This is a genomic window from Phyllobacterium sp. 22229 (assembly GCF_052056495.1).
In the GTDB taxonomy this organism is placed as follows: Bacteria; Pseudomonadota; Alphaproteobacteria; order Rhizobiales; family Rhizobiaceae; genus Phyllobacterium; species Phyllobacterium myrsinacearum.
The window spans coordinates 223,253-278,898 of record NZ_JBQEPA010000006.1; the positions used below are offsets into that span (position 1 = coordinate 223,253).

General features: G+C 60.4%; 46 protein-coding genes and 1 riboswitch (1 of these 47 cut by a window edge). Of the genes, 17 read left to right on the forward strand and 29 right to left on the reverse strand.

Annotation, left to right across the window (positions count from 1 at the left end):
* Positions 1-2,100: the 3' portion of an efflux RND transporter permease subunit gene (locus ACTJJ7_RS09800; protein ID WP_105734005.1), read on the forward strand. It extends 1,038 nt beyond the left edge of the window; only the last 2,100 of its 3,138 coding nucleotides appear in the window; its start codon lies beyond the left edge, outside the window; it ends in the stop codon at positions 2,098-2,100.
* 63 nt (positions 2,101-2,163) lie between these two features.
* On the opposite strand, the gene ACTJJ7_RS09805 is transcribed toward ACTJJ7_RS09800, so the two are convergent.
* From ACTJJ7_RS09805 to ACTJJ7_RS09840, 8 genes are all read right to left on the reverse strand, one after another.
* Positions 2,164-3,150, reverse strand: coding sequence for an ABC transporter substrate-binding protein (locus ACTJJ7_RS09805; protein ID WP_105734004.1), 987 nt, complete (start codon positions 3,148-3,150; stop codon positions 2,164-2,166).
* A gap of 26 nt (positions 3,151-3,176) precedes the next feature.
* Complete coding sequence (locus ACTJJ7_RS09810; protein ID WP_440966785.1) at positions 3,177-4,286, reverse strand: ABC transporter permease; 1,110 nt, start codon at positions 4,284-4,286, stop codon at positions 3,177-3,179.
* Positions 4,283-5,158, reverse strand: a complete 876-nt coding sequence (locus tag ACTJJ7_RS09815) for an ABC transporter permease (protein WP_105734003.1) — start codon at positions 5,156-5,158, stop codon at positions 4,283-4,285. Before ACTJJ7_RS09815 ends, ACTJJ7_RS09810 begins: the two co-directional genes overlap by 4 nt.
* Complete coding sequence (locus ACTJJ7_RS09820; protein WP_440966787.1) at positions 5,155-5,616, reverse strand: N-acetyltransferase family protein; 462 nt, start codon at positions 5,614-5,616, stop codon at positions 5,155-5,157. Before ACTJJ7_RS09820 ends, ACTJJ7_RS09815 begins: the two co-directional genes overlap by 4 nt.
* 9 nt (positions 5,617-5,625) lie before the next feature.
* Complete coding sequence (locus tag ACTJJ7_RS09825; RefSeq protein ID WP_199537996.1) at positions 5,626-6,420, reverse strand: ABC transporter ATP-binding protein; 795 nt, start codon at positions 6,418-6,420, stop codon at positions 5,626-5,628.
* A gap of 35 nt (positions 6,421-6,455) precedes the next feature.
* Positions 6,456-7,910 (reverse strand): dihydropyrimidinase, encoded by a 1,455-nt coding sequence (gene hydA, locus ACTJJ7_RS09830; RefSeq protein WP_440966789.1) that lies wholly within the window; start codon positions 7,908-7,910, stop codon positions 6,456-6,458.
* Positions 7,911-7,972: 62 nt separating this feature from the next.
* Positions 7,973-9,220 (reverse strand): Zn-dependent hydrolase, encoded by a 1,248-nt coding sequence (locus ACTJJ7_RS09835; RefSeq protein ID WP_440966791.1) that lies wholly within the window; start codon positions 9,218-9,220, stop codon positions 7,973-7,975.
* 15 nt (positions 9,221-9,235) lie between these two features.
* Complete coding sequence (locus ACTJJ7_RS09840; RefSeq protein ID WP_346305257.1) at positions 9,236-10,567, reverse strand: aspartate aminotransferase family protein; 1,332 nt, start codon at positions 10,565-10,567, stop codon at positions 9,236-9,238.
* Positions 10,568-10,777: 210 nt separating this feature from the next.
* Here ACTJJ7_RS09840 and rutR point away from each other — a divergent pair, with 210 nt between their 5' ends.
* Entirely contained in the window at positions 10,778-11,428 is a 651-nt protein-coding gene (gene rutR, locus ACTJJ7_RS09845) for an HTH-type transcriptional regulator RutR (RefSeq protein WP_105733998.1), read from the forward strand.
* A gap of 133 nt (positions 11,429-11,561) precedes the next feature.
* A complete protein-coding gene (locus ACTJJ7_RS09850) occupies positions 11,562-12,299 on the forward strand; it encodes an acetoacetate decarboxylase (RefSeq protein WP_105733997.1) in 738 nt (245 codons plus the stop codon).
* 41 nt (positions 12,300-12,340) lie between these two features.
* On the opposite strand, the gene preA is transcribed toward ACTJJ7_RS09850, so the two are convergent.
* The 4 genes from preA to ACTJJ7_RS09870 all read right to left on the reverse strand — a co-directional run bounded on the left by preA (position 12,341) and on the right by ACTJJ7_RS09870 (position 17,530).
* Positions 12,341-13,651 (reverse strand): NAD-dependent dihydropyrimidine dehydrogenase subunit PreA, encoded by a 1,311-nt coding sequence (gene preA / locus ACTJJ7_RS09855; protein ID WP_130271505.1) that lies wholly within the window; start codon positions 13,649-13,651, stop codon positions 12,341-12,343.
* Between the two features lie 11 nt (positions 13,652-13,662).
* Complete coding sequence (locus ACTJJ7_RS09860) at positions 13,663-15,120, reverse strand: NAD(P)-dependent oxidoreductase (protein ID WP_440966795.1); 1,458 nt, start codon at positions 15,118-15,120, stop codon at positions 13,663-13,665.
* 228 nt (positions 15,121-15,348) lie between these two features.
* Positions 15,349-16,962: a GMC family oxidoreductase gene (locus tag ACTJJ7_RS09865; protein ID WP_440966797.1), complete on the reverse strand. Its 1,614-nt coding sequence runs from the start codon at positions 16,960-16,962 to the stop codon at positions 15,349-15,351.
* A gap of 124 nt (positions 16,963-17,086) precedes the next feature.
* Positions 17,087-17,530 carry an SRPBCC family protein gene (locus ACTJJ7_RS09870; RefSeq protein WP_130271511.1) on the reverse strand — a complete coding sequence of 148 codons (444 nt, stop codon included), beginning with the start codon at positions 17,528-17,530 and terminating at the stop codon, positions 17,087-17,089.
* A 254-nt stretch (positions 17,531-17,784) separates the two neighbouring features.
* Between ACTJJ7_RS09870 and ACTJJ7_RS09875 the strand changes: the two genes are divergently transcribed.
* The 6 genes from ACTJJ7_RS09875 to ACTJJ7_RS09900 all read left to right on the forward strand — a co-directional run bounded on the left by ACTJJ7_RS09875 (position 17,785) and on the right by ACTJJ7_RS09900 (position 23,014).
* Positions 17,785-18,054, forward strand: a complete 270-nt coding sequence (locus ACTJJ7_RS09875) for a hypothetical protein (protein WP_105733992.1) — start codon at positions 17,785-17,787, stop codon at positions 18,052-18,054.
* A gap of 189 nt (positions 18,055-18,243) precedes the next feature.
* Positions 18,244-19,872, forward strand: coding sequence for a glucose-6-phosphate isomerase (pgi, locus tag ACTJJ7_RS09880; protein WP_440966858.1), 1,629 nt, complete (start codon positions 18,244-18,246; stop codon positions 19,870-19,872).
* 80 nt (positions 19,873-19,952) lie between these two features.
* Entirely contained in the window at positions 19,953-21,011 is a 1,059-nt protein-coding gene (locus ACTJJ7_RS09885) for a peptidase M14 (RefSeq protein ID WP_440966799.1), read from the forward strand.
* On the forward strand, positions 21,011-21,751 hold the full coding sequence (locus tag ACTJJ7_RS09890) for an HAD family hydrolase (protein ID WP_440966801.1): 741 nt from the start codon (positions 21,011-21,013) through the stop codon (positions 21,749-21,751). The genes ACTJJ7_RS09885 and ACTJJ7_RS09890 overlap by 1 nt, the downstream gene beginning before the upstream one ends.
* Positions 21,752-21,879: 128 nt before the next feature.
* A complete protein-coding gene (locus tag ACTJJ7_RS09895) occupies positions 21,880-22,257 on the forward strand; it encodes a glyoxalase superfamily protein (RefSeq protein WP_440966803.1) in 378 nt (125 codons plus the stop codon).
* A 121-nt stretch (positions 22,258-22,378) separates the two neighbouring features.
* On the forward strand, positions 22,379-23,014 hold the full coding sequence (locus ACTJJ7_RS09900) for a LysE family translocator (RefSeq protein WP_440966806.1): 636 nt from the start codon (positions 22,379-22,381) through the stop codon (positions 23,012-23,014).
* A 37-nt stretch (positions 23,015-23,051) separates the two neighbouring features.
* Here the strand turns inward: ACTJJ7_RS09900 and ACTJJ7_RS09905 are convergent, their stop codons facing one another.
* Positions 23,052-25,073: a long-chain fatty acid--CoA ligase gene (locus tag ACTJJ7_RS09905; protein WP_440966808.1), complete on the reverse strand. Its 2,022-nt coding sequence runs from the start codon at positions 25,071-25,073 to the stop codon at positions 23,052-23,054.
* 265 nt (positions 25,074-25,338) lie between these two features.
* On the opposite strand from ACTJJ7_RS09905, the gene ACTJJ7_RS09910 reads away from it, so the two are divergent.
* Entirely contained in the window at positions 25,339-26,970 is a 1,632-nt protein-coding gene (locus tag ACTJJ7_RS09910) for a Na+/H+ antiporter (RefSeq protein ID WP_440966810.1), read from the forward strand.
* Positions 26,971-26,988: 18 nt separating this feature from the next.
* Here the strand turns inward: ACTJJ7_RS09910 and ilvD are convergent, their stop codons facing one another.
* Both ilvD and ACTJJ7_RS09920 read right to left on the reverse strand, forming a co-directional pair.
* Positions 26,989-28,842, reverse strand: a complete 1,854-nt coding sequence (gene ilvD, locus ACTJJ7_RS09915) for a dihydroxy-acid dehydratase (RefSeq protein WP_105733985.1) — start codon at positions 28,840-28,842, stop codon at positions 26,989-26,991.
* A 175-nt stretch (positions 28,843-29,017) separates the two neighbouring features.
* Positions 29,018-29,254: an Lrp/AsnC ligand binding domain-containing protein gene (locus ACTJJ7_RS09920; protein ID WP_105733984.1), complete on the reverse strand. Its 237-nt coding sequence runs from the start codon at positions 29,252-29,254 to the stop codon at positions 29,018-29,020.
* 104 nt (positions 29,255-29,358) lie between these two features.
* A riboswitch (glycine riboswitch) is annotated at positions 29,359-29,445 on the forward strand.
* A 216-nt stretch (positions 29,446-29,661) separates the two neighbouring features.
* Between ACTJJ7_RS09920 and ACTJJ7_RS09925 the strand changes: the two genes are divergently transcribed.
* The 3 genes from ACTJJ7_RS09925 to ACTJJ7_RS09935 all read left to right on the forward strand — a co-directional run bounded on the left by ACTJJ7_RS09925 (position 29,662) and on the right by ACTJJ7_RS09935 (position 37,785).
* Positions 29,662-30,936, forward strand: a complete 1,275-nt coding sequence (locus ACTJJ7_RS09925; protein WP_440966812.1) for a D-amino acid dehydrogenase — start codon at positions 29,662-29,664, stop codon at positions 30,934-30,936.
* Positions 30,937-31,255: 319 nt separating this feature from the next.
* Positions 31,256-33,184, forward strand: a complete 1,929-nt coding sequence (locus tag ACTJJ7_RS09930) for an autotransporter assembly complex protein TamA (protein ID WP_440966814.1) — start codon at positions 31,256-31,258, stop codon at positions 33,182-33,184.
* Positions 33,181-37,785 carry a translocation/assembly module TamB domain-containing protein gene (locus ACTJJ7_RS09935; RefSeq protein WP_440966816.1) on the forward strand — a complete coding sequence of 1,535 codons (4,605 nt, stop codon included), beginning with the start codon at positions 33,181-33,183 and terminating at the stop codon, positions 37,783-37,785. The genes ACTJJ7_RS09930 and ACTJJ7_RS09935 overlap by 4 nt, the downstream gene beginning before the upstream one ends.
* Before the next feature lie 39 nt (positions 37,786-37,824).
* Here ACTJJ7_RS09935 and ACTJJ7_RS09940 read toward each other — a convergent pair whose 3' ends face one another.
* From ACTJJ7_RS09940 to denD, 10 genes are all read right to left on the reverse strand, one after another.
* Positions 37,825-39,162: an MFS transporter gene (locus ACTJJ7_RS09940; RefSeq protein ID WP_105733979.1), complete on the reverse strand. Its 1,338-nt coding sequence runs from the start codon at positions 39,160-39,162 to the stop codon at positions 37,825-37,827.
* A 100-nt stretch (positions 39,163-39,262) separates the two neighbouring features.
* Positions 39,263-40,102, reverse strand: coding sequence for a fumarylacetoacetate hydrolase family protein (locus tag ACTJJ7_RS09945; RefSeq protein WP_130271533.1), 840 nt, complete (start codon positions 40,100-40,102; stop codon positions 39,263-39,265).
* Positions 40,103-40,129: 27 nt separating this feature from the next.
* Positions 40,130-40,882 (reverse strand): SDR family NAD(P)-dependent oxidoreductase, encoded by a 753-nt coding sequence (locus ACTJJ7_RS09950; RefSeq protein WP_105733977.1) that lies wholly within the window; start codon positions 40,880-40,882, stop codon positions 40,130-40,132.
* A 22-nt stretch (positions 40,883-40,904) separates the two neighbouring features.
* On the reverse strand, positions 40,905-42,707 hold the full coding sequence (locus tag ACTJJ7_RS09955) for an IlvD/Edd family dehydratase (protein ID WP_440966819.1): 1,803 nt from the start codon (positions 42,705-42,707) through the stop codon (positions 40,905-40,907).
* Between the two features lie 32 nt (positions 42,708-42,739).
* The gene (locus ACTJJ7_RS09960) at positions 42,740-43,639 is read right to left on the reverse strand and encodes a carbohydrate ABC transporter permease (protein WP_440966821.1); all 900 of its coding nucleotides are present in this window, start codon (positions 43,637-43,639) and stop codon (positions 42,740-42,742) included.
* Between the two features lie 12 nt (positions 43,640-43,651).
* Positions 43,652-44,578 (reverse strand): carbohydrate ABC transporter permease, encoded by a 927-nt coding sequence (locus ACTJJ7_RS09965; protein WP_440966823.1) that lies wholly within the window; start codon positions 44,576-44,578, stop codon positions 43,652-43,654.
* 237 nt (positions 44,579-44,815) lie between these two features.
* Positions 44,816-46,129, reverse strand: coding sequence for an ABC transporter substrate-binding protein (locus ACTJJ7_RS09970; protein WP_440966825.1), 1,314 nt, complete (start codon positions 46,127-46,129; stop codon positions 44,816-44,818).
* A 122-nt stretch (positions 46,130-46,251) separates the two neighbouring features.
* Complete coding sequence (locus ACTJJ7_RS09975) at positions 46,252-47,316, reverse strand: ABC transporter ATP-binding protein (protein WP_130271541.1); 1,065 nt, start codon at positions 47,314-47,316, stop codon at positions 46,252-46,254.
* A 59-nt stretch (positions 47,317-47,375) separates the two neighbouring features.
* Complete coding sequence (locus tag ACTJJ7_RS09980; RefSeq protein WP_440966827.1) at positions 47,376-48,152, reverse strand: SDR family oxidoreductase; 777 nt, start codon at positions 48,150-48,152, stop codon at positions 47,376-47,378.
* Complete coding sequence (gene denD / locus ACTJJ7_RS09985; RefSeq protein ID WP_440966829.1) at positions 48,149-49,132, reverse strand: D-erythronate dehydrogenase; 984 nt, start codon at positions 49,130-49,132, stop codon at positions 48,149-48,151. Before denD ends, ACTJJ7_RS09980 begins: the two co-directional genes overlap by 4 nt.
* Before the next feature lie 309 nt (positions 49,133-49,441).
* On the opposite strand from denD, the gene ACTJJ7_RS09990 reads away from it, so the two are divergent.
* Positions 49,442-50,467 (forward strand): LacI family DNA-binding transcriptional regulator, encoded by a 1,026-nt coding sequence (locus ACTJJ7_RS09990; protein WP_440966831.1) that lies wholly within the window; start codon positions 49,442-49,444, stop codon positions 50,465-50,467.
* A 30-nt stretch (positions 50,468-50,497) separates the two neighbouring features.
* Here the strand turns inward: ACTJJ7_RS09990 and ACTJJ7_RS09995 are convergent, their stop codons facing one another.
* Positions 50,498-51,388 (reverse strand): DMT family transporter, encoded by an 891-nt coding sequence (locus ACTJJ7_RS09995; RefSeq protein WP_440966833.1) that lies wholly within the window; start codon positions 51,386-51,388, stop codon positions 50,498-50,500.
* Between the two features lie 80 nt (positions 51,389-51,468).
* Positions 51,469-52,278 (reverse strand): AraC family ligand binding domain-containing protein, encoded by an 810-nt coding sequence (locus ACTJJ7_RS10000; protein WP_440966835.1) that lies wholly within the window; start codon positions 52,276-52,278, stop codon positions 51,469-51,471.
* A gap of 125 nt (positions 52,279-52,403) precedes the next feature.
* Here ACTJJ7_RS10000 and ACTJJ7_RS10005 point away from each other — a divergent pair, with 125 nt between their 5' ends.
* A complete protein-coding gene (locus ACTJJ7_RS10005) occupies positions 52,404-53,477 on the forward strand; it encodes an NAD(P)/FAD-dependent oxidoreductase (protein WP_440966836.1) in 1,074 nt (357 codons plus the stop codon).
* A gap of 54 nt (positions 53,478-53,531) precedes the next feature.
* On the opposite strand, the gene ACTJJ7_RS10010 is transcribed toward ACTJJ7_RS10005, so the two are convergent.
* Both ACTJJ7_RS10010 and ACTJJ7_RS10015 read right to left on the reverse strand, forming a co-directional pair.
* On the reverse strand, positions 53,532-53,930 hold the full coding sequence (locus tag ACTJJ7_RS10010) for a GNAT family N-acetyltransferase (RefSeq protein WP_105734588.1): 399 nt from the start codon (positions 53,928-53,930) through the stop codon (positions 53,532-53,534).
* A 99-nt stretch (positions 53,931-54,029) separates the two neighbouring features.
* Entirely contained in the window at positions 54,030-54,461 is a 432-nt protein-coding gene (locus ACTJJ7_RS10015) for a DoxX family protein (RefSeq protein ID WP_440966839.1), read from the reverse strand.
* Between ACTJJ7_RS10015 and ACTJJ7_RS10020 the strand changes: the two genes are divergently transcribed.
* Together ACTJJ7_RS10020 and ACTJJ7_RS10025 are read left to right on the forward strand one after the other, a co-directional pair.
* The gene (locus tag ACTJJ7_RS10020; protein WP_440966841.1) at positions 54,460-54,747 is read left to right on the forward strand and encodes a hypothetical protein; all 288 of its coding nucleotides are present in this window, start codon (positions 54,460-54,462) and stop codon (positions 54,745-54,747) included. The two genes, ACTJJ7_RS10015 and ACTJJ7_RS10020, sit on opposite strands and share 2 nt — an antisense overlap.
* Positions 54,722-55,486 carry a DeoR/GlpR family DNA-binding transcription regulator gene (locus ACTJJ7_RS10025; protein ID WP_105733964.1) on the forward strand — a complete coding sequence of 255 codons (765 nt, stop codon included), beginning with the start codon at positions 54,722-54,724 and terminating at the stop codon, positions 55,484-55,486. Before ACTJJ7_RS10020 ends, ACTJJ7_RS10025 begins: the two co-directional genes overlap by 26 nt.
* Positions 55,487-55,646 lie beyond the last annotated feature (160 nt).

Consider the following 55,646-nt stretch of genomic DNA (forward strand, 5'->3'; position numbering starts at 1 on the left):
TTCATCATCATCCTGATCATCTACCTCTTCCTGTGGGATCTGCGTGCGACGCTGATCCCTGCCGTGTCGATGCCGGTTGCCCTGATCGGCACCATCTCGGCGATCTATCTCGCCGGGTTCTCGATCAACATTCTGACATTGCTGGCGCTGGTGCTGGCGACGGGTCTCGTGGTGGATGATGCCATTGTCGTGCTCGAAAATATCGTCCGGCGCCGCAACCAGGGCATGGGGCCGCGCGCCGCTGCCGTGCTTGGCACGCAGGAAGTGTTCTTTGCGGTCATTGCAACGACGGTGACGCTGGCGGCAGTGTTCGTGCCGCTCTCGTTCCTGCCCGGACAAACCGGCGGTCTGTTTCGCGAGTTCGGCTTCGTGCTGGCAATCTGCGTGCTGCTCTCGGCCGTCGTCGCGCTCACGCTCTGCCCGATGCTGGCTTCGCGCCTGCTCTCGGCAAGCGAAGCCAAGCATGAGGATATCAACCATTCGCCCGGCCTGATCAGGCGTGTAGGAGGCTGGTTCCTCGAAGCCTATCGCCGCATGCTGCACGGGTGCCTCGCCGCACCGTGGCTGGTGGTCCTGGCGTCGCTGCTGTTTGCCGGTGCGGCCTTTGGCGCCTTTTCGCTGCTCAAGCAGGAATTGACACCGAGTGAGGATCGCGCCTCCGCCTTCCTGCGCATCACCGCGCCGCAGGGTGTCAGCCTTGAATATCTCAACGACCAGATGCGCCAGATCGAAACGCTGATCCAGCCAATGCGCGATTCCGGCGAAATCCAGAATACCTTCTCCATCGCCGGACTGAACGGCAACACCAACCGCGGCTTCATGGTGCTCAGCCTTGCCACGTGGAAGGAACGCCACCGGACGCAGCAGGAAATTCTCGCCGACGTGTCCAAGCGCGTGCGCAATATTCCCGGCATCCAGGTTTTTGCCGCCCAGCCCAATTCGCTCGGCATTCGTGGCGCCGGCAACGGTCTGCAGTTCGCCATTGTCGGAACCAGTTACGCCGACCTCGGAACGGCCGCTGCCAAGATCGTGTCGGCGCTCGAAAAGGACAAACGTTTTGACCGGCCGCGCCTGACCAATGAACCGACGCAGCCACAGCTTTCCGTGTCCATCGATCGCGAGCGTGCATCCGATCTCGGCATCGAGATCACCGGCCTCGCCGAGGCGCTGCAATCGGTGCTGGACGGCTACAAGATTGGTTCGGTCTACATCGAGGACCGCAGTTTTGACGTGAAGCTGGTTTCGACCACCAATCCGATCAACGATCCGACGGATCTGGAAAACGTCTTCATGCGCACCAGCGACGGCCGCTTCGTGCCGATGGCGACCATCGCCAAGCTGACGGAAGTGGCCGTGCCGCCGGCATTGACCCGTGAGCAGCAGATGCGGTCTGTCGCCATCACCGCCGCGCTCAGCCCCGACTTTGCCCTCGGCGATGCCTACAAGGTGGCGCAGGAGGTGGCTGCACCGCTGCTCCCGCCGGGCTACCGCATCATTCCGCTCGCCGAGGCGGCAACGCTCGGCGAGAATTCCGCCAGCATGTTCGTCACCTTCGGTTTCGCCATCCTGATCATCCTGCTTGTGCTGGCCGCACAGTTTGAAAGCTTCATCAGCGCGGTTATCGTCATGGCGACTGTTCCGCTCGGCCTGGCCTGCGCGGTCTTCGCCATGATCCTGACCGGCACCAGCATGAACGTATACAGCCAGATCGGGCTGGTGCTGCTTGTCGGCATCATGGCCAAGAACGGTATTCTGATTGTGGAATTCGCCAATCATTTGCGCGATCAGGGCCGCACTGTGCGGCAGGCCATCGAGGAAGCCTCCAATATCCGGCTGCGCCCGGTGGTCATGACCATGCTCTGCGCCATTCTTGGCGGCGTTCCGCTGGTTCTGGCCAGCGGTGCTGGCGCTGAGGCCCGCATTGCCCTCGGCTGGGTCATCGTCGGCGGTCTCGGACTTGCCACGGCCTCGACGCTGTTCCTGACGCCGGTTGCCTATCTCCTGCTCGCCGGTTTCTCCAAGCCGAAGGCGGAAGAGGAAGCGCGGCTGGAACGGGAACTTCTGGAAGTGGTGTCCCAGCCACCCTTGCCTGCGGAATAGGGCGGTCTTTCTAAGCAAAAGGCGGGGATTGCTCCCCGCCTTTTTCATTGCGGCTGCGAATTATTATTTCGCGGCATCCGTGACCTTCGTTGTCCAGGCGCCTTCCGGCTTCTTGGTAATAACGGGATCGGAACCGCCGCCGAGGAGTGTGTCGACGGTGCGTTCTGCCGCTGCCACATCGAGCACGCCGGTTGAGCCTTCCGTCAGCTTGTTGATCTCGGCCACCATGCGCTTCTGATGCTTTTCCGTCTGCGCGCCGCTCGCATCGTTTTCAAGCACGATGTTGGCGGCTTCATCCGGATGCTGGCGGGCATAGTCCCAGCCCTTCATCGAGGCCTTGACGAAACGGGCAAGCTTTTCCACCATCTTCGGGTCATCGAGGCTCTTCTGCAGCACGTAGAGACCGTCTTCGAGCGTGGCCACCTTCTCGTCCTCATATTTGAACGTGACGAGTTGATCAGCAGGAATACCGGCATCGATCACCTGCCAGTATTCGTTGTAGGTCATGGTCGAGATGCAGTCCGCCTGCTTCTGGATCAGCGGATCGACGTTGAAGCCCTGCTTGAGGACGGTCACGCCATTCGGTCCGCCATCGGTCTTCAGGCCCAGATGGTTCATCCACGACAGGAACGGATATTCATTGCCGCCGAACCAGACGCCGAGGGTCTTGCCCTTGAAATCCTGTGGCTTGGTGATGCCGGTCTCCTTGCGGCAGGTCAGCATCATGCCCGAGCGCTTGAACGGCTGGGCGATATTGACGAGCGGCAGGCCCTTTTCACGGGTGGCAAGAGCCGACGGCATCCAGTCGACCACCACATCAGCGCCGCCACCGGCAATTACCTGCGGCGGGGCAACATCAGGCCCGCCCGGCTTGATCTCCACGTCGAGATTGGCCTCCTTGTAGAACCCCTTGTCCTTGGCGACGTAATAGCCGGCGAACTGGCCTTGCGTGACCCATTTGAGCTGCAGGGTCAGCTTGTCGGCAGCCAGCGCCGAACCCGCCATCAGCGTCATCGCCAGCCCCATCGTCAATGCAATCGTCTTCTTCATGTTTCAGTTCTCCTCTGTTCTTGTTTTTAAGTTCTGTAGGAAGGGTGCCAGAAAGTAACTGCCCGCTCGACGAGGGTAATAAGCCCGTAAGACAGGGAGCCCGCAAGCGCCGCGACGAAAATTTCCGCCCAGACCATATCGACATTCATGCGGCCGACTTCGGCCGAGATGCGGAAGCCCATGCCGACAATGGGCGAGCCGAAGAATTCGGCAACAATGGCGCCGATGAGGGCCAGCGTCGAATTGATCTTCAGCGCGTTGAAGATGAAGGGCATGGCGGCGGGAAGGCGTAGCTTCAAAAGGGTCTGTCCGTAGCTGGAGCCGTAGGTCTGCATCAGGTCGCGTTCCATCGCGCCGGATGCGGCAAGTCCGGCCACGGTATTCACCAGCATGGGAAAGAAGGTCATGATGACAACCACGGCGGCCTTCGATTCCCAGTAGGAGCCGAACCACATCACCATGATCGGTGCGATGCCGACAACCGGAAGAGCGGCCACAAGATTACCGATGGGCAGCAGTCCCCGGCGCAGGAAGGGTACCCGGTCGACAATGATGGCGGCAAGGAAGCCGGAGCCGCAGCCGATGGCATAACCGGCAATGGCGGCTTTCAAATAGGTCTGCTGAAAATCCGCCCAGAGCGTCGGCACGGAACTGGAAATGCGCTCCGCGATCATGGAGGGCGGCGGCAGCAGGATGCTCGGTACGCCGAAGCCGCGGACAATGATTTCCCACAGGATCAGCAGCCAGGCACCGAACAGCACCGGCAGGGCGAGATTGACCAGCCGCTGGGCCTGCGGCGAAGCCAGTTTCAAACCAGCCAGATTCTGCACGCTGAACCACGCAAGCAGCCAGGACGATACCACCATGCACCAGTAGCCGATCGACGGTCCGGACGGCTGCGGCATCGCGTGGAGCAGTCCGATGAGGCAGAAGGCGACCACATGGACAAGCACGAGAACGACGATCAGCGATGGTATAGATACGCTCGTGAACATGGCAACGGCGGCTGCAACGAACAGGATGACCGGGGTCGAATAGGTGAGCGTGTCGAAAACATCGCCGCCGGACGATATCAGCAATCCGGGAACGGCGAGCAGGAAGGCGGCAATGGCCAGCGGCGAACGGGATAGTTTCATGGCCGTACCCCCATGCGCCGGTTGACGAGTGTGGCCATCAGCCCGATCAGGCTGACGAGAATGGCCGCCATCAGCGCGGCTGCAATCAATGCGGCCCAGATCTGCACCGTCTGGCCGTAGTAGGAACCGGCCAGGAGCCGCGCACCGATGCCCGCGACCGCCCCGGTCGGCAATTCACCGACGATGGCGCCAACCAGGCTGATGGCGACGGCAATCTTCATCGAGGTGAAGAGATAGGGCATGGATGCCGGCCAGCGCAGCTTCCAGAATACCTGTGCCTTCGACGCGTTATAGGTGCGCATCAGGTCGAGATGCATAATCTCCGGTGAGCGCAGGCCCTTGACCATGCCGACGGCAACGGGAAAGAACGACAGGTAGGTGGAGATCATCGCTTTGGGCAAAAGCCCCGTGATGTTGACCGCGTTGAGCACCACGATGATCATCGGCGCAATGGCCAGGATCGGCACGGTCTGCGAGGTGATGATCCATGGCATCAGGCTTTTGTCCAGCGTGCGCGAATGGACTATGGCAATGGCCAGCAGGATGCCGAGCAGCGTGCCAAACCCGAAACCCAGCAGGGTCGAGGACAGGGTGACACCGCCGTGATAAACGAGGCTGCGTTTCGATGTCGGGCTGATATCGAAAACGGTCTTGCGGATTTCCTCGGCGACCTGATGCGGCGCGGGCAGGACCGGGCGCTCCTGCGCCATCGTGTTGGCAATCAGCTGGCCGGTGGAGATTGTCGTGTTGGCGCGTGCGGCCTGATCCCGTTCGAACGGCGCATTGAGGACAATGGCAAAGGCATACCACAGCGCCAGAATGGCCAGGAGGACCGTTCCCACCGGAATGACGCTGTTGCGGATGAAGTTCATGAATGCATCCCCGCTTCAGGCTGCCATCGGTACAGAATATCCGGCAAATGTTCTTCATTGTCCCCATCGGTGCGGCGCACTTCGGTGAAGCCTTCACGTTTGTAGAAGGATTGGGCGCCGGTATTTGCCACAAAGGTCCAAAGCTCTACCGGTCCCATGGCTTGCTGTTTGGCATGATCCAGCAATGCCTTGCCGACGCCCCTGCCGCGCCGGTCGGCATGCACGTAGAGCGCATTGACCATGTTGTCCGGCGCGAGTGCGACCATGCCGGCCACGGCGTCATTGTCATCGGCGACGAAGACTTCATATCTGGAAAAGACCGTATCGCAATAATAGTCCGTGACATCGTCGGCGGAATGAATGCGTGGCATCCATTCCGTCGCGTCGATCCACGCATTGACGATAGCCGCGCAGTCGGACATGTCACGCAGTTTGGCGGCGCGGATCGTGGTCATCATGCGCCCCGGCTATTCATCATAGGAATGGCCATGGCGCAGGCCCTCACGCACCCGGTGGGCAATCTCGAGAAATTCCGGCGTCTCGCGGATATCGAGCGTGCGTTCCGTGCCGAGATTGCAGTCGATGATCTCATGAATGCGGCCGGGACGCGGGCTCATCACCACGATCTTGGTCGACAGGAACACCGCTTCCGGAATGGAGTGCGTGACGAAGATCACCGTCTTCTGCGTCTTGGCCCACAGCTTCAGCAGCTGTTCGTTGAGGTGGTCGCGGACAATTTCGTCCAGCGCGCCGAACGGTTCGTCCATCAGCAGCATGTCGGGATCGAAGGATAGCGCCCGCGCTATGGAGGCGCGCTGCTGCATGCCGCCCGACAGCTGCCACGGGAATTTTTTCTCGAAACCGGCAAGGTTGACCAGCTCGAGGTTTTTGGCGATGCGGCTTGCCCGTTCGGCTTTGGGCACGCCCATCACTTCCAGCGGCAGGGAAATATTGCCGCCGATGGTGCGCCAGGGATAGAGCGCTGCCGCCTGGAACACGTAGCCGTAGGCGCGTTTCTGCCGCGCTTCCGACGGTGTCATGCCATTGACGGAAATGGCCCCTGATGTCGGCTGCTCCAGATCGGCGATCACCCGCAGGAGGGTGGTCTTGCCGCAGCCCGACGGCCCGATGAAGGATACGAATTCACCGCCATCGACCGCAAGATTGATGTTCGACAGGGCGTTGACCGGCCCGTCATTGGTCTGGAAAACCAGGGAGAGGTCCTTGACGTCGATCACATTCTTGGGCGTCGCGTTTGGCATTGACTGGGCCTTGGGTCGGAGCGCGACGACTGTCATCAGACACCCGCCGGTATGTTTTTCGGATCGCGTTCCACCTTACGCGGTGCCGTGAGTTCCTTCCACGTGGAAAGTGCACGATTGGCCGGTGCATTGGCCTCGCGTTCGACAAAGCGGCCGCTGCCGGTCGGCGCCAGCACTTCGCCGTCCTTGTAGGCGATCTGCCCGCGCGACAGGGTGATGCGCGGCAGGCCGGTAACCTCGATCCCTTCGAACACATTGTAGTCGATGGCGGATTTCTGTGTCTTGGCGGAAATCACCTTCGACGCTTCGGGGTCCCAGATGACGATATCCGCATCGGAGCCCTGCAGAATGGCACCCTTGCGCGGATAGATGTTGAGGATGCGGGCGATGTTGGTGGAGGTCACGGCCACGAACTCGTTCGGCGTCAGGCGGCCGGTGCGAACGCCCTTGGTCCATAAGACAGGCATGCGGTCTTCAAGGCCGCCGGTACCATTGGGAATCTTGGTGAAATCGCCGACGCCAAAACGCTTCTGTTCCGTGGTGAAGGCGCAGTGATCGGTTGCCACCACTTGCAGGCTGCCGGAGGCAAGACCAGCCCATAGGCCGTCCTGATGGCTCTTGTCGCGGAAGGGCGGCGACATCACCCGGCGGGCCGCGTAGTCCCAGTCCTTGTTCCTGTATTCGCTCTCGTCAAGCGTCAGATGCTGCACCAGCGGTTCGCCATAGACGCGCATGCCCTTCTGGCGGGCGCGGCGGATGGCTTCATGCGCCTGTTCGCACGACACGTGCACGATATAGAGCGGCACGCCGGCCTGATCGGCGATCATGATGGCGCGGTTGGCCGCTTCCCCTTCAATTTCCGGCGGGCGGGAATAGCCATGGGCTTCCGGTCCGTTGTTGCCTTCTGCCAGGAGTTTCTGCTGGAGATGCGCAACCACGTCGCCATTTTCCGCGTGGACCAGCGGCATGGCGCCGATTTCGGCGCAGCGCGTGAATGAGGCGAACATCTCGTCATCGTCCACCATCAGGGCGCCCTTATAGGCCATGAAATGCTTGAACGTGTTGATGCCGCGTTCCACCACCTTCGGCATCTCGTCAAAAATCTGCTTGTTCCAGCCGGTGATGGCCATGTGGAAGGAATAGTCGGTGCGCGCCTTGCCCGCCTTCTGGAACCAGTCCTGCAAGGCTGCCAGCAAGCCATCGGCGCCGGGCAGGACGAAATCGACCACCATGGTGGTGCCGCCCGCCAGCGCAGCGGCGGTGCCGGTGTCGAAATCATCGGAAGAGTGCGTGCCCATGAAGGGCATTTCGAGATGGGTATGCGGATCGATGCCGCCCGGCATCAGGTAACAGCCCGTCGCATCGATGATCTCATCGCCGGAAAGATCAGCGCCGATCTGAGCGATGATGCCGCCGTCGATCAGCACATCCGCCTTGTAGGTGCGGTCGGCGGCAATGATGGTTCCGCCTTTGATCACTTTCGTAGCCATGTGTCCGTTCCCCTTATTGGTCTTTTGTCGAACATGTTGCTCTGTATGGAAATGATATCCGGTCAGGTCTGAATCACGGCCGTTTCCAGAACAGCATGCAGGAGGACGTCCGCGCCGGCGGCCGCCCATTCCTTGGAAATCTCTTCATCTTCATTGTGGCTGAGTCCGTCGACGCAGGGACACATGACCATGGCAGTGGGCGCAACCCGGTTGACCCAGCAGGCGTCGTGCCCCGCGCCGGAAATGATGTTGCGGTGGCTGTAACCCAGCCGCTCGGCTGCATTGCGCACGGCAGTGACGCAGCCTTCGTCGAACGTCACCGGATCGAAGTGCCCGGCTTCCTCGATCTCGATGCCGAGACCGAGCTCCTTGGCAATCTCGGGTGCTTTTTTCTCAAGCTCCGCCTTCATTGCATTGAGTGTCGCAAGGTCGGGCGAGCGGAAATCGACGGTGAAAACCACCTTGCCGGGAATGACATTTCGGGAGTTGGGATAGACATCGCAATGGCCGATGGCGCCGACCGCGCTGGGTTGGTGCGCCATGGCGATGGTGTGCACGAGTTCGGTGATGCGGGCCATGCCGAGCCCGGCGTTCCGGCGCATGGGCATTGGCGTTGAACCCGTATGGCTGTCTTTGCCGGTCAGCGTGATCTGCAGCCACCACAGGCCCTGGCCATGGGTGACGACGCCGATATCCTTGCCTTCGATTTCAAGGATCGGGCCCTGCTCGATATGCAGTTCGAACAGCGCGTGCATCTTGCGCGCGCCCACCGCCTCGTCACCCTTCCAGCCGATGCGCTCCAGCTCGTCGCCGAACTTTTTACCTTTGGCGTCTTCCCGCGTATAGGCCCAGTCCTGTGTGTGAATACCGGCAAAAACGCCCGATGCCAGCATGGCGGGGGCAAAGCGCGTGCCTTCCTCATTGGTCCAGTTGACCACGACAATCGGGTGTTTTGTCTTGATGTTGAGGTCGTTGAGGGTACGGACAAGTTCGAGCCCGCCGAGGACACCGAGCACGCCGTCATATTTGCCGCCGGTGGGCTGGGTGTCGAGATGGCTCCCGACATAGACGGGCAGGGCATCCGGGTCCGTGCCTTCACGGCGGAAGAACATATTGCCCATGGTGTCGACGCCCATGGTCAGGCCAGCCTTTTCGCACCAGCTTTGGAACAGGCGCCTGCCTTCCGCGTCTTCATCGGTCAGGGTCTGACGGTTGTTGCCGCCGCGCAAGCCGGGGCCGATCTTTGCCATCTCCATCAGGCTGTCCCAGAGACGGTCGCCGTTGATCCTGAGATTTCCAGTGAGCGCCATGTGAGAGCCTTTCAACTATGCCAGATTTTTCAGGACATCGGCCAGCGTATCGAAGAGATGCTCGATCTGGCCCTTGGTGATGATCAGGGGTGGCGACAGCGCAATGATATCGCCGGTGGTGCGGATAAGAACACCCTTTTCATAGGCATCAAGGAATGCCTGGAAAGCGCGCTTGGTCGGTGCGCCTGGTATGGGTTCCAGCTCGATGGCGCCGATCAGGCCGAGATTGCGGATGTCGATGACATGCGGCAGGCCCTTCAGGGCATGCAATGCATCGGCCCAGTAATCGGAAAGCTCCGCCGCCCGGGTGAGCAGGCCCTCTTCCTCATAGGTATCCAGCGTTGCAAGCGCTGCCGCGCAGGCAACAGGGTGGCCGGAATAGGTGTAGCCATGGAAGAGTTCGATCATGTTTTCCGGGCCGGTCATGAACGCATCGTAGATCTGCTTGGACGCAAATACCGCGCCCATCGGGATCACGCCGCTGGTGATGCCCTTGGCAGTGGTGATGAGATCGGGAACCACGCCGAAATAATCGACGGCGAAGGGGGTGCCGAGACGGCCGAAACCGGTGATGACTTCATCGAAAATCAGCAGGATATCGTTCTTGGTGCAGATCTCGCGCAGGCGCTGCAGATAGCCTTTCGGCGGAATGAGCACGCCGGTCGATCCGGCCACCGGCTCGACGATGACAGCGGCGATGTTGGACGCATCGTGCAGGGCGATGACTTTTTCCAGGTCATCGGCAAATTCGACGCCATATTCGGGCTCGCCGCGCGTGAAGGCGTTGCGGGCGAGATCGTGGGTATGGCGGATGTGGTCGACACCGCCGAGCGCGTTGCCGAACGTCTTGCGGTTGCCGGAAATGCCGCCGACTGAAATGCCACCGAAGCCGACGCCGTGGTAGCCGCGCTCGCGGCCGATCAGCTTGGTCTTGGTACCGTTGCCCTTGGCGCGGTGATAGGCGAGGGCAATCTTGAGCGCCGTATCGACCGATTCCGAACCGGAATTGGTGAAGAAGACATGATCGATGGGTGACGGCAGCATGGCCGCAAGCCGTGCAGCCAGTTCGAAGACCTTGGGATGGCCCATCTGGAATGCAGGCGCGTAGTCGAGTTCGGCAACCTGCTTCTGTACCGCCTCGACGATTTTCGGGCGCGAATGACCGGCGTTGCAGCACCAGAGACCGGCGGTTCCGTCGAGAATTTCGCGGCCGTCTGCGGACTTGAAATGCATGTCCTTGGCGCTGACCAGAAGACGGGGATTTTGCTTGAACTGCCTGTTTGCCGAAAACGGCATCCAGAACGCCTCGAGATTATTGGTGCCCAATCCCAATGCCGATTTCGACATGTGACATACGCCTCCTGTTTGCGGACATTGCCGCTTGTTTTGTGTTCCCGAATGATTGAACCTGTGGTGCAATCAAAAACTTGACTAGTTGGTCAAAATGCAGGCTAGAAGAGCATAGGAAGCCGGTCAAGCGCTTTATGGGGAATAAAAGCGGTTCCAGGATGCGACGAAACGGCCCGTCGCGCCGGATAACAAAAAGGGATGAGTGGCATGGCGAGGGCAGCGAAGAAAAAGACGAGCGATGTGCCGGAAAAGACGACGCGCATCCAGGAAATCAATCGCCGTCTCATCCTCGATGCCGCGCTCGATGTTTTCTCCGCCTATGGCTTTCGCGGCACCACCATCGACCAGATTGCTGACAAGGCGGGGATGTCGAAGCCGAACCTTCTCTATTATTTCCCGCGCAAGCAGAACATCTATGTGACGCTGCTGGAAGAGACGCTGGCCGAGTGGCTGGCGCCGCTGGCGGAAATCGATCCCGAGGGTGACCCGATCGAGCAGTTGCGCAAATACATAACCCTGAAAATCCGCATGTCGGAAAGCCACCCGGAAGCGTCACGGCTGTTTGCCAACGAAGTATTGCATGGCGCACCCGCCATCAGCGAATTTCTGAGCAAGCACCTGAAGCCGCTGGTCGATGACAAGGCGGCGGTGATCCGCCGCTGGGTGGGCGAGGGCAAGCTCGCGCCGGTCGACCCCTATCACCTGATTTTCATGATCTGGGCGACCACGCAGCACTATGCGGATTTCGATGTGCAGGTCCGTGCCATCATGGGCAATCAGGTTGGCCGCCCCGGCTTCCGCGAGCAGACGGCGCAGGCGGTGCTGAGCATCATTCTCAATGGGATCCGCCCGCGCTGACACAAACACCTGCCTCACGCGAAATTGACAGACGCGGATTGTGCATTGCACTATTGTCCTGCTGCGCCGCAATATCTGTTGCCGCGCCTGACTTGCATCAAAGCCAGTTTCCCTGACATCCGGAGATGCCCCCGTGAAAATATCCGATGTTCGTTCCGCCTACGCCATGCCGCTCACCAACCCGTCCTATCCGCCGGGTCCATACCGTTTCATCAACCGCGAATTTGTGGTCATCACCTATCGCACCGATCCGGAAGCACTGCGCGCGGTGGTACCGGAACCGCTTGAGATCGCCGAACCCATTGTCAAATTCGAGTTCATCCGCATGCCGGATTCGACCGGCTTTGGCGATTACACAGAATCCGGTCAGGTCATCCCGGTGCGGTTCAACGGCAAGGAGGGCGTCTACGTCCATTCCATGTATCTCGACGATGATGCGCCGATTGCCGGCGGACGTGAGATCTGGGGCTTTCCCAAGAAACTCGCCAAGCCGAAAATCTCCCATGAGGGAGAAACCATCCTCGGCACGCTGCATTACGGCAGTGTGCTCTGTGCGACGGGCACCATGGGCTACAAGCACAAGCCGGCCGATCATGCGGCCGTATTGAAATCAATGCTGCTGCCGAATTACCTCATCAAGATCATTCCGCATGTGGACGGCACCGCGCGCATCTGCGAACTGGTCGAGTATCACCTGCAGGATATCGATCTGAAGGGTGCCTGGACGGCACCGGCAGCGCTCGAACTTCATGCGCACGTCATGGCCAATGTTGCGGGCCTGCCCGTGCTGGAGGTCTTGTCGGGAACGCATTTCATTGCCGATCTGACCCTCGGGCTCGGGGAAGTCGTGTACGATTATATGAAAGGATAATGGTCTGACAAAAAACCCGCCTTAACGGCGGGTTTTGAATGTTATTCGGCAGCGGCCTTGGCCATCGGATTGTTCGGATGGGTGGTCCAGTTGGCGTAGTCCGGCTGGATCGGCAGCTTGGTGCGCGGGTCGACCCCAGAGGTCATCGGCACCATGGTGATGCAGTTGTCGACCGGGCAGACGTTGACACACAGATTGCAGCCGACGCATTCCTCGTCGATCACCTCGAAATGCCGGGCGCCATCCACCATCGCCGTGATGGCCTGGTGCGATGTGTCTTCGCAGGCAATGTGGCAGCGGCCGCATTTGATGCACAGGTCCTGGTCGATCTGCGCCTTGGTGATGTAGTTGAGATTAAGGTACTGCCAGTCGGAGACGTTCGGCACGGCCATGCCGCGGAAATCCTCGATGGATGTGAAGCCGCGCGAGTCCATCCAGTCGGAGAGGCCGTCGATCATTTCCTGCACGACCTTGAAGCCGTAGGTCATGGCCGCCGTGCACACCTGCACATTGCCGCAACCGAGCGCGATGAATTCCGCGGCATCGCGCCATGTGGTGATGCCGCCGATGCCGGAGATCGGCAGGCCGCGCGTCTCCGCATCGCGGGCAATTTCCGCCACCATGTTGAGCGCGATCGGTTTGACCGCCGGGCCGCAATAACCGCCATGCGATCCGCGCCCGTCAATCGAAGGATTGGGCGCGAAAGTATCGAGATCGACCGACACGATGGAGTTGATCGTGTTGATCAGCGACACGGCATCGGTGCCGCCGGATTTTGCTGCCCGTGCCGGTTTGCGGATATCGGTGATGTTCGGCGTCAGCTTGGTGATGACCGGCATGCGCGTATACTGCTTGCACCAGCGCACCACCATCTCGATATATTCCGGCACCTGGCCGACGGCCGCGCCCATGCCGCGTTCCGACATGCCGTGCGGGCAGCCGAAATTGAGCTCGATGCCGTCCGCACCGGTAGCTTCGACAAGCGGCAGGATGGCTTTCCAGGCGTTCTCCTCGCAGGGCACCATGATCGAGGCGATCAGCGCCCGGTCCGGCCACTTCTTCTTCACCTCGGTCATTTCACGCAGGTTCACTTCCAGCGGACGGTCGGTGATGAGTTCGATATTGTTCAGGCCGAGCAAGCGCCGGTCCGGACCGTGGATCGCGCCATAGCGCGGACCGTTGACGTTGACGACGGGCGGGCCCTCTTCGCCCAGTGTCTTCCACACAACGCCGCCCCAGCCCGCCTTGAAGGCGCGCTCGACATTGTAGGCCTTGTCTGTCGGCGGCGCGGAGGCCAGCCAAAATGGGTTGGGGGATTTGATGCCGAGGAAATTCGATGAAAGATCAGCCATGTCGATCTCCTTCAGCCAGCGATGTGGCTTGGATGGGTGGGGTGCTGTGCCGGTGCCGATGCGCTGTCCGGATTTTCCGCCATCACGGCTTCGACAAAACCGCTGACCTTCTCCGGCTGCTGCGTCAGTGACCGGTGGATGGATTCAGCGGCAAGCTTGCCGTCCTGCACCGCGGCCACGGTCAGGTCCTGGCCGCCGGCGATGCAATCGCCGCCAGCCCATATGCCGGGGATCGAGGTGCGGCGGTCGTCGTCGACGCTGATACGCCCCTTCGACAGGGCAAGCCCGGCTTCGGCAAGGATGCTCTCTGCCGGCGTCTGGCCGATGGCCTTGAAAATCTGGTCGCTGGCAAGGGTGATGCTTTCGCCGGTGGCGGCAAGCCTGCCGTCGGCCATGGCGGTATAGTCCAGCGTGATGCCGCAGACTTCACCCGACGCGTTGCGGGTAAGCGCCCGCGGCTGCAACCAGTGGCGGATGATGACCCCGGTCTTCAGCGCCAGCTCCTGCTCATAGGGGCTGGCATTCATGCTTTCCGGCCCGCGCCGGTAGGCGATGATGACATTCTCGGCGCCCAGCAGCTTGGTCTGCACAGCCACGTCGATGGCCGTCATGCCGCCGCCGATGACGACGACGTCGCGCCCGACAGCGATCTGCGACAGGTCCTCGCTCTGGCGCAATACGGAGATGTAGTCGACAGCGTCGATACAACCGGCTGCATCCTCGCCTTCGAGGCCTAGCTCGTTCACACCCGGCAATCCCATGCCGAGGAAAACCGCATCAAAACCGGCTTTCAGCGCGTCGATGCTGATGTCCCGGCCAAGTGCCTTGTCATTCTCGATGGTGATGCCGCCGATTTCTAGAATGAAATCGAGTTCCTTCTGAGCAAAATTATCGACACTCTTATAGGCGGCAATGCCATATTCGTTGAGGCCGCCGGCTTTCGGCCTGGCCTCGAAAATCGTCACGTTGTAACCGTGCTTGGCCAGGCGGTGCGCTGCCGAAAGACCGGCCGGGCCTGCACCAACCACGGCGACGCTCTTGCCCGTCGGCTCGGCGCGCTTGAAGGGATGCTGGCCCTTTTCCATCAGGTGATCGGTGGCGTAGCGCTGCAGAAGACCGATTTTAACCGGCTTGCCCTCGGCGGTCTCGCGTACGCAGGCCTGTTCGCACAGGGTTTCGGTCGGGCAGACGCGGGCACACATGCCGCCGAGAATGTTTTCCGAAAGAATGGTTTTCGCCGAGCCGGTGGGATTGTCGGCGGCAATCTGGCGGATGAACAGCGGAATATCGATGCCCGTGGGGCAGGCATTCATGCAGGGGGCATCGTAGCAGAAGTAACAGCGATCCGATTCGACAAACGCCTCATGCCGCGTCAGTGCCGGGTGCAGATCGGAAAAAACATCGATGTAGGCGTCGGACTCAAGCCGCCCGGCCTTCACATCACGGATTCCAGAATCGATCGATCCCATGAAATCGCCTCTCCATTTCTGAAATTGCAGCATCCCGTTCCCTTGGGGCGTGCTGCAATTTGGTGATGGGCCGGTTTGTCCGGCACCTGTTGAGAGAAAGAATGGCAGATTTTCTCAAAAGGTCAAATTTTTTATCAAACGGTCAATAAATATGAAATTGAGTCATATTCGTTTCGTTTGCGTGGCTGAATATCCACGCAAATCTGGCAGAGGCAGCGGGTGAAACGGCTAGGTCAGCTCGTCCAAAACAAGGCTTGCGCCTTTCGCGCCGACCATCATGGCTGCGGCGTTGGTGTTGCCCGATATGATATTGGGGAAGATGGAGCAGTCGATGACGCGCAGTGCTTCGATGCCATGCACCCGCAGGCGCGGGTCGACCACCGCTGCCGCCGGGTCCGGTCCCATGCGGCAGGTCGAAACCGGGTGATAGACCGTACCGCTCCGGCGGCGGAAATCGGCAATGAGATCCCCGTCGCTTCGGCACTGCGGGCCGGGCAGCAATTCCTCGACAATCAGCTTCGACAGGGCCGGTGCGGCAGCAATTTTCCGCAGGAACTTCACCGCATCCAGCATCTCGGCAACATCGTAATCGGTCGAAAACGCATTCGGAACGATCTTCGGGGCGTCAAGCGGATTGCCGGAGCGGATGTGGATGGACCCGACGCTGGTCGGACGGCAATTGGACAGGCCGATGGAAAAGCCCGGCCATGGATCCGGTGTCAGGATCGGGCGCTCGCCTTCCCCCGGTCGTACAGTCGAAAAGGCCTGGAAATACAACTGCATGTTCGGACGCTGGCGCGAAGGGTCGGTGCGAAAGAAACCTCCGCCCTGATTCAGGCTGATCGACAGAGGCCCCGTCCGCAACAGCAGATATTCGATACCGACACGCAGTTTCCCCCACCACGGACGCAGCACCTGGTTGAGCGAGGCAACATTGGCCCTATAGGTATAATTGATGCCGAGATGGTCCTGCAGATTCTCGCCTACCTGGCTGTTGGCGTGCACAAGAGGAATGCCGAACTGCGCCAGGCGTGCCGCATCGCCAATGCCCGAAAGTTCGAGCAGCTGCGGTGTATTGACCGAACCGCCGCACAGGATCACTTCGCGCCCGGCCATGACGGTCTCGGTCTGGCCGTTGCGGGTGAAAGCGACGCCGGCGGCCCGTTTGCCCTCAAAGACAATCCGCTGCACCATCGCGCCGGTCAGAACCGTCACATTGCGGCGCTTCATCGCCGGGCGCAGAAAGGCTCTGGCGGCGGACATGCGCCTGCCGCCTTTCGTGGTTAGCTGAAATGGCCCTGTGCCCTCCTGTGTGGCGCCGTTGAAATCGGGGTTATAGCGCAGGCCTGCCTCCTGTGCGCCCTTCAGAATCTGATTGGCCAGCGGATGAAACAGGTGCGCGCAATCGGTGACGTGCAACGGCCCGCCGCGGCCAAGGCTTTTCGCGGGGCCATCATGGTCTTCCAGCGCCTGAAACACCGGCAGCACATCGTCATAGCCCCAGCCGGGATTGCCGCGCTCGCGCCATTCGTCGAAATCCTCCTTCGCGCCCCGGATATAGACCATGGCATTGATCGAACTCGAACCGCCCAGCACCTTGCCGCGCGGCCAGTAATCCGCATTGCCGCCAAGACCCGGATCGGCTTCGGCCTTGTACATCCAGTTGACGGATTTGTCGTAGAAGGTCTTGCCGTAACCAAGCGGCATCTGCACGAAGAACCGCCGGTCCGTCCCTCCCGCTTCCAGGACAAGAACCGTGTGGCGTCCGCTGGCCGACAAGCGCTCGGCGACAACCGATCCGGCAGAGCCCGATCCGACGATAATGAAATCAAACACGCGCATGAATTCCAGCCTGAATACAATCTATTGATCCAGGCAGGATATCCGGCTTCGTCGTATCAGACCCAAACGTCATTCCGCCATGGCTTATGGAAAATGCGACAGGCCCGTCGAATTGTCCGGCGTGTCAGCTGCCGGCGGCGGCCTGACCGAGCTTCTCGAAGAACTGGGTGGCGAGTTTCTTGGCCGAAGAGGATATCAGGCGGCTGCCGAGCTGGGCGATCTTGCCGCCGACATCGGCATTGACGGAATAGGCAAGCACGGTCTCGCCGCCGTCCTCGGTAAGGGTAACGTCGGCACCGCCCTTGGCAAAACCGGCAATGCCGCCCTTGCCCTCGCCCGTGATCGTATAGGACAGCGGAGGATTGAGATTGCTCAATTCGACTTTGCCATTGAATCGGGCCTTGACCGGTCCGAGTTTGACACCGACCGTCGCTTCCAGCTCCGTATCGGAAATCCGTTCGAGGCTTTCGCAGCCAGGGATGCAGGCCTTCAACACGTCCGTATCGTTCAATGCTTTCCAGACTGCTTCGCGGGGCGCAGCAATGCGTTCTTCGCCGGTCATATCCATTCTTCAAGGCCTCCCTGGAAGAAGAAAGCTAAGATAGACGGCTTCATCTGTCCATGATTTATAAAAATTCGTTCTTCCTATCCATGTATTAAATCCTGTCACAAAACATCATGATACTGGCGATGAAGACGCTGGACCGGACAGGAACGGTGTAATAACAGGATTAAGACTTTGTGATTCCGCAGGGATGACGGCCACAAAGTACTGACCCAAGTATTTTTCTACCTCACTCATCTCATCAAGGGAGACTGCACATGAAATTGAAAATGGTCGCCGGCATTTCGCTGCTGGCTGTCGCTCTCGTCGGTTGCTCCAAAGCCCCTACCTGCACCCAGGAAGAGCTGACCAAAAAGGCCGGTGAAATCACCGCCGCCGTTCAACAGGTCGTTACCAAGGATCCGTCCAAGGCCCAGGGAATCGTTACCAAGATGCAGGAACTGGCCGCCAAGTATCAGGGCCAGACCGATCTGAAAGACGCCTGCAAGGCGTATGACGACGTTCTCGCAGCCATCAAGGGCTCGTAAACTTTCGCGCCGCAGTTCCGCCCGGATTTGCGGCGCAGACTTACCTGATGTTAAATCGGAAGAGATTCTGATTTATGAGCGTACGATCTAAATCGATTGAAAAAAAATGATTCCAGTGGCAGGTTTCTGCCTGCCGGGATCAAGGCGTGACTTCAGGAGAGAGATATGGCGACGGTGAAAGCGAACGACCTGCGTGGTGCGGTTCAGGCATTGAAAGCACACTTCAAAAGCGGCGCGCCGAAAAACATGCGGGCGGCCTTTGCAGAAGATCCCAAACGCTTCTCCCGCTATTCCCTCAGTCTCGATGATCTTCTCCTCGACTGGTCAAAATGCCTCGTCAATGACGAGACGCTGTCTCTTCTTGCCGATCTGGCAAAGATTGCCCATGTCGAAGCCCGGCGCGACGCGATGTTTGCCGGCGAACCAATCAACAATACGGAAGGCCGCGCTGTCCTGCACGTGGCGCTGCGCAACCGTTCCAACAAGCCGGTCAAGGTCGATGGCGTGGACGTGATGCCCGGTGTCAACGACGTGCTGAAGCGCATGGGCGCCTATGCGGATGGCCTGCGCTCCGGCGCCATCAAGGGCTCCAAGAACAAGCCGATCACCGATGTGATCAATATCGGCATTGGCGGCTCCGATCTTGGACCGGCCATGGCGACGCTCGCCCTGTCCCCCTATCACGACGGGCCGAAGACCCATTTCGTCTCCAACGTCGACGGCGCGCATATCGCCGATACCCTGAAAGACCTTGATCCGGCAACGACGCTGATCATCATCGCCTCGAAAACCTTCACCACCATCGAGACCATGACCAATGCCCGGGCTGCACGCAAATGGATTGCCGATGCGCTGGGCGAAAAGGCCGTCGGACAGCATTTTGCCGCCGTTTCCACAGCGCTCGACAAGGTCGACGCTTTCGGCATCCCGGCGGATCGCATTTTCGGTTTCTGGGATTGGGTCGGCGGCCGCTATTCCATCTGGTCGGCTATCGGCCTGCCATTGATGATTGCCATCGGGCCGGAGAACTTTGGCCGGTTCCTTGATGGTGCCCATGCGATGGACGAACATTTCCGCAAGGCAGCGCTTTCCAAGAACCTGCCGATGATGCTGGGTCTGGTCGGTTACTGGCACCGCGCCATTTCAGGCTATACCAGCCGCGCTGTCATTCCTTACGATCAGCGGCTGGCCCGCCTGCCGGCCTATCTGCAGCAACTCGATATGGAATCGAATGGCAAGGGTGTCACTGTCGACGGCAAGCCGGTTTCCGGTCCCACCGGTCCGGTGGTGTGGGGTGAACCAGGCACCAATGGCCAGCATGCATTCTTCCAGCTCCTGCATCAGGGTACGGACACGATCCCGCTCGAATTCATCGTGGCGGCGAAGGGCCACGAGCCGCATCTCGACAACCAGCACGAAATGCTGCTGGCCAATTGCCTGGCCCAGTCGGAAGCCCTGATGAAAGGCCGCACGCTGGAGGAAGCCAAGGCACAGCTCGCGGCAAAGAACCTGCCGAAATCCGAGGTGAACCGCATTGCGCCGCACCGCGTTTTCAAGGGCAACCGGCCGTCGATCACCATCGTTTATGACAAACTCGACCCCTATGCGCTGGGCCGCCTGATCGCGCTCTACGAGCACCGCGTTTTTGTCGAGGCCCAGCTTTTCGGTATCAATGCCTTCGATCAATGGGGTGTCGAGCTTGGCAAGGAGCTGGCAACGGAGCTTTTGCCGATCGTCTCCGGCGAGGCAAAACCAAAGGGCAAGGACGCATCCACGCAAGGTCTTGTCGCGCACTTGAGGAAGCGTCGCGGCAAATAGGCTATAGTGGCCCGATAACAAACAGAATGGGTGTCCGGCGTCTGCTCCAGGGCCGGAAGTGAGGAACTGGAAAAGCATTGATGAAGACGGAAACGATTCAGCTGGCCGGCGATGTGCCGGGCAATCATATCGAACTGCGTGTGCTGCGTTTTGCCGGCAAGGATGAAAAGGCCGTCAGCGCCTATCTGCAGTCTTCGCTGCATGGTTCGGAACTGCCGGGACAGGCAGCCCTGCATTTCCTCATCCCAATGCTGGAAAAGGCCGGCAGGGAAGGGCGGATTGCCGGCGATATCACCATTGTTCCGCAGGCCAATCCGGTTGGTTCCGCCCAGTGGTTGTCGCACCAGCATCTCGGCCGTTTCGAATTCTTTTCCAGCGGCAATTTCAACCGCTCTTTCCCTTTGCTTGATACGTTCGACACATCGGGACTGGTGCCGCTCGATGCGCCAAAATCCCTGGCTGAACGGTTGAAGGCGCAATTGCTGCGCCTTGCTTTGCCGCACGACATCGTCCTCGACCTGCACTGCGATGACGAGAGTGAAAACTATCTCTATATCCATCAGGCATTCCTGCCGGAAATGTATGATCTGGCCGCGGCGCTCGGGTCAACGGCGATCCTGTCCTGGAACAGCACGGCCGATGCGGCCTTTGAGGAAGCCTGCGCCCATCCGGTGCTGCAATTGCCGCAGGGCAAGCGCGACATGACGCGGCGTGCGGTCACAACGGTCGAGTTTCGCGGGTTGAACGATGTCGATATCGCAACCGGCAAGGCGGATGCGGAAGGCTTGTACCGTTTCCTCGTTCATCGCGGGGTGGTCAGCGATCCCGCCGTCACGCTGACGGTTGATTTCAAGGGGCCGGTTACGCCGCTCGAAAACGTTGAAATGGTCCGCGCGCCGCAGGGCGGCATGATCCTGTTCCACGTGAACATTGGCGACGAAGTTGCGGCGGGTGCAAAACTTGTCACGGTCGTGACCGTTCCCGGCGATCCCTCCGGCGATATCACGCTGACAGCGCCGCAGGCAGGCCGTATCCTCACGCGCCGCAGCCATCGTTACACCCGCCGGGGCGACGACCTTCTCAAGCTCCTGGGCTCCAAGCGCTCCGAACAGGCGCGGCCAGGCTCGCTGGAAGCCTGATGCCCGGCGCGCACCCCTCGGAAATCCGCGCCATCCTGTTTGACAAGGATGGAACGCTGGTCGATTTCAACCGGACCTGGTTCGGCATCACCATGGAACTGGCGCACAAGGCGGCGAACGGCGATGCGGACCGGGCCCGCGCGCTTGTCGCGGCGGGCGGCTACGACTGGGAGATGGAACGGTTCCGCGGCGGCTCGGTTGTCGCAGCGGGAACGATCAACGACATTGTCGATCTCTGGCATCCGGAACTGACACTGGAAGAAAAACGCGAGCGTATCCGTGCCTATGATGACTACGCTGTCCGCGAGGGATCGCGGCGGGCCGTCGGCATCGATGGATTGCGCGAGACGCTGGAACGGCTGGCGGCGCAGGGTTTTATCCTTGGCATTGCCACGAATGATTCGGAGGCCGGTGCGCGCGCCACGGCCGAAGCGCTCGGGCTGACGCCGCTCTTTTCGGTCATCATCGGCTACGATTCCGTGGCACGGGCAAAACCCCATGCCGACCAGCTGGAGCTGTTTTCGGCCAGGATAGGCATTCCGGCCAGCGCCATCGCCATGGTCGGTGATAACGGTCATGACCTGGAAATGGCCCATGCGGCCGGTGCCGGATTGGCTGTTGGCGTTCTCTCCGGCAACAGCACGCTGGATGATCTGGCCTCGCTCAGCGATGCCATTCTGGGTTCGATTGCCGACCTGCCGGACTTTCTGGCGGGCCGCGGCAAAGCTTTGCGGGGTTGATGGAGGCAATACCTCACGCTATAGAAATCCCGTGGGCACCGTCTCATGATCTGATTGACGAAAGCAGCAGCTCCAACCGGCACCGTCCGGGAAAGCCTGCCTGAGCTTTCAAACCATGAGGTTATGACATGAATGATAGTCCCGCCCGCTCCATCCATTTCGGACGCATCGCAGCCATGCTGCCGGTTGCGGATATGCAGCGCGCCCATGATTTTTACACGGGCATTCTCGGCTTTTCCAAAACTTTCCAGAATGGCGATCCCGTCGGTTTCATGATTTTGAAACGCAACAATGCCGAGCTGCACCTGACATTGCAGAAGGGCCACAAGGCCGCGCCCTTCAATGTCATCCATATGATGGTGGACAACGCCGATGCACTGCACGCGATCTGCCAGGCACAAGGTTTGCGCATCATCAAGGGTTTGAAGGACAAGGACTATGGCCTCAGGGCCTTTGTCTTCGAGGATTTCGATGGCAACCGAATTGATGTCGGCCAGCCGCTTTAATCGCCCGCTGCCCTGTCCTTCCCGGTGAAGGACGGGGATGCACACCCGCTTGACCGGCCGCTTGCCATGGGTAATGTCAGCGGCGGGGATGCCCGCAATCTGGCGCCGAGGGGGAATGATCATGACCGCAGCAACACTTCTGGCCTTTGCCTTGGTTGCCTTCATTGGCATAGCAACACCCGGGCCGACGGTTCTCCTGGCTTTGACGAATGGCTCGCGCTTCGGCGTCCGCCGTGCGCTGGCGGGGATGATGGGAGCGGTCATTTCCGATTTCGTTCTGATCGGCTCCGTTGCCCTTGGCCTTGGCGCCCTGCTTGCAGCCTCGGAATTCTGGTTCTCGGTGGTCAAATGGCTCGGCGCCGGCTATCTCGCCTTTCTCGGCCTCATGCTCCTGCGCTCGAAGGGAACGCTTGACCTGTCGCTGCGCACTGCCACGCATGAGCCGCTGGCAACCACCCGCGCCATCTTTCTCAAGAGCTTCCTTGTTGCGGTGACCAACCCCAAGGGTTACCTGTTCTTTTCGGCTTTCCTGCCGCAGTTCATCGCGCCCGATATGCCGCAGATCCCGCAATATGCGGTGCTGGCGGTGATTTTCGCCACGCTCGATTTTGCAATTATGTTCGGTTACGCCCTGCTTGGTTCGCAGGCCGTCCGCGTCCTGAAGAAATCAGGCGCGCTGTGGCTTGACCGCATCTGCGGCGGTGCATTGCTGGCGCTTGCCGGTTCGCTTGCACTCTACCGGCGCGCAAGCGTCTGAAAAAGAAGAAAGCCGCGCAAGGCGGCTTTCTTGGATATCAGCCGCGCAATTCGCGCCGCAGGATTTTGCCAACATTGCTTTTGGGCAGTTCATCGCGGAACTCGACCGTCCGGGGACGCTTGTAGTTGGTCAGCCGTTCAGCACAGAATGCCTTGACGGCCTCTTCGGTGAGCAGGGGATCCTTGCGCACGATGAAGAGTTTCACCACTTCGCCGGAGTGCTCGTTGGGAACGCCGATTGCCGCCGCCTCGCGCACGCCAGGATGCTCCATGGCCACTTCCTCGATCTCGTTGGGATAGACGTTGAAGCCGGATACCAGGATCATGTCCTTCTTGCGGTCGACGATCTTGGTGTAGCCGCGCTCGTCCATGTAGCCCATGTCACCCGAGCGGAAAAAGCCGTCCGCCGTCATGACCTTGGCTGTCTCATCGGGACGGTTCCAGTAGCCGGCCATGACCTGCGGCCCGCGAATGCAGATTTCGCCAACTTCCAGCAACGGCAGTTCCTTGCCGTCATCATCGCGGATCGAGAAGTCGGTCGATGGCAGCGGCGTGCCGATCGTGCCGGAAAATTCCGTCGCATCCAGCCGGTTGGCCGATGCAACAGGCGATGTCTCGGAAAGACCGAAACCTTCGGTGATCAGGCCGCCCGTCACCTGGAACCAGCGATCGGCGACCGGCTTTTGCACGGCCATGCCGCCGCCCAGGGTGAGGATCAGGTTTCTGAAGTCGAGCTTGCGGAAATCCTCATTGTTGAGCAGCCCGTTGAAGAGCGTGTTGAGGCCGGGGAAAACGTGGATCGGCACCTTCTGCAATTCCTTGACGAAGGCTGGGATATCGCGCGGATTGGGGATCAGCACATTGTTGCCGCCGAGTTCCATGCTGATCATCGCATTCACGGTGAGGCCGAAAATATGATAGAGCGGCAAGGCGCAGATGAATGTCAGATTGTCCGGACGGCCTTTCTTGCGAAAGCCAACCTCAACCCAGAGGCGCATCTGCGTGACATTGGCCACGATGTTGCTGTGCATCAGCACCGCGCCTTTGGAAACGCCCGTCGTACCCCCCGTATATTGCAGGAAGGCGATATCATCACGCTTGATCTCGACCGGCTTCAGCGTGAGCGCAGCGCCTTGCGCCAGCGCTGTTTTGAACGGCGTGTGGCCGGGCAGGGACCAGGCTGGCACCATTTTCTTGACGCGGCGCACGACCAGATTGACGATATGGCCCTTGAGGCCCAGCATGTCGCCCATGGTGGCAACGACAACATGCTTGACCGGCGTCGCCGTCAGCACTTTTTGCAGTGTCGTGGCAAAGTTTTCGAGAATGATGATCGCTTTCGCGCCGCTGTCTTTAAGCTGATGTTCAAGCTCGCGCGGTGTGTAAAGCGGATTGATATTGACGACCGTCAGGCCCGCACGCAGGATCGCTGCGATAGCCACCGGATATTGCAGGATGTTCGGCATCATCACCGCAACCCGGTCGCCCTTGACTAGCCCGCGCGATTGCAGCCATGCTGCGAATGCCTGTGAATGACGATCCATCTCCGCATAGGTCATCACCTTGCCCATGCAGGTAAAGGACGGCCGGTTGGCGTATTTTTTGTAGGCGGTGGCAAAAAGCGCGTTGATGTTCTCGTAGGGCAGCGGTCCGATCTCGGCGGGAACGCCGTCCGGATAGGATTTGACCCAGAGTTTCGGTGCGGGCATCTCGGCGAGGGGCGCCGCCTTTGCCGTTGCTGCCTCGGCGGCTGGCGCCGCAGTTTTGGCTTTGGCTGCGGGCTTCTTTGCCGCGGGTGTCTTGGCGGGCGCTTTCACCGCCACCTTTTCCGCTGCCGCAGCTTTGGGTTTTGCCACTGTCGCGGCAGTCTTGGCCGGCGTCTTTGCTGCAGCGGGTTTCACCGTCTTGGCGGCTTCCGTTTTCTTGACCTCGCCAGCTGGTTTATTCGCGGCGGCTTTAGCAGTCTTGGCGGCGGGTTTCGCCGTTTTGGCTGGCGCTGCCTTTGCAGTGGCGCGCTTGGCTGTCACGGATGTTTTTACCGGCGTTGTCTGTTTTGCCACATTAACCTCCCCTGATGGTTTCCTTGTAGCTGGCCCACGGTCCTCCAACCCCAGACATGCTACTCAACAATTCTATCTATGGCGATAGGCGGTGCGCATGCAAGTATTACATTGACGTAAACGTAAAATTGATTGTCGCGGAAATGTCGTGCTTTGCCGCCAATTCATCCAATCGGCATGATATGGGCGCAAAGTTGCCAAGGTTCGCCTCGACAAAGCACCGGCCTTTCCTTCATCCTGCACCGACAATCAATATGGATTCGCCGTGGAAACAATCACCATCGTCCTGCTGATGCTTCTGGCCGTCGTGGTCAGTGACTCCATCGTGCGCGTGCTGCCTCTGGCCATACCGCTGCCGCTGGTGCAGATCGGTCTTGGCGCGGCGATTGCCTCGGTCACCAGCATCCGCGTACAACTTGATCCCAATATTTTCTTTCTGCTGTTCCTGCCGCCGCTGTTGTTTCTCGATGGCTGGCGCATCCCCAAGGAAGGTCTCTTCCGGGACAAGGGCATCATCCTGGAAATGGCGCTCGGCCTTGTCATCTTCACGGTGGTCGGCGTCGGCTTTTTCGTGCATTGGATGATCCCTTCCGTGCCTCTGCCGGTGGCTTTCGCGCTGGCGGCCATCGTCTCGCCGACCGATCCGATCGCCGTTTCCGCCATTGCGGCGCGCGTGCCCATTCCCTCACGCATGATGCATATCCTCGAGGGCGAATCCCTGCTCAACGATGCGTCGGGCCTCGTGTGCATGCGCTTTGCCGTTGCCGCGATGCTGACCGGCAGCTTCTCGATCACCGAGGCGTTCTTTACCTTCCTCTGGCTTGCTTTTGCGGGCATTGCCATCGGTATCGGTGTCACCATCGGGGTCACGCGCGGCAAGGCTTTTCTTGCCCGCAAGCTCGGCGAGGAAAGCGGCTCGCAGATTCTCATCAGCCTGCTTATTCCCTTCGGCGCTTACCTCCTGGCCGAACATGTGCATGCGTCGGGCATCCTTGCTGCTGTCGCGGCCGGTATCACCATGAGCTATGCCGAGAACACGGCCCAGTCCATGGCGCTGACCCGCGTGCGCCGCACGGCGGTGTGGGATACGGCGCAGTTTGCCGCCAATGGCGCCATCTTCGTTCTGCTCGGCGAGCAGCTGCCGGGTATTTTTTCCGGTGCCGTCGCGAACGTGCGGCACGGCGAGACGAGCCCCTGGTGGCTTCTGGTCTATGTGGTGGTCATCTATGCCGCCCTGGCTGCCTTGCGCTTTCTCTGGGTCTGGGCGTCATGGCGCGTAACCATGGCGCAGCGCCGCAGGCAGGGCGAGGCTGTGGTCAAGCCGAGCTGGCAGCTGATTGCCGCCATGTCGTTTGCCGGCGTTCGCGGCGCCATCACCCTTGCGGGTATCCTGACACTGCCGTTGTTTCTCTATGACGGCTCGCTGTTTCCGGCCCGCGATCTCGTCATTTTTCTCGCCACCGGCGTGATCATCCTGTCGCTGATCATGGCCAGCATCAGCCTGCCGCGCCTGTTGCGCAATATCGATCTGCCCATCGAGGATTCAAATCAGCGCGAAGAGGATTATGCCCGTATCGCTGCGGCGGAAGCCGCAATCATGGCGATCGAGCGGGCCCAGCACAGTCTGGCATCGGGCCGTGCCGATGCCGACATCTATACGGATGTCGCCAACCACATCATGGAGCTCTACCGCAAGCGTATCGACGGGCGCATGCAGCTCGGTGAAGAGCGCGAAGAAGTGGCGCGGAGCGAGGAGATCGAGAAGCTGCTGCGCATCACCGCGCTTCGGGCGGAACGGCAGGAAATTCACCGCCTGGTGCGGGCGCGGCGGCTCGAAAGCACCATTGCCACGAAAATGGTGCGGGATATCGACCTACTGGAAGCCCGCTTCCAGTAGGTGTTCCTTGAACCCTGGTTAGTTCCAGTCGTCCGGAATCTGGCGCACGGCACCCCTGGCGGCACTGGTCGCCATGGCGCCGTAAGCGCGCAGCGCCGTCGTGACCTTGCGCTTGCGCTTTTCCTCGGGCTTCCACGCGGCGGTGCCCTTTGCTTCCATCTTTGCGCGGCGCTCTGCCAGGACGGCATCGTCAACAGCCAGATGAATCCCGCGGTTCGGGATATCGATATCGATGATGTCGCCATCCTCGACGAGACCGATCAGGCCGCCTTCCGCAGCTTCCGGTGAAACATGGCCGATGGAAAGGCCGGACGAACCGCCGGAGAAGCGGCCATCGGTGATCAGCGCACAGGCCTTGCCGAGGCCCTTGGACTTCAAATAGCTGGTGGGATAGAGCATTTCCTGCATGCCCGGTCCGCCGCGCGGGCCTTCGTAGCGGATCAGCACGATATCGCCCGGTTTGATGCCGCCATTGAGAATGCCGAGAACAGCACTGTCCTGGCTTTCGAAAATGCGGGCGGGACCGGAGAATTTCAGGATGGAATCATCAACACCGGCGGTTTTGACGATGCAGCCGTCTTCCGCCAGATTGCCGTAGAGCACGGCGAGGCCGCCATCTCTCGAATAGGCGTGTTCAACATTGCGGATGACACCCTTTTCGCGGTCGAGATCGACATCGGCAAAGCGGCGGTCCTGACTGAACGCGATCTGCGTCGGCACGCCGCCCGGTGCGGCCATGAAGAAATCATGCACCGACTTGTTCTTGGTGCGCACCACGTCCCAGCGGTCAAGAGCAGCGCCGAGATTGGCGGCATGCACCGAATAGACCGATGTGTCGAGCAGCCCGGCGCGGTCGAGTTCGCCGAGAATGCCCATGATGCCGCCAGCATGGTGCACATCTTCCATGTGCACATTGGCAACAGCCGGCGCCACCTTGCACAGCACGGGCACGCGGCGCGACAGGCGGTCGATATCGCTCATGGTGAAATCGACTTCGGCTTCATGCGCGGCGGCCAGCAGGTGCAGCACCGTATTGGTCGAGCCGCCCATGGCGATATCGAGGGTCATGGCATTCTCGAACGCGGCAAAGGAGGCGATGGAGCGCGGCAGGACGGTTTCATCGTCCTGCTCGTAATAGCGGCGGGCGAGGTCGACCACGAGATGACCGGCCTCGACAAAGAGGCGGCGGCGGTCCGCATGGGTGGCGAGCGTCGAACCATTGCCCGGCAGGGAAAGGCCGAGCGCCTCGGTCAGGCAGTTCATCGAATTGGCGGTGAACATGCCGGAGCAGGAGCCGCATGTCGGGCAGGCCGAGCGCTCGATGGCCTTCACTTCCTCGTCGGAAATGCGGTCGTCGGCGGCTGCAACCATGGCATCGACCAGATCGAGCTTCTTTTCCTTGTCTTCCCAGATAACTTTGCCCGCCTCCATGGGCCCGCCGGAGACGAAAACGACGGGGATGTTGAGGCGCAGCGCCGCCATCAGCATGCCGGGCGTGATCTTGTCGCAATTGGAAATGCAGACCATGGCGTCGGCGCAATGCGCATTGACCATGTATTCGACGCTGTCGGCGATGATTTCGCGCGACGGCAGGGAATAGAGCATGCCGTCATGCCCCATCGCGATGCCGTCATCGACAGCGATGGTATTGAATTCCTTGGCGACGCCGCCTGCGCTTTCGATTTCGCGCGCCACGAGCTGGCCGAGATCCTTCAGGTGCACGTGGCCGGGCACGAACTGGGTGAACGAGTTCACCACGGCGATGATCGGCTTGCCGAAATCCTCGTCTTTCATGCCGGTGGCGCGCCAGAGCCCGCGGGCGCCTGCCATGTTGCGGCCATGTGTGGTTGTGCGTGAACGATAAGGAGGCATTGTCGAAAATCCTGCTGATGACGGGCGAGGGAGCATCTCTTACAGAAAAAGTGCTCCCATGGCAAAAGAATGGAATTTTATTGCCTTGAAGGGGCGTGATTCATTGCATTGATTACATAAGGCAGATGCCGGGCGCATGAAACGGGACGTAATGTCTCGCCCCGCCGAGCGCCTGTCAGAACGCGGTGAAGGTCAGCGTTGTCAGCGATCGCGCAATGCCTGATATATCGAGCACGTTGGTGTTGATGAATTTGCCGATATCCTGATCTTCCGGAATGTAGATCTTGGCCAGAAGGTCAAATTCGCCGCTGGTCGAATAGAGTTCGGAGACGATTTCACGCTCGAACAGGGTTTTTGCAACTTCGTACGTCTTGCCGGGTGCGCATTGCAGTTGCAGAAAGACAGGCTTCATAAATTCCTCCGGAAGGCTGGGCGATTTTCAGTCAGCATAATTGCTGCGGCGCTTCTTAGCCAGTTGTTCTCGTCTCGCAACTGCGATATATATCCCGCGTTCGCACAGACTATCTGGGAGAGACCGGTAAAACCGGCGCCGATGGAGCAACCGCCCCGGAAACTCTCAGGCAAAAGGACCAGAATAGTCTAGAACATCTGGAGAGAGGCATAACTCGCAAGAGATGTGCCCACCGAAGGAGAAAGCCCTGCCCGGTTGCATGACCGGAAAAAGGCGCCGACGACACGGATGATAAACATCCGGCGGGCGCGCGAAGGGCCAAGCTCTCAGGTTCCGTGACAGATGGGGTTTCGTGCCGTTGCCAACGGCGAAACTGAAACCATGTGTTGTCTGAGGACCGCTGCATCATGACCCATATCGCCATTATCGGCGCCGGTATCACCGGCGTGACAACCGCCTATGCGCTTGCCCGCCAGGGCTATTGCGTCACCGTGTTCGACCGCAATCGCTATGCGGCCATGGAAACATCCTTCGCCAATGGCGGTCAGCTCTCCGCATCCAATGCGGAAGTGTGGAACAGCTGGTCGACAGTGCTCAAGGGCATGAAATGGATGCTGCGCAAGGACGCGCCGCTGCTGATGAACCCGAAACCCTCCTGGCATAAATATTCCTGGATGGCGGAATTCGTCATGAACATCCCGCATTACGAAGAAAACACCATCGCCACCACCAGGCTCGCCATTGAAGCACGCAAGCGCATGTTTGAAATCGCTGCGGAGGAAAAGATCGATTTCGACCTGGAAAAGCGCGGGATCCTGCACATTTACCGTTCGAAATACGGCTATGATCACGCCATCAAGGTCAACAGGCTGCTGGAAGCCGGGGGGCTTGACCGTCGGGCCGTTACCAATGAAGAAATCCGCAGCATTGAACCCGCCCTGAACGGTTCCTTCTATGGCGGTTTCTTCACGCCATCCGATTCGACGGGCGACATTCACAAATTCACCCGCGGGCTTGCCGCCGCCGCCATCCGTCATGGCGTGCGCTTCGTCGGCGATGCCGATGTCGCCGAATTGAAGCATGGCACCGGCGGCGTCGTGGTCGCATGGAACAAGGCGTCCGCTGCCGATGCCGGGACGGAGACCGAACGCTTTGACGCCATCGTCATCTGCGCCGGTATTGCCAGCCGCAAATTTGCCGCCCAGCTGGGCGATCGCGTCAACATCTATCCGGTCAAGGGCTACTCCATCACCGTCAATCTGGATGACGCCGCGAGCCAGAAATCGGCCCCCTGGGTCAGCCTGCTCGACGACGACGCCAAGATCGTCACCAGCCGCCTTGGGGCGGGGCGCCTGCGCGTGGCCGGTACGGCCGAATACAATGGCGAGAACCGCGACATTCGCCATGACCGGGTCAAGCCGCTGGTCGATTGGAGCCGCGACCTGTTCCCCGGCATGGATACGTCCAATGTGGTGCCGTGGGCCGGCCTGCGCCCGATGATGCCGAACATGCTGCCGCGCGTCGGCGCGGGCAAGCGGTCCGGCGTGTTCTACAACACCGGCCATGGTCATCTCGGCTGGACGCTTTCTGCTGCCACGGCTGAAATCATCGCCGGGCATATCAGCGCCGCCATGCCCGCCGATGCTGGCCCGCAGGGCGGCTGGCTCGCCGCTGCCGAATAAACTGGATTGCGAGCAAGAAGAGCGTCTGCCGAATCAGGCGCTTCTTCTGCCTTCAAGCGGTTTTGTGGCAAACTATTGCACGTGCCACATAAAAAGTGATTGGGCCCTTGAATGCGCTTGTATCGCGGTTTTGTGGCGATATGGCCACTCATGCCAGGTTGTATGACCGGTCGGGCACCATTGCGGGTTGGCCAGCTTTTCCCGGCATGTTATCGTTTTCTTAAGCTCGAAGGGCGAATTTTATCAATTGCAGGCGGCGTGCGCACGTTTCCTGCGGTGTATCCTTGTGTTTATTGATGTGTAGGGAATTTGCTGGTTGATGGACTTGAAGCGCCCACAGGCCAGTTGTTTCGGTGCCGCATTGCTGGCCCTTACAGCCTTTGTCTCGCCTGCCCAGGCCTTTGATCTTTTCGGCGTTCATCTCTGGGGTGCCAAGAAGGAAGACGATGCTGATTCGGTCATCGCTGATCCGCAGAGATACACGGTTGAAACCGCTGCTTCGACGAGCGACGAAGCCAAGACCCTTGTAGAGGGCGCATCGAGCCTGTTTGCCGACAAGGACAAGCCTGCATCCGGTGCGGCGGGACTGCTTGCCAAGGCGCGCGGAGACTACCGCCGCATACTTGGCGCACTCTATGCCGATGGCCGCTATGGCGGCACCATCAGCATTCTCGTCGACGGCAAGGAGGCGAGCGATATTGCGCCGGATGCGGTGCTGTCCAAGCCGGCCAAGGTGGTCATTTCGGTCGATCCCGGATCGCAATTCTTGTTCGCCTCGGCCCGGGTCAAGAACATGGCGCCGCCGACACTTGATCCGAAAGACTTTGTCGAAAGCCCGGAAAAGCAGGGCTACGTCGCCGGCGAGATTGCCCGCTCGACAGCCATCGTCAAGGCCGAACGGCTGGTGGTCGATGCCTGGCGCCAGCAGGGGCACCCCAAGGCCAGGATTGTCAGCCGGGAAGTCGTCGCCGACCACGAGAACAACCGGGTTGATGCGACCATCGATGCCGACCCCGGCGCCAAGGCCGGTTTCGGGCCGGTGCAGGTCAAGGGTACCGAGCGCATGGACCCGGAATTCGTGGCGTTCATCACCGGCCTGCAGCCGGGACAGGAATATGATCCCGACGAAATCGAAAGGGCCAAGAAACGGCTGTCGCGCCTCGAGGTCTTCCGCTCCGCGCGGATCGAGGAGGGCGATGCCATTGGCAGCGACGGCCTGCTGCCGATCACGGTGGCGGTGCAGGAGCAGAAATTGCGCCGTTTCGGCGTCGGTGGCAGCTATTCGACACTGGACGGTCTCGGCCTTGAGACCTACTGGCTGCACCGCAACCTTTTCGGCCGGGCGGAACGCCTGCGCATCGACGCGAAGATCGGCGGCATCGGCAGCCAGTCCTACGATCCCTCGGAATACAGCTATCTGCTGGGTGCAAGTTTCACCAAGCCTGGCGTCTATACGCCTGATACCGATTTCATCGCCTCGCTGATTGGCGAGCGCAAGGTGCTCGATGCCTATACGCAGACATCGATTACAGCGGATGCCGGGTTCACCCAGATTTTCTCCGACGAACTCTCGGGCAAACTGACGGCCAATGTTTCCAAATCGCAGTTCAAGGACGATTTCTTCGGCACGCGCGATTTTCTCACCGTCGGTCTGCTGGGTGGCCTCACCTATGACAGCCGCAACAGCAAGGTCGATCCGGCGCGCGGCTACTTCCTGGAAGGATTGCTGGCGCCGTTCTACGAGATCGAGCATGGCAATTTCGCCACCAAGTTCACGGCGGAGGGCCGCACCTATTTCGGCTTCGGCAAGGACGACCGCTTCGTGCTCGCCAGCCGCCTGAAACTTGGCACAATTGTCGGCGCAGAAATTGCCGAGCTGCCTTCGGACCAGCTGTTTTTTGCCGGTGGCGGCGGTTCGGTGCGCGGTTACGCCTACCGCAACATCGGCGTCAATGTCGAGCGCAATGGCACAAGCTATGTGATCGGCGGGCGGTCGCTGGTCGAAGGATCCGTGGAGGCGCGCGCCAAGATCACAAACACTATCGGTGCCGTCGGCTTTGTCGATGCGGGCTATGTGGGCGAAGAGTCTTTTCCTGATTTTGCCCAGCAGTTGCGTGTCGGCGTTGGCGCCGGCATCCGTTACAATACGGGCCTCGGCCCCATCCGTCTCGACGTGGCGATGCCGCTCGACCGGCAGACCAATGACCCCAGTTTTGCTTTCTATGTTGGTATAGGACAGGCGTTTTGATCCGGATTTTCGCAGTCATATTCCTTCTGCTCTTTGCAGCACCGGCCCTGGCGCAGGATAGCGCCGAGGCGGAGAAGTCCTATTTCCTCAGCTTTGTCGAGGAACAGCTGTCGACGCCCAATCGCCAGATTTCCATTTCTGACATTCAGGGCGTCCTGTCGTCGGAAGCCAATATCGGCAGCATCACCATTGCCGACCGTGAAGGAATCTGGCTGCGCATTACCAACGCGAAAATTGTCTGGAGCCGTCTGGCGCTGCTGCGCGGGCGGCTGGATATCAACAGCCTCGGCGCCGAACGCATCGATGTCATCCGCAAGCCGTTGCCGGACACCAGCAGCCTGCCTTCCCCCGAGGCTAAAGGATTCAGCCTGCCGGAATTGCCGCTTGCGGTCATCCTGCAGAATTTGCAGGTGGGACGCATTGCCTTCGGCGACAGCATTTTCGGATTGAAGTCGGAAATCTCTCTGGCCGGCAGCCTGACACTCGATGGCGGCTCGCTGGATTCGAACCTCAAGGTGCAGCGTCTCGATGGCCCGGGCGGTACCTTTGCGATCAAGGCGGCCTATGCCAAGGAAAGCCAGAAGCTTGATCTGGATCTGTCGCTCAATGAACCGCAGAACGGTATTGCCGCCAATCTTCTCAATATCGAAGGCAGGCCGCCGGTTGCACTTGCCTTGAAGGGATCGGGTCCGCTCAGCGACATTGCCTTGCAGCTGACACTCGACGCCGCGGGCAAGCGTGTTCTCACCGGCAGCACGCAGATCAACCGTCAGGGTGAGGGGCTTGCGTTCAAGACAACCGTCGATGGCGCGATCGCCATGCTGGTTCCGCCGCTCTTCCGTGATTTCTTCGGCAACGATACGGCGCTCGTGGTCAATGGCGTGGTGCGCGATGCCGGTGGTGTTTCACTTGACCGGTTGAACATCAAGAGCGCTGCCCTTGCGGTCGATGCGACGGCCGATACAACCAACGATGGGTTTTTGCGCCGCTTGAAGGTGAATGCCTCGATTGCCGATCCTAGTGGCAAGAAGGTCATTTTGCCGGTTGCAGGCGGCCAGACAACCGTCGACAAGGCGGTGCTGGCGGTTGCCTTCGGGACGAGTGCCGGCAATGACTGGTCGAGCACGCTCGATGTCACGAACCTCACCACCAACAGTCTGGCCGCCAAATCGGTCAATCTTGTTGCCAAAGGTCTGGCGGAAAATCTCGACAATCCGGCCGCCCGTTCCCTGAGCTATGATGTGAACGGCGATGTGTCGGGCATCACGGCCAAGCGCGCCGATATCGCCAAGGCGCTGGGCGACCTGATCCAGCTGAAGATCAACGGCAATTGGAAGGCCGGTACGCCGGTCAATCTCAAACAGGCGCTGGTTGCCGCCAATGGCTTCAGCACGTCGCTGGCGGGCACCATCGACAAGTTCATTTATAATGGCGACATCCTGGTCAAGGCATCGAGCATCGCACCGTTTTCGGAACTCACCGGACGCGATCTCGCCGGTTCGCTTGATCTGAAAGCCAATGGTGCTGTCGAAGCGCTGACGGGCGGCTTCAATCTGATGCTGGACGGCCATGCAACCGGCATGAAGCTCGGCATTGATGCGGCGGATCGCGTGCTCGAGGGCGAAACGCGCATCACCGGCGGCCTTGCACGCGGCGAAGCGGGCCTCAGCGCCAGAAATTTCCGGGTTGAAAACCCGCAGACGCTGGTCACGGCCAATGGCACCTTTGCCACGGGCGCCGCCAATTTCGACTTCGGTCTCGATCTCACCAACCTCGCGCTTCTGTCGGAAAAGACCAGCGGGGCGCTCAAGGTCAAGGGCAGCGCGCGCGGCAGTGACGGCATCATCGCTCTCGCCTTCAATGCCGGTGTGCCGGATGGCAAGCTCTCCGGGCGCAAGCTCAGCGAAGGCGCGTTCTCCTTCAATGGGCTTCTGCTCAAGGATGCGCTGGATGGCAAGGTATCCGGCCTGGCGTTCCTCGATGGCGTGCGGGCGGATCTTGCCACGGAACTGGCCCTGCACAAGGATGAAAAACGCCTGAGCAATGTCCAGTTCATTGCCGGCGGCACACGGCTGCGCGGTGACGTCACCCAGGACAAGAAGGGACTGCTTCAAGGCAACCTGACGCTGGCTTCCAGCGACGTGTCGACGGCGGCAGCCCTGTTCCTCTTGGAGGCAACCGGCAAGGCGAATGCCGCCATTGCGTTGAACCATGATGACGAGAGCCAGAACATCGACATCAAAGGCGATATTGACGGGTTGAAGGCCAGCAATGTCACCGTCGGCAAAGCGGCGGTTGCGCTGGCCGCCCAGAACATCTTCAAGGTTCCGTCCGCCAATGGCACGATCACGGCCACCACGGTTTCGGCCGGTGGTGTCGATATCTCGACCCTCGATGCCCAGGCGGCGCAACAGGGCAAGACCACCGATTTCAAGCTGAACGCCGCGCTGAAAAATGGTGCGAAGACATCCGTTGGCGGTTCGCTCGAACCGACGGACAAGGGTTTTCTCCTGTCGCTCGCCAATGCGGACCTGACCCGTGGCGCGCTTGCCGCCCGGCTGGTTCAGCCAGCCGCCATCAATGTCGCCGGCAGCAATGTTTCCTTCGGCGATATCATTCTCGATATCGGCAAGGGCAAGGTCACGATTCGCGGCGATGTCGCTGAAAAGCTGGACCTCGCCGTTGCCATCGAGAAGCTGCCGCTCGATGTTGCCAATGCGGTCAAGCCCGATCTGGGACTGGGCGGCGAAATCAACGGCACGGCAAAAATCGGCGGCACGCGCGACAAGCCTGACGTGAACTTCAATGTACAGGCCCGTGCGATCACGGCCGCCATGCTGAAAAAGGCCGGACTGGATGGTCTCAATCTGGACGCCAAGGGCACCTCGACCACGGATCAGCTCAATGTCGATGCGCGCCTGACCGGCGCCAATGGGCTCGATGCATCGGCCAAAGGTTCGGTTCCGCTGACGCCGGGACAGCTTGCCGTCGATCTGACGCTCGGCAACCTGCCGCTGCGCGCCCTGAATGGCGTGGTCAAGGACCAGAACCTTGCGGGCAATGTCACCGGCAGGGGCCGCATTACCGGTACATTGCAGAAGCCCAATGCGGAGTTTGACCTGAAGGGGTCGGGCCTGTCCGCCAAGCCTTTGCAGGACGCCGGTCTGTCGCCGTTGCAGCTGACCGCTGCGGGCCGCTTTGCCAATGATACGCTGACCCTGACCTCGGCCAAGGCTGACGGGCCTCAGGGCTTCACCGTGTCGGCCAATGGCAATGTGCCGGTTTCCGGAAACGGGCTAGGCATCAATGTAACCGGCAATATCCCGTTGGCCCTCGCCAACCGCTTCCTTGCCGATCGCGGCACGCAGGCGAAGGGCAATATTGATGTCACCGCATCCGTCTCCGGCAGCTTCCAGCAGCCGCTCATCCGCGGCATGTTCTCGGCCAATGGCGCCGAAGTGGTGGATCCCGAAACCAATCTGCGGCTGCAGCGCATTACGCTGCTCGGCAGCATGGAAGGACAGACCGTAACCATCCGCACGCTCAATGCCGGGCTTTCCACCGGCGGCACTGTCAGCGCCACCGGCACCGTCTCCACCGATGCAGCGGCCAATTTCCCCGCCAACATCCAGATCAAGCTCGATAAGGCCCGCTATGCCGACGGCAATCTTGTCGTTGCCACGCTGACCGGCGCGCTCGGCATCAACGGCCCCTTGACGCGTGATCCCGTGATTTCCGGCAATATCAATGTCGACCGTGCGGAAATCAGCGTTCCCGAAAGTTTTGGCGGTTCATCGGCGGTCATCGACGTCAAGCACAAGAAGACGCCGAAGGCCGTGGCCAAGACATTGAAGCGTGCCAAGGCCGATCAGCCCGCCACGGCAACACCCACCGCGCGGCCGAGTGTGGTGCGGCTCGATATCAATGTGACGGCGCCCAACAAGATCTTCGTGCGCGGCCGTGGGCTGGATACGGAAATCGGCGGCTCGGTGCGGCTGACCGGCCCCGCAACCGATATCCAGCCGGTCGGTGCGTTCGACCTGGTGCGCGGACGTCTGGAAATTCTCGGGCAGCGTATCACCTTCACCGAAGGCCAGGTCACGCTGGTCGGGGACCTCAATCCGGAACTCAACTTCGTGGCCAGCACCCAGAGCAGCGACATCACCGTCAATGTCACGGTCAAGGGACGGGTATCCAATCTGCAGATCGCCTTCTCGTCGCAGCCGGAATTGCCACAGGACGAGGTGCTGGCCCGCCTGATCTTCAATCGCTCTATCAGTGAATTGTCGCCGCTGCAGATTGCGCGGCTGGCTGCCGCTGCGGCCGAGCTGGCCGGCGGATCGAATTCATCCCTGCTCGACAGCCTGCGCAAGGGCACCGGCCTTGATGATCTCGATGTGACCACCGACAGTGAAGGCAATGCCGGCGTCAAGGCCGGGCGCTATATCCGCGACAATGTCTATCTTGGCGTGGAAGCGGGTGCTGCCGGCAAGACCAAGGGCACGATCAACCTCGACGTGACGCCGCAGCTCAAGGCCAAGGGCTCCGTCGGCAGCGATGGTGATTCCGGCGCCGGTGTGTTCTTCGAACGCGATTACTGACCGGCGCTGCAGGAACGGAGGAGGACGTCCTTCTCCGTCTTAGGTTCTTGGCGGGAGCACGGGCAACGGTTCGGCGCGGCCGACCACAAAGGCATAGGTGAAAGCGCCGACCAGCGCCATGAAGGCTGCCATGGCGAATGAGGGCGTATAGTTGCCATGGAAGCGGTCAAGCAGCGCGCCGAACAGGAACGGGCTGATAATGCCGGCAATGTTCGAGGCAAAATTCTGGATACCGCCGATCGATGCGACGTGATGGGAACTGGGCGCTACATCAGCGGGCAGCGACCAGATGGCCGTGGCGGCTACGGCGAGGCTGCTGTAGGAAATCGCCAGGAAGATGAGTGCCATGTAAAGCGATGACACCAGTGCTGCCGGGAGAATGGCTGCGCCGCCCAGCAGACCTCCGACCATGATGAGCTTGCGAATGGCCGTGACATCGGCACCGCCGCGGATCGCCCGGTCCGCCCAGGCGCCTGCGCTCCATGCGGCGACCACCGCGGTCAGGCCCGGAATCATGCCGAATGTTCCAAGTTCCGCCAGGTTGAGGCCACGTGCATTCTTCAGGTAGTCCGGAAACCAGGTGAGGAAGAAATAGATGACGAAATTCAGGCAGAAAAATCCGATCATCATGCCCCAGATGGTGCGGTAGCGGAAAAGGTCGATCCAGCGAATCTTGACGGCTTCCGCATCGTCGGTTGCATCGGTGCGCCCGCCATTGTCGGTGATGTACTGGCGCTCAAGGTCATTGGCGCCGGTGTGTTCGGCCGGATCGCGGTACATGACATACCAGAAGAAGGCCCAGACAAGGCCGAGCGCGCCGAGGATGGCAAAGGAATAGTGCCAGGTGGTCAGGGCGATAATGCCCGTAACGATCGGCAAGGCCAGCACGGTACCGACACGCGAACCGGAATCGATTACCGCCGTGGCGAAGGCGCGCTCGCTCTTCGGGAACCAGCGGGAGGCTGCCTTGGTCGCGCTGGGATAGGCGGGGGCTTCCCCGGCGCCGAGGGCAAAGCGCACGGCAAAAAATCCCCAGAAACTGGTGGCCAGCGGCGTCAGCGCGGTGAAGGCCGACCACCAGACCGCGGCGATGGTGAATGACCGGCGTGATCCGACCTTGTCGGTGAACCAGCCGGCAATGAGCATCATGCCGTCATAGGCCCAGAAGAAGGCGCCGAGGATCAGACCCTTTTCCGCATTGGTCAGCTGGAGATTGAGCTCGGCATCGATATAGGGCAGTGCCACGCTCAGATTGGCCCGGTCGAGATAGTTCATCGTTATGCCAAGAAAGCACATGGCAAGAATGATGTAGCGGACCTTGCTGGCGCCCGCCGGTGCCTTTTGCGGCGGATGGGCGGATGACGTTGCGATGCTCATGAATGGACCTCCCAGTACCGTTCGGACGCTGCGCAACGCCCATGGAACCGCACCGTCATCGGGTGCGGTGATTCTCATAGTAAGGAAAACCGGCTGCTTGTCAGCCCTGAACGACCGTCTGCTTTTGCACGCCCAACCCCTCAATGCCCAGTGTCATGACATCTCCGGCCTTCAGGAAGATATTCGGTTTCTGGCCAAGGCCGACGCCGGGCGGCGTGCCGGTCGAGATGATGTCGCCGGGATGCAGGCTCATGAATTGCGACAGGTACGAAACGAGATATTTGACGCCGTAAACCATCGTTTCGGTCGAGCCGTTCTGATAGCGATGACCATTGACCTCCAGCCACATTTTCAGCTTCTGCGGGTCGGCCACTTCATCTTTCGTCACCAGCCATGGGCCGGTAGGTCCGAATGTGTCGCAGCTCTTGCCCTTGGTCCACTGCCCCTGGCGCTCGGCCTGGAATGCCCGTTCCGACACGTCATTGATCAGGCAGTAACCCGCCACATGATCGAGTGCTTCGTCCTCACTGACATATTTGGCGTGCTTGCCGATAACCACGCCAAGCTCGACTTCCCAGTCTGTCTTCAGCGAGCCGCGCGGAATTTCCACATCGTCGTTCGGGCCCACAATGGCCGAGGTCGCCTTCATGAAGATGATCGGCTCCGGCGGCACGGTTGCGCCGGTTTCCGCCGCATGGTCGGAATAGTTGAGGCCGATGCAGATGAACTTGCCGGTTCCCGCAACACAGGCGCCGTACCGGTCGACGGTGACCTCGGGCAGTGAAGCCGGGTCGATGCTGGCAAGCTTTTTCAGCCCCGCAGGCGAAATCGCTTCACCGGCGATATCCCCGACGTGAGCGGAGAGATCGCGAACCTTGCCATCCTTGTCGACAAGCCCCGGCTTTTCCTGACCGGCGGGGCCGTAACGCACGAGTTTCATGGGGTAACCTTTCTGATTGGGAGGGGATCAATAGGTGGCGCGGCCACCGGAAATGTCGAAAACAGCACCTGTTGTGAACGAGCATTCCTCGCTGGCGATCCAGCTGATCAGGGATGCCAGTTCATCGACGGTACCAAACCGCTGCATGGGTATTTTCGACAGCATGTAGTCGATGAATTCGGGTTTGAGCTGCTGGAGGATCGGCGTATCGACGGTGGCCGGGGTAATGGCATTGACGGTGATGCCGTCATGCACCAGCTCCTTGCCGAGCGATTTGGTCAGGCCGATCACCGCCGCCTTCGACGCGCTGTAGGCTGAAGCATTGGGATTGCCCTCCTTGCCGGCAATGGAGGCAACATTGACGATGCGGCCATAGCCGTTCTTCTGCATGAACGGCACGACAAAGCGGTTGCAGTAGAACAGGCCGTTGACGTTGATATCGAATACCCGCTTCCATTGATCGATCGGATAATCCGCCACCTTGGCGTTCGGCCCGGTGATCCCGGCCGAACAGATGAGGATATCGATCCTGCCGGCGCTGGCGGCGGTGTGCTGCGCCGCCTTTTCCACCTGAGCCGGATCGGAAACATCGAGCGCCAGCCCAAGCGCGCCCTCACCGAGCCTGGCTTTTGCGTCCTCGATCCGTGCTGCATCCACGTCCCAGAGACTGACCGTGCCGCCCTCCGACACGATCCGCTCCGCCGTCCTGTAGCCTATGCCGGAAGCACCGCCGGTAATGACCGCATGCCGCCCCTCATAGCGCCTGATGGTGTTCGCCATGTTCCCTCCCGAACGGTTGGCCTCAGTGGTTGTCGCGCGGCAGTCCCTTGGTCTGGGCAATACGCTGGAAATCGACTGCCGGTTTCAGGACCATGCCCTGCGCCAGCTGATCGACCATGCCGCGCTGGATTTCCTGCCATGGCGTCTGGCTGGCCGGATATTTGTAGCCGCCCGCTGCCAGAAGGTCGTCCCGGCGCTTCTGCAGTTCCTCGTCATCGATGAGGATGTTGGCGGTGCCTTTGCGCAGGTCGATGCGCAGATGGTCGCCGGAGCGCACCAGTGCCAGACCGCCATTGACGGCCGCCTCGGGTGAGGCATTGAGGATGGACGGCGAACCTGACGTGCCGGACTGGCGGCCGTCCCCAAGGCATGGCAGCGCGTGGATGCCTTTCTTCAAGAGATAGCCCGGGGGCTGCATGTTGACCACTTCGGCCGCGCCGGGATACCCGATTGGTCCGGCTCCGCGCATGATCAGGATGCTGTTTTCATCAAGGCCGAGCTTCGGATCGTCGATCCGGGCATGGTAGTCTTCCGGGCCCTCGAACACTTCGGCAATGCCTTCGAATGCTTCCGGATCCTCCGGATCGGATAGATAGCGCTCGCGGAATTCGTCGGAAATCACGCTGGTTTTCATGATGGCGCTGTCGAAGAGGTTGCCCTTGAGATTGATGAAGCCGGCCTTCTTCTTCAGCGGTGTCTCATAGGGGCGAATGACGTCGGTGTTGAGATTTTCGACACCCTCGCAATTGGTGCCGATGCTCTTGCCGTTAACCGTGAGCGCCGAGGGGTGCGGCAGGCGCTTCGCCTTGAGCAGTTCCGCCACGACGGCAGGTACGCCGCCCGCGCGGTGGTAATCTTCGCCCAGATACTCCCCCGCAGGCTGCAGGTTGACCAGCAGCGGCACATCATGACCGATGGCCTGCCAGTCATCATTGTCGAGCGCGATATCGAGATGGCGGGCAATGGCATTCAGATGGATGGGCGCATTGGTCGACCCGCCGATGGCCGAGTTGATGACGATCGCATTCTCGAAGGCCGCGCGGGTCATGATGTCGGAGGGCTTCAGGTCTTCGCGCACCATGTCGACAATGCGCTTGCCGGTGTCATAGGCAATCTGGCCGCGTTCACGGTACGGTGCCGGGATGGCCGCGCCGCCGGGCAGTTCCATGCCGAGTGCCTCGGCCAGCGAATTCATCGTGGTCGCGGTGCCCATGGTGTTGCAATAGCCGACGGACGGTGCCGACGACGCCACGATGTCCATGAACTCGTCGTAGTTGATTTCGCCTGAAGTCAGCTTTTCACGCGATTTCCAGACGATGGTGCCGGAACCGGTGCGCTCGCCGCGGTGCCAGCCGTTCAGCATCGGTCCGACGGAGAGGGCGATAGCGGGAATGTTTACCGTGGCAGCGCCCATCAGCATGGCCGGCGTGGTCTTGTCACAGCCGATGGTCAGCACGACGCCATCCAGCGGATAACCGAAGAGGACTTCCACCAGCCCGAGATAGGCGAGGTTGCGGTCGAGTGCTGCGCCGGGACGCTTGCCGGTTTCCTGAATGGGATGAACCGGAAACTCGAACGGGATACCGCCCGCCGCGATGATGCCGTCGCGCACCCGCTTGGCCAATTCGATGTGATGGCGGTTGCAGGGCGAAAGGTCCGAGCCCGTCTGGGCGATGCCGATGATCGGCTTGCCCGACTGCAGTTCCGCCCGTGTCAGGCCGTAATTGAGATAACGCTCGAGATAGAGCGCCGTCATCCCCGGGTTGTCAGGATTGTCGAACCATTCCTGCGAGCGAAGCTTTTTCGGGGTTTTGGTGGTGGTCATGAAAGCAACTCCTGGATGGGGGCACACCCCAATTACTCTTTGACCGCGCCGGTCATCGAGGACACGTAATAATCGACAAAGAATGAGTAGAGGATGACGACGGGCAGCGAGCCAAACAGCGCCCCTGCCATCAGCGAACCCCACTCGAAAACATCCCCTCGCACCAGCTCCGTCAGGACACCGACCGGGACAGTCTTGTTCTCCGAGGACTGGATAAAGGTCAGCGCATAGATGAACTCATTCCACGACAAAGTGAAGGCGAAAATGCCGGCAGAGATCAGTCCGGGCACCGCCAGCGGCAATATGACCCTGAAGAGGATTTGCCAGCGCGAAGCGCCGTCGACGAGGGCACTTTCTTCCAGCTCAAACGGAATCGAACGGAAGTAGCCCATGAGCAGCCATGTGCAGAACGGAATGAGGAAGGTCGGGTAGGTGAAGATCAGCGCCAGCTTGCTGTCATAGATGCCGAACTTGAAGACGATCACGGCCAGCGGAATGAACAGGATCGAGGGCGGCACGAGATAGGCAAGGAAGATCAGGAGCCCGACCGAGCGCGAGCCCTTGAAGCGGATGCGCTCGATGGCGTAGGCGGCAAAGACCGAGGCTGCAAGCGACAGAACGGTCGCGCAGACCGAGACAACGAGCGTGTTCCACAGCCAGCCCGGATAGGAGGTCTCGAACAGGAGATATTTGATATGGTCGAGTGTCGGCCCGACCACCCAGAACGGGCTGTAATTGTTGTAGTCCGTCAACTGCGAGTTGGGCTTCACCGCCGTGATTGCCATCCAGTAGAACGGGAACAGCAACACGATGATGAAAACAGCCAGCGGCAGGTAGAGCACGACGATGCGCCGCGGCAGCCGGTTGAGATAGCTCATGCCCTGCGCGTCGTCGGTGAGTGTCGGCGTGGCGGTCTGTTCGGAAATGCTCATGGTCTCTCCCCCTTAATCCTGTCCGCCCTGCTGCCATTTCCGGCGCTGCAGGCCGAAGAATGAGAACAGGATCGAGGCGAGGAGGAACGGGATCATGGCGACGGCAATGGCCGCGCCTTCACCGAGTTGCCCGCCCGGAATGCCCCGCTGGAATGAAAGCGTGGCCATGAGATGGGTGGCGTTGACCGGCCCGCCCTTGGTCAGCACGTAGATCAGCTGGAAATCGGTGAAGGTGAAGAGCACGGAAAAGGTCATGACCACGGCAATGATGGGGGTGAGCATGGGCAGGGTGATGAAGCGGAAGCGCTGCCAGCCGGTTGCACCGTCGAGCGAGGCGGCTTCATGCAAGGATTGCGGGATGGTCGGCAGGCCGGCGAGCAGCGAAATGGCCACGAAGGGAATGCCGCGCCAGACATTGGCGGCGATGACCGATGCGCGCGCATTGTTGGGATCGCCGAGGAAATTGATGGGCGTATCGATCAGGCCGAGCTTGATCAGCGACCAGGAAATGATCGAGAACTGTGCATCGTAAATCCACCAGAAGGCCAGCGCCGACAGCACCGTCGGAACAACCCACGGCAAGAGGATAATGGCACGGAAGAACGACTTGAACGGCAGGTTTTCATTGAGGATCAGCGCCAGCCACAGGCCGAGGGCGAATTTCAGGACCGAGGCGATGAATGTGTAGAGAACCGTATTGTAGACCGCCATCCAGAAAACGGAATCGCTGGCCAGCGCCTGATAGTTTTCCAGGCCGATGAAAGTCCCGTCGCGGCCGATCTTGGCATCGGTAAAGCCGAGCCATACCCCAAGGCCGAGCGGATAGGTCAGGAAGCACAGCAGAAACACCGCCGCCGGCAACAGAAACATGAAACCCAGAAACGTGTTGTTCCGAGTCAGTGCGCCGAGGGCTGAAGGTGGCTTTGTTGTTGCTGTCATAAGGAATACCCCCCTCTGGGCTGCCGCCCATCTCCCCCACAAGGGGGGAGATCAGCTTTCACAGCTGTTTCAATCAGCTCTGAGCCACGGCGATGTAAGCAAAAGTGCAGATGCCGATGTGATCTCCCCCCTTTGTGGGGAGATGTCCGGCAGGACAGAGGGGGGTGAAGAACATCACTCCCTTCATAGCATCCTGTATTCACGCTCTTTGTCATCCTGCCGGTCTCCACCCCTTGGCTAGACGTTGTAGTAACGGTTGGCGCGTTTTTCCGCCTGGGCGATGGCGTCTTCCGGCGTCATCTGACCTGTCACGGCGGTGGCATACATGTCGACCAGCACATAGTCGGCCATCACGCCGGCCGATGCCGTTCCGAGCGGTCCGGCATAGCCGTTCGGCCGCAGGCTGCCCGATGCCTTGGCATAGGCCGCGTGGATAGGGTTGGATGTCCACACGGGATTGGCGGCATATTCCTTCAGCGGCTGGCAGCAATAGGCGCTGGCGCCTTCGATCCACGCATTCATGTTGTCGGCCTGATACATGAACTGCAGATAGGCCTTGGCGGCTTCCGGATATTTCGTGTGCTTGAAGATGGAGACGGTGGATGCCTGGTGCAGCTCGACCGACTGGCCGACCGGACCAATGGGCAGATTGACCGAACGCATGTCTTCGGCAATGGCCGCCATCGCCGGGTCTTTCTTCGCGGCATAATAGACGGACACGCCATTGGCGGTCAGCGATATCTGCCCGGCCAGGAAGGCGCGGTTGTTGTTGACGTCCTGCCAGCTTTCCGTGCCTGGGATGAAGGTCTTGTAGAGTTCCTGCGCATATTTCACCGAGGCCAGCGTTTCCGGGCTGTTGATGACAACCTTGCCGCTTTCATCGACCATCTTGCCGCCATGGCTCCACAGCAGCCAGTGCGCGTAATTGTTGCCGTCGCCGACGGCCTTGCCGTGCGGGAAGCCCGCGGGCGTGCCCTTGGCGTGCATGGCCTTGCAGAGTTCGAGGAAACCCGCCGTGTCCTTGGGGAATTCGCTGAAGCCGGCGGCCTTCATGTGGCTGTCGCGGTAGACGATGGCGTTGCCGATGGCACAGAGCGGCAGGGCGATGAACTTGCCGTCGCGCTTGGCATAGCCTTCGAGGCCCGGATACCAGCCGCCATGGGCGCCGCCGAGATAGGTGCCAAGCTCGGTGACATCGACGAGCTTGTCCGGATATTGATGCGGGTCGTCGAACCAGCTCATCACCATATCCGGGCCCGAACCGACATTGGCGGCAACGGCAGCTTTCGGGCGCACATCTTCCCAGCTTTCCTTGTCGATGCGCACTTCAACGCCGGTGGCGTCGCTGAACTTCTTGGTATTGGCAAGCCATGCGGCTTCTTCCGCCGGCACGAACGGCACCCAGCGCAGCAGGCGCAGTTTTGCACCCGCTTCCGGCTTGTAGGCGGGGGCCGCCTGGGCAAAGGCCGGGGTAAGGCCCAGCCGGTTCAACCCGGCAGCGGCCACAAGTCCGGCAGAAGCGCCGAGAAGATGTCGTCTGTTGATGGTCATGAATGCTCCTCCTTGGGGTTTCACAAGCATGTCCGGAACGTCTCCCGCTTCCGGCCCATGCTTTCCGGGGGCTTATATGACCGGCACACGCTCCCCGACTGGCAGGTGCCGCTTGGTGGTTTTCAGACAAGGCGCTTGCCGCTCTCCGCATCGAAGAGATATGTCGCCTCGGCGTGGATCGACAGGCCGACCGTCTCGCCCGGACGGGCATTGATGCGCTGATGGAACACGCCGGTAATATCGTCACCGCCGATGCGCATGATCATCTGGGTTTCCGATCCGGTGGGTTCGATCACCACGACGTTTGCCGGAATGCCGCCCTCGGCAATCGTCATGTGCTCGGGCCTCAGTCCATAGATCAGGGCGCGTCCCCTGGCGCTTTCCGGCGCCTTGGCCACCGGCAGGACAACGCCCTTTTCCGTCACGAATTTCAGCGCATCGTTCGGATCAAGCCTGCCCTTGATCATGTTCATGGCGGGTGAACCGATGAAGCTGGCGACGAACAGATTGGCCGGCTGGTCATAGAGTTCGAGCGGCGCGCCGATCTGTTCGACGATGCCGTCATGCATGACGACGATCTTGTCGGCCATGGTCATGGCTTCGATCTGGTCATGCGTCACATAGACCGTGGTCGTCTTCAGCCGCTGGTGCAGCTCCTTGATTTCCGCGCGCATGGCGACGCGCAGTTTCGCATCGAGATTGGAAAGCGGCTCATCGAACAGGAACACTTGCGGATCGCGGACAATGGCGCGACCCATGGCGACGCGCTGGCGCTGGCCGCCGGACAATTGCCGGGGAAAGCGGTCGAGCAGGTGGGTGAGGCCCAGAATTTCCGCGGCCGGTTTGACGCGCTTGTCGATCTCGGCCTTGGCGGCACCTTTCAGCGTCAGCGAGAAGGCCATGTTGTCGGCAACGGTCATGTGCGGATAGAGCGCATAGTTCTGGAACACCATGGCGATGTCGCGCTCTTTTGGTGCCAGACCGTTGACCACCTGTCCGCCGATGCGGATCTCGCCGGCGGAAATATTCTCCAGCCCCGCCAGCATGCGCAGCAGCGTGGACTTGCCGCAGCCGGATGGTCCGACCAGAATGACGAACTCGCCATCGGCGATCTCGATATCAACCCCTTTGATAACCGGATGCGTCCCGAATGATTTTCTGACATTGGCGAATTCGACGGATGCCATGCCTGTTCCTCCCTGAATTATGTCAAACGGCGCTTCTCCCAAAACACCGCGCGAAAATACTATCCCCGGCCGACCAGCGGCATTTTCGTCGCCATGACCGTCAGCGACAACACATTGGCTTCAAGCGGCAGTCCGGCCATGTAGACAACCGCATCGCCGATATAATGTGCCGGTATGGTTGGCTCGCTTGCCGTCTCCCCGTTGGCCTGCAGCACGCCGCCCGCCATCTTCGACGTCATTTCGGTGGTGGCATTGCCGATATCGATCTGGCCGCAGGCAATGTCGAACGGCCGTCCGTCCAGCGCGGTCGACTTGGTCAGGCCCGTGATGGCGTGTTTCGTTGCTGTATAGGGCGCTGAATTCGGCCGCGGCGTCGTTGCGGAAATCGAGCCATTGTTGATGATCCGGCCGCCACGCGGTGTCTGCGCCTTCATCAGTTTCAGCGCCTGCTGCGTGCACAGGAATGCGCCGGTCAGATTGGCGCCGACAATGGCGTTCCACTGCTCGAACGTCACCTCTTCCATGGCGACATTCGGCACATTGATCCCGGCATTGTTGATCAGCAGGTCCAGCCGTCCATAGGCCGCCTTGACCGCTTCGAACAGTGCGGCGACCGATTGGGGATCGCTGACATCGGAGACAATGGGCTTGACCGTTCCCTTGGTTTCGGCCGCCAGCGCACTCGCTGCTTCATCGAGCACATCCTTGCGCCGGCCGGTGATGACGACGGTCCAGCCAACACCCAGCAATGCGGTGGAAATTGCCTTGCCGACGCCTGTGCCGCCGCCGGTCACCAGTGCGATCTTGCCTCTGCCTGAATCCTGATAATTGGTCATAGCGTTCCGCCCAGTTCGTCTTCGATATGCGCCTTGATGATGTCGTCAAAGACGGTCTCCGCCTTGAACCCGAGTGCGGCCGCGCGCCGCGTGTCGAAATCCGTCGCCCAGCCCGCCACGATTTTCTGGATGGTCGGGTCCGGTTCACGCCGGATCAGCTTGACCGCCTTTTCGCCTGCCACGCGTTTCAGGGCCGCAATCTCTTCGCCGACGAGAGCGGAAAGACCGGGCATGGACAGGTTCCGGCGCGGCCCGACCTTTTCCAGGTCGAGTGTTGCTGCATGTACGAAAAAGCCGACGGCCGAGCGCGGGCTGGCAAACCAGTGCCGGACAGCCTCGTCCACGGGCAGAATAGCTTCCTGCCCCGCCAGCGGCTCGCGCAGGATATTGGAGAAGAAACCCGAAGCGGCCTTGTTCGGCTTGCCGGGGCGAATGCAGATGGTCGGCAGGCGAATGCCAATGCCGTCGAAAAAGCCGCGGCGGCTATAATCGGACAAAAGCAACTCGGAGATCGCCTTCTGGGTGCCGTAGCTGGTGAGCGGTGTGGTGAAGAATTCGTCGCCGATCTTGTCGGGAAAGGGTGTGCCGAACACGGCGATGGACGAGGCGAAGACCACACGCGGACGATAAGGCGCTTTGGCGCTTTCCAGCCGGATCGCTTCAAACAGGAACCGTGTGCCGTCCAGATTGACCTTGTAGCCCTTTTCGAAGTCCGCTTCGGCTTCGCCGGAAACAATGGCTGCGAGATGAAAGATCAGGTCCGGGCGGCTGGCAATCAGTTTTTCAGCAACACCGAGATCGGAAAGGTCGGCCGCTTTCGTGGTGGAAATAGCGGCGAGGGTGCGGGGCGCCGCCGGCTCGATGACATCGACCAGCGTCAGCGTGTCGATGCCGCCGCCGAGGATACCCTCTTCAGCCGCGATCCTGTCCAGCAGTTTGCGGCCCACCATTCCGGCGGCGCCAATGACCAGTACGTGCATATGCAATCAACCTCTTTGTCATGCGGGCAGGTCGCCCGTTTTGTTCAAACGAGATGCGCGAGGGGAAAGATGCGGGGTTCGCAATGACACAGTGCCGAAAAGGCCATGCCAAGCCTCGTCGGGCCAAGGCAAATCACTGCAATACCTGCCGCTGAACTCAAGAACCGATCCTCCCAGAACGTCTTATTCTGCCAGCCCTGGCGGGCTTTATGACAGCGCTAACACAAAGTTATGCACACTCACTAGCATTCATCAAGTGATTTATGGTAGCGCTATCATTATTCTGCTCAATCCCATCGGGATCATGCCATGCCACGCAAACGCAACGCGCACCGGAATGCCGACACGCCGACTTTGGCTGACGTGGCGCGGCTTGCCGGTGTGAGCGATATCACCGCCTCTCGCGTGGTCCGCAACAAGGGGCCGATTGCCGATGCGACACGGGCGAAGGTCCTCGCCGCCATCGCCGAGCTTGGCTACATTCCCAATCGGGCGGCAGGCAGCCTTGCCTCCTCGGGTTCGACGCTGATGAGCGTGCTGTTGCCCTCCCTGTCCAACATTGTCTTTCCCGATGTATTGCGCGGTATCCATACCGCCCTGACCGAGACGGCGTTTCAGCCGGTCATCGGCGTCACCGACTATGATCCGGTGATTGAAGAGCGCATTCTTCTGTCTTTTCTTGCATGGCAGCCGGCGGCGGTGATTCTGGCTGGCTTGCACCACACTGCAACCGCACGGCGGCATTTGGAGCATGGGCGTTTTCGCGTCGCCGAACTCATGGATATTGACGGGGACCCGGTCGATATCGCGGTCGGCATGTCGCATTGGCAAGCCGGCTATGATACCGGCAAACATCTGGTGCAGCGCGGCTACCGCCGTTTCGGCTATGCCGGCCACACTATTGCCAGCGATGATCGCGCCCGCGCCCGTTATGATGGCCTGCGGGCAGCCTTGAAAGAGGCAGGCCTGTTGCTGATTGCCGAAGAACGCGTGCAAGGGGGCAGCTCCACCCTGGCTGGCCGCCACCTGCTTGAGGCGATTCTCCGGAAAGCGCCGGGGCTTGATGTGGTCGTCTTCCCCAATGACGACATGGCCATGGGCGGCATCTTCCATTGCATGCATGCGGGCATTACGCCGAAGGAGCAGCTCGGCATTTTCGGCTTCAATGGCCTCGATATCGGACAGGCTCTGCCGCTGCCGTTATCGACGATTCTTTCCAAGCGCTTCCTGATCGGCAAGACCGCCGCCGAAAAGCTTCTGGAAAGCCGCGAACGCCCGGCTGAAAAGACCATCATCAACACCGGCTATGAAATCATAGAAGGTGCAACCGCATGAGGGCGGTCCTGTCCGAACGGGCGGCAATGGTCAGGCGGATTTGACCGGTTTCAGGGATTGCAGCCCGAGGCCGCCGACGGCCAGAAGCACGCAGGCTATGCCGATGATCTGGTTCCGGCTGACGGATTCTCCAAGGAAGATGACGGCAAATATCACCGCCGAAACCGGTGCCAGGGCGGTAAAGAGCGAGGCTTCAGCCCCGCTCACCCGGCCTGAACCGGCGTACCACAGCAGGAAGCCGCCAACTGTCGGAACAATGGCGTAGTAAATGACGGCCCAGAACGATCCAATGCTCATGCTGCCCGTCCATGGCATCTCGAACAGGGCAGGCACAGTGGCCACCGCCAATCCAAGGCCTGTCATCAGCGTCGAAAGGGCAAGTGGCGGAATGGGCGTCCTCAGGCGCTTGTTGATGAGGATGAACAGACCTTCGCAGACAACAGCCGCAAAGATCAGCGCATTGCCCGGCAGGGAGTGTGTGCCGCTTTCGCCGGGGCGAAAAGCGATGCTGACGACGCCCGCTGTCGCCAGCAGGATGGCGACAAGGGTGAAGCGGTGCGGCCGTTCGCCGAGGATGAGAATGGCGATGGCTGCGGCAACCACCGGCAGCGTCCCGATGATGACACCGGCATCCGTCGCCGAGGTCAGTTTGAGGCCGGATATCAGCAGGGTCGTGTAACCGACGCTGCCGGCACCCGCCTGCAGGACGAGAAGGATCCAGGCAGAGCGGTCAAGCTGCGGCCACCTGGTTCGTGTCAGCCGCATCAGCAACAGAAATATCGGGAAGGCGACGGCAAAGCGCAGGGCTGTGGCCGTAAAGGGCGGCAAGCCCGCTGCAATCACCTTGCTGGCAATGATGGTGCTCCCGACGAGAACCATGGCGAGTGCGAGAAAAACATAACCTTGAAGCTGCTTGGACATGCGCAATCCTTTTCATCCTGGGAAGGCACACAACAGCGGATCGGGCGGGATTCGTCTTGAACGAAATTGCAGGAAGGGCTTCAGTTCATGGCGCCGGCATAGGCGCCGGGCGACAGGCCATATTTGCGGATGAAGGTGCGGGTCATGTGGCTCTGGTCGGCAAAGCCGCTGGCGATGGCGGCTTCCGCCAGGGACGATCCCCCGGCGATCATGCGGCGGGCGAGGTCGATGCGCCGCTGCACCAGATAGGCATGCGGTGTCATGCCAGTGGCGCGGGCGAAGGCACGAACAACCTGAAAGCGGCTCAAACCGCTTTCCCGTGACAGGTCCTCCAATGTCACCGCGCGTGCCGGCTGATCGTCGATCAGGTCGCGGGCGCGGCGAATGGCTTGGGGTATTGCCGGAAACCGCTGGGGATCGCCCGGTTCACCAAACACGCCGGCAAGCAGCATCAGCAGCGATTCCTCCTGACGGATGGCCGAGGCAATGCCGGTGGCCGTCATTGCGGTGAAAAGCCGCTCGAACTGGTTTGCCAGCCGCACCTCCTGAATGACCGGCCGCGGAAACTCGTCCCGTCCCTTGCCATGCTCCTGCAGATCAGCGGTCATTGCACCAATGAGGTTCGGGTCGAAATAGAGCATTTTCCATGAGCGTCCGGCATCGCCGATGGGCGCGCCGTCATGCACTTCACCGGGATTGACGGTGATCATGTCGCCAGGGCCGGCCTCCACCATTCCCCGGCCGCTGAGCGACTTTTGCGCCCCCTGATGAATGACGCCTATGCCATATTGTTCATGCGTGTGCCGGGAAAAGCTGTGCCGCGTTGCCGCCGCGACGGCTTCCACCCCCGCGGTTGTACAGCGCATTATCCTGAACTGGCCCTTCATCATGCGGGTCTTTCTATCACCGGATGTGCGCCATCACAAATTTGCGGCCTTTGCGGTGGCATTCGTCCGGAAATGATGCTGTCATTGCCCTGTGCAGAGAGTCCCGGCCTTTCCAAAAGGAATGAATCATGGCGAAACAGAAACATGTGATCGTGGTCGGAGCCGGCATTATCGGCGCGTCGATTGCCTGGCATCTGGCGCGGCAGGGTGCGGCTGTCACGGTGGTTGCCGAAAAAGGCGGCGGGGTCGCCACACCGGCCTCCTTCGCATGGATCAATGCCAGCTGGGGCAATCCCGAATTTTATTTCCGTTTCCGCCGTTATGCCATGGAGGGCTGGCAGCGCCTGCACAATGAGCTGCCCGGTATCGGGGTGAACTGGTGCGGCGGCATCAGCTGGGATTTATCGCCGGACGAGCTTGAAGCCTACGTCACGCAGCATGGGCAGTGGGGCTATGGAGTGAGGCGCATCGACCGGCAAGCCATAGCCGCGCGCGAGCCTTATCTGGCACAGGTGCCGGATGCCGCCGTGCACATTGCCGAAGAGGGCGCCGTTGAGCCCGTTGCCGCGGCGCAGCGCATGCTGGCCGGGGCGCAAACGCGCGGCGCGCGGCTGCTGGTTGGTGCAAACGTTACCCGGCTTGTCCAGGAAGGCGGGCGCATTGCCGGCGTCGCCACATCGTTCGGCGAGGTGAAAGCCGACCATGTGGTGCTCGCGGCAGGCGCGGGGGCCGCTACCCTCGCACAGACAGCGGGGGTGACCCTGCCCATGGAGACGCCGCCGGGTCTGATCGTTCATTCAAAACCGTTGGAAAAGCGGCTCAACGGCATCGTGATCACCCCTGATCTGCATATGCGCCAGACTGCGGAAGGCCGGATCATCGCGGGCGCCGATTTCGGCGGCAGTGATCCGGGCGACGATCAGCAGGCAACGGCGGATGCGCTGTTTGACCGCCTGAAAGCAAGCCTCAACGATGTGGCTGCTCTGGCTCTGGATTTCTTTACAATCGGCTACCGGCCGACCCCCGCCGACGGTTTCCCGATTGTCGGGCCGGTCGGACATCTCGATGGCCTTTCCCTCGCCGTGATGCATTCCGGTGTGACGCTTGCGCCTGCCGTTGGTCTGCTGTTGAGCCGGGAAATTGTATCGGAGAGACCGGAAGAGCGATTGTCGCCATTCCGGCTTGCGCGGTTTGACCAGTGAGTGCGCGCAGCCAGGGCATCTATCCCCTATCCGGAAAAATCCCGATACGCCAGATCAAGGCTGCAGCTTGATCAGTCCGGCTCCCGTCATCGTGAAGCCGCAGGCCCGGTAGAATCCGGTGAGGCGGGCTTCGAAGTCCACATGCAGCCAGAAGGCGCCGCGATCGCGCGCCAGATTTTCCGCCTCTTTGACCAGCCGCGTGGCGATACCCTGCCGCCGGAATTTGGGGTGCACGCAGGTATCCAGGAGAAAGGCGTGTATACCGCCATCCCATGCCACGTTGACGAACCCGATCAGCCGCTGCCCGTCATAGGCCCCCACATGGGCAAGGCTGCGTGCCAGAATGACGGAAAAGTCCTTGCGGACAAAATCATCCCAGGCCCATTCCCACAGAGCATTCATCTCGTCATTGGACGGGAAAGGATCGATACGGAATGTGATGGCCAAGTCCATGTCCTCCCGGGTTTCCTGCCGCGCCAAACCTTGCAGATTGCGCGGAAATTTCAATGCCGGTTTTCGTGCCCTTGGCGGCGGCCGGATCGATGCCTTGGCTCACACCTGGCCATCCGCCGCCCGGAACGGTATGCAGGCACGCAGGCGCGGATCACGCAGGTATAGCCCGCCCCAGGCCATAAGCCCGAGATAGACGCCGAACAGCAGATGGCTGAACAGGGGATTGCCGATCCGAAGCTGGGTTGCAATGGCGCCGCCGAGATAGCCGGTCAGCAGAATAGCACCCAGAATCGACGTCTGTGGCACGGCGTAAAGCACCGTGCAGACGAAGAGCAGAATCCCCAGCCCGCGCGCCATACCGACGCTGTCCGGATAGCCCAGCTCGATCATCGACTTGAGCACGATATCGAGCGGCACCAGTTTGATGCTGAAGTCAAACACCAGGAACAGGATGACAAGACCGCTGAGAATCCACCCCGCCCGGTGTGCCTTGGCCGAAATTGTTGTCGGTCCGGTTTTTTCCATCATCATGTCCTCCTATGATCTGGCACGGCGTGCCGAAGATTATCGCAAGGACGAACGGGAAAGAACACTCCCGACATCGCGGCCGGAATATTTGCGGGAGGATATGACGCGAGCCCTGGGCATCTTCAACCTGCGACGATGGCTGCCGCGTGATCTGGCCCATTGGAAATCACAATTGCCTGCCAACTTCGCTTATTTGCCAATTGACATGCATTCATTTTCATTTTCGTATAGTATTCAGAAAAACGAAAGCGAAAGTCTATCCTATGTTCCTTCCGCCGCGGCACGTTGAAATCCTCGAAATGGCCAAGCTCCACGGCCGCGTGCTCGTGGATGATCTCGCCGCGCATTTCAGTGTGACGCCACAGACCATCCGCAAGGATTTGAACGATCTGTGCGATCAGCGGCTGCTGAACCGGATCCATGGCGGCGCGCTGTATCCTTCGGGCATCCAGAACTTGGAATATGAGGCCCGGCGTTTGATCGCGGCGAGTGAAAAGGAGGCGATCGGTCAGGCTGCTGCCGGCCTCATTCCCGACAATGCCTCGCTTTTTGTCAATATCGGCACCACCACCGAGGCGGTCGGTCAGGCGTTGCTTGGCCGTAAAGGCCTGATGGTCATCACCAATAATATCAATGTCGCCAACCATTTGCGGGTTTATCCCGACATTGAGGTGGTCATTGCCGGCGGCGTGGTGCGCGGTTCGGATGGCGGCATTGTCGGTGAAGCCGCCGTGGACTTCATCCGCCAGTTCAAGGTGGATTTTGCCGTCATCGGCACGTCGGCAATCGACCATGACGGCGCGTTGCTCGACTTCGACTTCCGCGAGGTCAAGGTGGCGCAGGCCATCATGGCCAATGCACGGCACGTGATACTGGTTTCCGATTCCACCAAGTTCGAGCGGACGGCTCCGGTGCGCATTGGTCACCTGTCGCAGGTCAACACCTTCATCACCGACCGCTGCGACAGCGAGATCATCCGTGCGATTTGCGTGGACGCGGATGTGCGGTTGATCGAAACATCCCGTTGAATCGCCGCTTGCCGGTGGGATTGATGCGCGTTATATTTCCTTTTGGTTTCGTATTTGTTTCGCGGTGGTGCTGTATTGGCACGGGCGATGGTTGCGGACAGGGAGATGAGCGGTGGCACAGGACGGGATCTACGACATTTTCGTGATTGGCGGCGGCATC

Coding starts and splice junctions, on each gene's coding strand:
- ACTJJ7_RS09995 (WP_440966833.1), bottom strand. CDS start 51,388: ATGTCCAAGCAGCTTCAAGGTTATGTTTTTCTCGCACTCGCCATGGTT.
- ACTJJ7_RS09955 (WP_440966819.1), bottom strand. CDS start 42,707: ATGACCACCACCAAAACCCCGAAAAAGCTTCGCTCGCAGGAATGGTTC.
- ACTJJ7_RS09865 (WP_440966797.1), bottom strand. CDS start 16,962: ATGCGCGTGTTTGATTTCATTATCGTCGGATCGGGCTCTGCCGGATCG.
- ACTJJ7_RS09820 (WP_440966787.1), bottom strand. CDS start 5,616: ATGATGACCACGATCCGCGCCGCCAAACTGCGTGACATGTCCGACTGC.
- ACTJJ7_RS10000 (WP_440966835.1), bottom strand. CDS start 52,278: ATGATGAAGGGCCAGTTCAGGATAATGCGCTGTACAACCGCGGGGGTG.
- ACTJJ7_RS09940 (WP_105733979.1), bottom strand. CDS start 39,162: ATGAGCATCGCAACGTCATCCGCCCATCCGCCGCAAAAGGCACCGGCG.
- ACTJJ7_RS09900 (WP_440966806.1), top strand. CDS start 22,379: ATGACCGCAGCAACACTTCTGGCCTTTGCCTTGGTTGCCTTCATTGGC.
- ACTJJ7_RS10010 (WP_105734588.1), bottom strand. CDS start 53,930: ATGGACTTGGCCATCACATTCCGTATCGATCCTTTCCCGTCCAATGAC.
- ACTJJ7_RS09895 (WP_440966803.1), top strand. CDS start 21,880: ATGAATGATAGTCCCGCCCGCTCCATCCATTTCGGACGCATCGCAGCC.
- ACTJJ7_RS09805 (WP_105734004.1), bottom strand. CDS start 3,150: ATGAAGAAGACGATTGCATTGACGATGGGGCTGGCGATGACGCTGATG.
- preA (WP_130271505.1), bottom strand. CDS start 13,651: ATGGCTGATCTTTCATCGAATTTCCTCGGCATCAAATCCCCCAACCCA.
- ACTJJ7_RS09825 (WP_199537996.1), bottom strand. CDS start 6,420: ATGCCAAACGCGACGCCCAAGAATGTGATCGACGTCAAGGACCTCTCC.
- ACTJJ7_RS10015 (WP_440966839.1), bottom strand. CDS start 54,461: ATGATGATGGAAAAAACCGGACCGACAACAATTTCGGCCAAGGCACAC.
- ACTJJ7_RS09950 (WP_105733977.1), bottom strand. CDS start 40,882: ATGGCGAACACCATCAGGCGCTATGAGGGGCGGCATGCGGTCATTACC.
- ACTJJ7_RS09810 (WP_440966785.1), bottom strand. CDS start 4,286: ATGAAACTATCCCGTTCGCCGCTGGCCATTGCCGCCTTCCTGCTCGCC.
- ACTJJ7_RS09885 (WP_440966799.1), top strand. CDS start 19,953: ATGAAGACGGAAACGATTCAGCTGGCCGGCGATGTGCCGGGCAATCAT.
- hydA (WP_440966789.1), bottom strand. CDS start 7,910: ATGGCTACGAAAGTGATCAAAGGCGGAACCATCATTGCCGCCGACCGC.
- ACTJJ7_RS09870 (WP_130271511.1), bottom strand. CDS start 17,530: ATGGATATGACCGGCGAAGAACGCATTGCTGCGCCCCGCGAAGCAGTC.
- ACTJJ7_RS09970 (WP_440966825.1), bottom strand. CDS start 46,129: ATGACCATCAACAGACGACATCTTCTCGGCGCTTCTGCCGGACTTGTG.
- ACTJJ7_RS09965 (WP_440966823.1), bottom strand. CDS start 44,578: ATGACAGCAACAACAAAGCCACCTTCAGCCCTCGGCGCACTGACTCGG.
- ACTJJ7_RS10025 (WP_105733964.1), top strand. CDS start 54,722: ATGTTCCTTCCGCCGCGGCACGTTGAAATCCTCGAAATGGCCAAGCTC.
- ACTJJ7_RS09930 (WP_440966814.1), top strand. CDS start 31,256: ATGGACTTGAAGCGCCCACAGGCCAGTTGTTTCGGTGCCGCATTGCTG.
- ACTJJ7_RS09990 (WP_440966831.1), top strand. CDS start 49,442: ATGCCACGCAAACGCAACGCGCACCGGAATGCCGACACGCCGACTTTG.
- ilvD (WP_105733985.1), bottom strand. CDS start 28,842: ATGCCTCCTTATCGTTCACGCACAACCACACATGGCCGCAACATGGCA.
- rutR (WP_105733998.1), top strand. CDS start 10,778: ATGGCGAGGGCAGCGAAGAAAAAGACGAGCGATGTGCCGGAAAAGACG.
- ACTJJ7_RS09860 (WP_440966795.1), bottom strand. CDS start 15,120: ATGGGATCGATCGATTCTGGAATCCGTGATGTGAAGGCCGGGCGGCTT.
- ACTJJ7_RS09835 (WP_440966791.1), bottom strand. CDS start 9,220: ATGGCGCTCACTGGAAATCTCAGGATCAACGGCGACCGTCTCTGGGAC.
- ACTJJ7_RS09945 (WP_130271533.1), bottom strand. CDS start 40,102: ATGAAACTCGTGCGTTACGGCCCCGCCGGTCAGGAAAAGCCGGGGCTT.
- ACTJJ7_RS09890 (WP_440966801.1), top strand. CDS start 21,011: ATGCCCGGCGCGCACCCCTCGGAAATCCGCGCCATCCTGTTTGACAAG.
- ACTJJ7_RS09815 (WP_105734003.1), bottom strand. CDS start 5,158: ATGAACTTCATCCGCAACAGCGTCATTCCGGTGGGAACGGTCCTCCTG.
- ACTJJ7_RS09925 (WP_440966812.1), top strand. CDS start 29,662: ATGACCCATATCGCCATTATCGGCGCCGGTATCACCGGCGTGACAACC.
- ACTJJ7_RS10005 (WP_440966836.1), top strand. CDS start 52,404: ATGGCGAAACAGAAACATGTGATCGTGGTCGGAGCCGGCATTATCGGC.
- ACTJJ7_RS09920 (WP_105733984.1), bottom strand. CDS start 29,254: ATGAAGCCTGTCTTTCTGCAACTGCAATGCGCACCCGGCAAGACGTAC.
- ACTJJ7_RS09960 (WP_440966821.1), bottom strand. CDS start 43,639: ATGAGCATTTCCGAACAGACCGCCACGCCGACACTCACCGACGACGCG.
- ACTJJ7_RS09875 (WP_105733992.1), top strand. CDS start 17,785: ATGAAATTGAAAATGGTCGCCGGCATTTCGCTGCTGGCTGTCGCTCTC.
- ACTJJ7_RS10020 (WP_440966841.1), top strand. CDS start 54,460: ATGTCCTCCTATGATCTGGCACGGCGTGCCGAAGATTATCGCAAGGAC.
- ACTJJ7_RS09980 (WP_440966827.1), bottom strand. CDS start 48,152: ATGACCAATTATCAGGATTCAGGCAGAGGCAAGATCGCACTGGTGACC.
- ACTJJ7_RS09840 (WP_346305257.1), bottom strand. CDS start 10,567: ATGTCGAAATCGGCATTGGGATTGGGCACCAATAATCTCGAGGCGTTC.
- ACTJJ7_RS09975 (WP_130271541.1), bottom strand. CDS start 47,316: ATGGCATCCGTCGAATTCGCCAATGTCAGAAAATCATTCGGGACGCAT.
- denD (WP_440966829.1), bottom strand. CDS start 49,132: ATGCACGTACTGGTCATTGGCGCCGCCGGAATGGTGGGCCGCAAACTG.